45 protein-coding genes and 2 tRNA genes (1 of these 47 only partly in view) are annotated in these 49,556 nt (G+C 65.1%); 25 read left to right on the top strand and 22 right to left on the bottom strand.

Features of this window, described 5'->3' with window-relative positions:
* From NS6_RS22490 to pknB, 7 genes are all read left to right on the top strand, one after another.
* Positions 1-416: FHA domain-containing protein (locus NS6_RS22490; protein WP_157112888.1), on the top strand; the 416-nt coding region annotated here is incomplete at its 5' end.
* Between the two features lie 200 nt (positions 417-616).
* Positions 617-1,084: an FHA domain-containing protein FhaB/FipA gene (locus tag NS6_RS22485; protein WP_068044860.1), complete on the top strand. Its 468-nt coding sequence runs from the start codon at positions 617-619 to the stop codon at positions 1,082-1,084.
* A complete protein-coding gene (locus NS6_RS22480) occupies positions 1,081-2,571 on the top strand; it encodes a PP2C family protein-serine/threonine phosphatase (RefSeq protein ID WP_068044858.1) in 1,491 nt (496 codons plus the stop codon). Before NS6_RS22485 ends, NS6_RS22480 begins: the two co-directional genes overlap by 4 nt.
* Positions 2,571-4,049, top strand: coding sequence for an FtsW/RodA/SpoVE family cell cycle protein (locus tag NS6_RS22475; protein ID WP_068044856.1), 1,479 nt, complete (start codon positions 2,571-2,573; stop codon positions 4,047-4,049). The genes NS6_RS22480 and NS6_RS22475 overlap by 1 nt, the downstream gene beginning before the upstream one ends.
* The gene (locus NS6_RS22470) at positions 4,046-5,512 is read left to right on the top strand and encodes a peptidoglycan D,D-transpeptidase FtsI family protein (RefSeq protein ID WP_068044854.1); all 1,467 of its coding nucleotides are present in this window, start codon (positions 4,046-4,048) and stop codon (positions 5,510-5,512) included. The genes NS6_RS22475 and NS6_RS22470 overlap by 4 nt, the downstream gene beginning before the upstream one ends.
* Before the next feature lie 37 nt (positions 5,513-5,549).
* Entirely contained in the window at positions 5,550-7,058 is a 1,509-nt protein-coding gene (locus NS6_RS22465; RefSeq protein WP_068044852.1) for a protein kinase domain-containing protein, read from the top strand.
* Entirely contained in the window at positions 7,055-8,959 is a 1,905-nt protein-coding gene (gene pknB / locus NS6_RS22460; RefSeq protein ID WP_068044850.1) for a Stk1 family PASTA domain-containing Ser/Thr kinase, read from the top strand. The genes NS6_RS22465 and pknB overlap by 4 nt, the downstream gene beginning before the upstream one ends.
* Positions 8,960-9,410: 451 nt before the next feature.
* Here the strand turns inward: pknB and NS6_RS22455 are convergent, their stop codons facing one another.
* Positions 9,411-10,055 (bottom strand): aminodeoxychorismate/anthranilate synthase component II, encoded by a 645-nt coding sequence (locus tag NS6_RS22455; protein ID WP_068044849.1) that lies wholly within the window; start codon positions 10,053-10,055, stop codon positions 9,411-9,413.
* A 102-nt stretch (positions 10,056-10,157) separates the two neighbouring features.
* On the opposite strand from NS6_RS22455, the gene crgA reads away from it, so the two are divergent.
* Both crgA and NS6_RS22445 read left to right on the top strand, forming a co-directional pair.
* Positions 10,158-10,424 carry a cell division protein CrgA gene (gene crgA / locus NS6_RS22450; RefSeq protein ID WP_068044910.1) on the top strand — a complete coding sequence of 89 codons (267 nt, stop codon included), beginning with the start codon at positions 10,158-10,160 and terminating at the stop codon, positions 10,422-10,424.
* A gap of 82 nt (positions 10,425-10,506) precedes the next feature.
* The gene (locus NS6_RS22445) at positions 10,507-10,968 is read left to right on the top strand and encodes a PH domain-containing protein (RefSeq protein ID WP_068044848.1); all 462 of its coding nucleotides are present in this window, start codon (positions 10,507-10,509) and stop codon (positions 10,966-10,968) included.
* 90 nt (positions 10,969-11,058) lie between these two features.
* On the opposite strand, the gene NS6_RS22440 is transcribed toward NS6_RS22445, so the two are convergent.
* The gene (locus NS6_RS22440) at positions 11,059-11,937 is read right to left on the bottom strand and encodes a rhomboid family intramembrane serine protease (RefSeq protein WP_068044845.1); all 879 of its coding nucleotides are present in this window, start codon (positions 11,935-11,937) and stop codon (positions 11,059-11,061) included.
* Positions 11,938-12,131: 194 nt separating this feature from the next.
* Between NS6_RS22440 and NS6_RS34165 the strand changes: the two genes are divergently transcribed.
* Positions 12,132-12,344: a hypothetical protein gene (locus tag NS6_RS34165; RefSeq protein ID WP_084471307.1), complete on the top strand. Its 213-nt coding sequence runs from the start codon at positions 12,132-12,134 to the stop codon at positions 12,342-12,344.
* Between the two features lie 9 nt (positions 12,345-12,353).
* Here NS6_RS34165 and NS6_RS22435 read toward each other — a convergent pair whose 3' ends face one another.
* Positions 12,354-13,148 carry an ABC transporter permease gene (locus tag NS6_RS22435; RefSeq protein WP_068044908.1) on the bottom strand — a complete coding sequence of 265 codons (795 nt, stop codon included), beginning with the start codon at positions 13,146-13,148 and terminating at the stop codon, positions 12,354-12,356.
* A gap of 59 nt (positions 13,149-13,207) precedes the next feature.
* Positions 13,208-14,272, bottom strand: a complete 1,065-nt coding sequence (locus tag NS6_RS22430; protein ID WP_084471305.1) for an ATP-binding cassette domain-containing protein — start codon at positions 14,270-14,272, stop codon at positions 13,208-13,210.
* A gap of 909 nt (positions 14,273-15,181) precedes the next feature.
* Here NS6_RS22430 and NS6_RS22425 point away from each other — a divergent pair.
* Both NS6_RS22425 and NS6_RS22420 read left to right on the top strand, forming a co-directional pair.
* Complete coding sequence (locus tag NS6_RS22425) at positions 15,182-16,093, top strand: oxygenase MpaB family protein (protein WP_068044844.1); 912 nt, start codon at positions 15,182-15,184, stop codon at positions 16,091-16,093.
* Between the two features lie 100 nt (positions 16,094-16,193).
* Positions 16,194-16,706 (top strand): thioesterase family protein, encoded by a 513-nt coding sequence (locus NS6_RS22420; RefSeq protein WP_068044841.1) that lies wholly within the window; start codon positions 16,194-16,196, stop codon positions 16,704-16,706.
* A 16-nt stretch (positions 16,707-16,722) separates the two neighbouring features.
* On the opposite strand, the gene NS6_RS22415 is transcribed toward NS6_RS22420, so the two are convergent.
* Positions 16,723-17,100 (bottom strand): cold-shock protein, encoded by a 378-nt coding sequence (locus NS6_RS22415; RefSeq protein WP_307648188.1) that lies wholly within the window; start codon positions 17,098-17,100, stop codon positions 16,723-16,725.
* A 17-nt stretch (positions 17,101-17,117) separates the two neighbouring features.
* On the opposite strand from NS6_RS22415, the gene NS6_RS22410 reads away from it, so the two are divergent.
* Positions 17,118-17,759, top strand: a complete 642-nt coding sequence (locus NS6_RS22410) for a class I SAM-dependent methyltransferase (protein WP_068044837.1) — start codon at positions 17,118-17,120, stop codon at positions 17,757-17,759.
* A 155-nt stretch (positions 17,760-17,914) separates the two neighbouring features.
* On the top strand, positions 17,915-18,436 hold the full coding sequence (locus tag NS6_RS34895; protein WP_068044835.1) for a helix-turn-helix domain-containing protein: 522 nt from the start codon (positions 17,915-17,917) through the stop codon (positions 18,434-18,436).
* Between the two features lie 73 nt (positions 18,437-18,509).
* Here NS6_RS34895 and NS6_RS22400 read toward each other — a convergent pair whose 3' ends face one another.
* Positions 18,510-19,388, bottom strand: coding sequence for an NAD(P)-dependent oxidoreductase (locus tag NS6_RS22400; protein WP_068044906.1), 879 nt, complete (start codon positions 19,386-19,388; stop codon positions 18,510-18,512).
* A gap of 137 nt (positions 19,389-19,525) precedes the next feature.
* On the opposite strand from NS6_RS22400, the gene NS6_RS22395 reads away from it, so the two are divergent.
* Positions 19,526-19,870, top strand: coding sequence for a winged helix-turn-helix transcriptional regulator (locus tag NS6_RS22395; RefSeq protein WP_068044833.1), 345 nt, complete (start codon positions 19,526-19,528; stop codon positions 19,868-19,870).
* Between the two features lie 135 nt (positions 19,871-20,005).
* Here NS6_RS22395 and NS6_RS22390 read toward each other — a convergent pair.
* A tRNA-Ala gene (locus NS6_RS22390) sits at positions 20,006-20,078 on the bottom strand.
* 93 nt (positions 20,079-20,171) lie between these two features.
* Positions 20,172-20,702 (bottom strand): hypothetical protein, encoded by a 531-nt coding sequence (locus tag NS6_RS22385; RefSeq protein WP_157112887.1) that lies wholly within the window; start codon positions 20,700-20,702, stop codon positions 20,172-20,174.
* Between the two features lie 160 nt (positions 20,703-20,862).
* Between NS6_RS22385 and NS6_RS22380 the strand changes: the two genes are divergently transcribed.
* Positions 20,863-21,534: a TetR/AcrR family transcriptional regulator gene (locus tag NS6_RS22380; RefSeq protein ID WP_068044830.1), complete on the top strand. Its 672-nt coding sequence runs from the start codon at positions 20,863-20,865 to the stop codon at positions 21,532-21,534.
* A gap of 283 nt (positions 21,535-21,817) precedes the next feature.
* Here NS6_RS22380 and NS6_RS22375 read toward each other — a convergent pair.
* The 8 genes from NS6_RS22375 to dnaA form a co-directional block, all read right to left on the bottom strand.
* Positions 21,818-21,891: transfer RNA gene (locus NS6_RS22375), tRNA-Ile, on the bottom strand.
* A 172-nt stretch (positions 21,892-22,063) separates the two neighbouring features.
* Positions 22,064-23,149, bottom strand: coding sequence for a DUF3566 domain-containing protein (locus tag NS6_RS22370; protein ID WP_068044827.1), 1,086 nt, complete (start codon positions 23,147-23,149; stop codon positions 22,064-22,066).
* A gap of 39 nt (positions 23,150-23,188) precedes the next feature.
* Complete coding sequence (gene gyrA / locus NS6_RS22365; RefSeq protein ID WP_068044826.1) at positions 23,189-25,690, bottom strand: DNA gyrase subunit A; 2,502 nt, start codon at positions 25,688-25,690, stop codon at positions 23,189-23,191.
* Between the two features lie 72 nt (positions 25,691-25,762).
* A complete protein-coding gene (gene gyrB, locus NS6_RS22360) occupies positions 25,763-27,808 on the bottom strand; it encodes a DNA topoisomerase (ATP-hydrolyzing) subunit B (RefSeq protein WP_068044823.1) in 2,046 nt (681 codons plus the stop codon).
* A gap of 304 nt (positions 27,809-28,112) precedes the next feature.
* Positions 28,113-28,679: a DUF721 family protein gene (locus tag NS6_RS22355; RefSeq protein ID WP_068044905.1), complete on the bottom strand. Its 567-nt coding sequence runs from the start codon at positions 28,677-28,679 to the stop codon at positions 28,113-28,115.
* A gap of 343 nt (positions 28,680-29,022) precedes the next feature.
* On the bottom strand, positions 29,023-30,255 hold the full coding sequence (gene recF / locus NS6_RS22350) for a DNA replication/repair protein RecF (RefSeq protein WP_084471304.1): 1,233 nt from the start codon (positions 30,253-30,255) through the stop codon (positions 29,023-29,025).
* A gap of 187 nt (positions 30,256-30,442) precedes the next feature.
* The gene (gene dnaN / locus NS6_RS22345; RefSeq protein ID WP_068044818.1) at positions 30,443-31,618 is read right to left on the bottom strand and encodes a DNA polymerase III subunit beta; all 1,176 of its coding nucleotides are present in this window, start codon (positions 31,616-31,618) and stop codon (positions 30,443-30,445) included.
* A gap of 1,529 nt (positions 31,619-33,147) precedes the next feature.
* Positions 33,148-34,641: a chromosomal replication initiator protein DnaA gene (gene dnaA / locus NS6_RS22340; RefSeq protein ID WP_503826300.1), complete on the bottom strand. Its 1,494-nt coding sequence runs from the start codon at positions 34,639-34,641 to the stop codon at positions 33,148-33,150.
* Between the two features lie 1,308 nt (positions 34,642-35,949).
* Between dnaA and rpmH the strand changes: the two genes are divergently transcribed.
* The 9 genes from rpmH (at position 35,950) to NS6_RS22300 (ending at position 44,206) form a co-directional block, all read left to right on the top strand.
* Positions 35,950-36,093 (top strand): 50S ribosomal protein L34, encoded by a 144-nt coding sequence (gene rpmH, locus NS6_RS34155; RefSeq protein WP_084471314.1) that lies wholly within the window; start codon positions 35,950-35,952, stop codon positions 36,091-36,093.
* A 97-nt stretch (positions 36,094-36,190) separates the two neighbouring features.
* Entirely contained in the window at positions 36,191-36,586 is a 396-nt protein-coding gene (gene rnpA, locus NS6_RS22335; RefSeq protein WP_084471303.1) for a ribonuclease P protein component, read from the top strand.
* A complete protein-coding gene (gene yidD / locus NS6_RS22330) occupies positions 36,583-36,930 on the top strand; it encodes a membrane protein insertion efficiency factor YidD (RefSeq protein WP_068044814.1) in 348 nt (115 codons plus the stop codon). The genes rnpA and yidD overlap by 4 nt, the downstream gene beginning before the upstream one ends.
* A 4-nt stretch (positions 36,931-36,934) precedes the next feature.
* A complete protein-coding gene (gene yidC, locus NS6_RS22325) occupies positions 36,935-38,029 on the top strand; it encodes a membrane protein insertase YidC (RefSeq protein WP_068044812.1) in 1,095 nt (364 codons plus the stop codon).
* Positions 38,030-38,109: 80 nt separating this feature from the next.
* Positions 38,110-38,661: a Jag family protein gene (locus NS6_RS22320; protein WP_068044810.1), complete on the top strand. Its 552-nt coding sequence runs from the start codon at positions 38,110-38,112 to the stop codon at positions 38,659-38,661.
* A 183-nt stretch (positions 38,662-38,844) separates the two neighbouring features.
* On the top strand, positions 38,845-39,591 hold the full coding sequence (gene rsmG / locus NS6_RS22315) for a 16S rRNA (guanine(527)-N(7))-methyltransferase RsmG (protein ID WP_084471302.1): 747 nt from the start codon (positions 38,845-38,847) through the stop codon (positions 39,589-39,591).
* 1,662 nt (positions 39,592-41,253) lie between these two features.
* On the top strand, positions 41,254-42,210 hold the full coding sequence (locus NS6_RS22310; RefSeq protein ID WP_168443502.1) for a ParA family protein: 957 nt from the start codon (positions 41,254-41,256) through the stop codon (positions 42,208-42,210).
* A gap of 47 nt (positions 42,211-42,257) precedes the next feature.
* The gene (locus NS6_RS22305) at positions 42,258-43,274 is read left to right on the top strand and encodes a ParB/RepB/Spo0J family partition protein (RefSeq protein WP_068044902.1); all 1,017 of its coding nucleotides are present in this window, start codon (positions 42,258-42,260) and stop codon (positions 43,272-43,274) included.
* A gap of 206 nt (positions 43,275-43,480) precedes the next feature.
* On the top strand, positions 43,481-44,206 hold the full coding sequence (locus NS6_RS22300) for a hypothetical protein (protein WP_068044804.1): 726 nt from the start codon (positions 43,481-43,483) through the stop codon (positions 44,204-44,206).
* Between the two features lie 20 nt (positions 44,207-44,226).
* Here the strand turns inward: NS6_RS22300 and NS6_RS22295 are convergent, their stop codons facing one another.
* The 6 genes from NS6_RS22295 to NS6_RS22270 form a co-directional block, all read right to left on the bottom strand.
* Positions 44,227-45,420, bottom strand: a complete 1,194-nt coding sequence (locus NS6_RS22295; protein WP_068044801.1) for an N-acetylmuramoyl-L-alanine amidase — start codon at positions 45,418-45,420, stop codon at positions 44,227-44,229.
* Positions 45,421-45,595: 175 nt separating this feature from the next.
* Complete coding sequence (trxA, locus tag NS6_RS22290; RefSeq protein ID WP_068044799.1) at positions 45,596-45,928, bottom strand: thioredoxin; 333 nt, start codon at positions 45,926-45,928, stop codon at positions 45,596-45,598.
* A gap of 95 nt (positions 45,929-46,023) precedes the next feature.
* Positions 46,024-47,013, bottom strand: a complete 990-nt coding sequence (gene trxB, locus NS6_RS22285; protein ID WP_068044798.1) for a thioredoxin-disulfide reductase — start codon at positions 47,011-47,013, stop codon at positions 46,024-46,026.
* A gap of 132 nt (positions 47,014-47,145) precedes the next feature.
* A complete protein-coding gene (locus NS6_RS22280; RefSeq protein WP_157112885.1) occupies positions 47,146-48,000 on the bottom strand; it encodes an RsmA family anti-sigma factor in 855 nt (284 codons plus the stop codon).
* Between the two features lie 129 nt (positions 48,001-48,129).
* Positions 48,130-48,663: an RNA polymerase sigma factor SigM gene (gene sigM, locus NS6_RS22275; RefSeq protein ID WP_247610744.1), complete on the bottom strand. Its 534-nt coding sequence runs from the start codon at positions 48,661-48,663 to the stop codon at positions 48,130-48,132.
* A gap of 311 nt (positions 48,664-48,974) precedes the next feature.
* Positions 48,975-49,556, bottom strand: the final stretch of a protein-coding gene (locus NS6_RS22270) for a lipid II flippase MurJ (RefSeq protein ID WP_245669460.1). 3,198 nt of this gene lie beyond the right edge of the window; only the last 582 of its 3,780 coding nucleotides appear in the window; the start codon falls outside the window, past its right edge; the stop codon is at positions 48,975-48,977.

Below are 49,556 nucleotides of genomic sequence, written 5' to 3'. Positions count from 1 at the left end.
AGCCCGGCTACGACCAGGGTTACGACCAACAGGGGTACGCGCAGCAAGGTGCGCAGGGGTACCCGCAGGGCGCCGCCCAGCAGGCCCCCTACGGGGCTCAGGGAGGGTACGCGCCGGCGGCCGGGCCCGGATTCTCGGCCACACTGGCGCTCGACGACGGCAGCGGCCGCACCTACCAACTCCGTGAAGGCAGCAATATCATCGGCCGCGGCCAGGACGCCCATTTCCGGCTGCCGGACACCGGTGTGTCCCGCCGCCATATCGAGGTGCGCTGGGACGGCCAGACCGCGATGCTCTCCGACCTCGGCTCCACCAACGGAACCCTCGTCAACGGTTCACCGGTGCAGGACTGGCAGCTGGCCGACGGCGATGTGATCCGTGCCGGGCATTCCGAGATCCTCATCCGTATTGTCTGATGCCGTAGGCTCGCCGTGCGGATCACGGGACGGCTCTCGCATAATAGGGCGGTCCAATCGTGATCGGTCTCGTCCGACGGTCCTATGATGTGCCGACACATGCGCGGCCCCGCAAGGTGGGTCGCCTGGACGAGCACGGCCAAGGGGTGGGTCACCACTCCGATGGCACCGGCACACAGTCGAACAGGAGGTGGAGCGCCGTGCAGGGATTGGTTCTGCAGTTGACCCGGGCCGGGTTCCTCCTGCTGTTGTGGCTGTTCGTGTGGGCAATCCTGCGTACCCTCCGCAGCGATATCTACGCGGCCTCCGGCATACGGCTCCAGAACCGGGGACCGCGCGGTTCCGCGGTACTGCCGTCGATGCGCCGAGGCCAGAAGGGCGCCAAACATCTTGTGGTGACTCAAGGTTCTCTTGCCGGTACCCGTATCACACTGGGTACCCAACCGGTATTGATCGGCCGTGCGGACGATTCGACGCTGGTCCTTACCGACGATTACGCATCGACCCGACATGCCCGGCTGTCCCTACGCGGTGACGACTGGTACGTCGAAGACCTCGGCTCGACCAACGGTACCTACCTCGATCGCGCCAAAGTCACCACCGCAGTCCGCGTTCCGCTCGGCATACCTGTCCGGGTCGGCAAGACAGTGATCGAGCTCCGATCGTGACACTTGTTCTCCGCTACGCAGCGCGCAGCGACCGCGGCCTGGTCCGCGCAAATAACGAAGATTCCGTCTATGCCGGTGCCCGGCTGTTGGCACTGGCCGACGGTATGGGCGGGCACGCCGCCGGTGAAGTCGCGTCTCAGCTGATGATCGCCGCACTGGCGCATCTGGACGACGACGAACCCGGCGAAGACCTACTGGGCAAATTGAACCGGGCCACCCATTCCGGTAATTCTGCGATCGCCGAACAGGTCGAGGAAGAACCCGAGCTGGACGGGATGGGCACCACGCTCACCGCCATCCTGTTCGCGGGCAAGAAACTCGGCATGGTCCATATCGGCGATTCACGCGCCTACATGCTGCGCGATAGCGAACTCGCCCAGATCACCCGCGACGACACATTCGTCCAATCGCTGGTCGACGAAGGCCGAATCACCCCGGAGCAGGCGCATACCCATCCGCAGCGCTCGCTGATCATGCGGGCCCTCACCGGCAACGAGATCGAGCCCACGCTGGTGATGCGGGAGGCGCGCGCCGGGGACCGCTATCTGCTGTGCTCGGACGGCCTCTCCGATGTGGTCAGCGACGAGACCATCGCCAACACGATGCGCGAGGGCAGTACCGACGAATGCGCCGACCGGCTCATCGAACTGGCGCTGCGCAGCGGTGGCCCGGACAATGTGACCGTCGTCGTCGCCGATGTGATCGATCTCGACTACGGCCAGAGCCATCCGATCGTCGCCGGCGCCGCCTCCGGTGAGGCCGAGGACAATCCGCCGCCGAATACCGCCGCCGGCCGCGCCGCGGCCATGCGCCCACCGGCCGCCGCGCCGCGGCGCACCGCGAGCGAGCCCGAGCCGCCACCGAAGAAATCACACAAACTGCGCTGGTTGCTACTCGCGTTGGCGCTGGTGTTCGCGGTGGTTGTCGGGCTGGTCGTCGGCTACAAGATGATCCGGTCCAACTACTACGTGGGCGCGGACCACGACAGCGTCGTGGTCATGCAGGGCCTGCCGGGGTCGATCCTGGGTTACTCCATACACGAGGTGAACCTCGTCGGCTGCGTCACCGCCAAGGGTGAGCTCACCCTCGCCGACAACGGCGCTCCACTGCCGGAGGGCTGCCGCCCCCTGAAGGTCAGCGATCTCGAGCAGACCGGACGCGATCAGGTCGAGCGCGGCCTGCCACCGGGCACCCTGGACAAGGCACGGGAGCAGATGCGCGTACTGGCCGACCGCGAACTGCTGCCGGTGTGCAAGAAAACCGGGTCCGCCGCCCAGCCGGGCGTGGTGACCACCACTCCCGCACCGCCACCCCCACCGGCCCCACCCATGCCCACCGAAGCAGCCCCGCCGGCGCCCGCCACGCAAGCACCCGGCCCCAACGGTGAGAATCCGGCACCGCCGGCGCCGCCGACCACCACCGCGCCGGCGCCGACCACCACCGCTGTGCCCCAGACGCCGGGGGAGAACTGCCGGGTGACGGACTGATGTCCGCACCGGCAGCACCGTCCGCCGGGGCTTTTCCGAGCCCCCCGGGCGGTTTCGCGGCAACGCCGCCACCCACTTCGCGGCGCAATACCGAGCTCCTGCTGCTCGGTTTCGCGGCGTTCATCACCACGGCGGCTTTGTTCCTGGTCGAAGCCAGCCAAGAACAATCCGTGACGTGGGATATCGCGAAATACGGGCTCGCCTATCTCGGGCTGTTCGCCGTCGCACACCTGGCGGTACGACGGTTCGCGCCCTACACCGATCCCCTACTGCTGCCGATCGTGGCGCTACTCAACGGGCTCGGCCTGGTACTCATCCACCGGCTGGACCTCGCCGACCAGCAGACCGCCGCCTACAACTCCTGGGATATCCCCTCCCCGGACGCCAATTCCCAGATTTTGTGGACCGCACTGGGAATCGTGCTGTTCGTAGGAATCCTGGTGGTGTTGCGCGATTACCGGACCCTGGCCAAATACTCCTACACACTCGGACTCGTAGGGTTGGTCGCGCTGGCGATTCCGGCGCTGCTGCCCAGTTCGTTCTCCGAGGTGAACGGCGCCAAGATCTGGATCCGGCTGCCCGGTATGAGCCTGCAGCCAGGTGAGTTCGCCAAGATCCTGCTGATCATCTTCTTCGCCTCGGTCCTCGTCTCCAAACGGGAGCTCTTCACCGCCGCAGGCCGGCATTTCCTCGGGATGGAGTTTCCGCGCGCCCGGGATCTGGGCCCGATACTCGCCGTCTGGATCGTCTGTATCGGCGTACTGGTCTTCGAGAAGGATCTCGGCACCTCGCTGCTCATCTTCGGCACCGTGCTGGTGATGCTCTACATCGCCACCGAACGAGTGGGCTGGCTGCTGATCGGCAGCGGCCTGCTCATGGTCGGATTCTTCTTCGCCTACCAGATGTTCGGCCATGTGCGGGTCCGGGTGGAGACCTGGCTGCACCCCTTCGACGACTACAACAACACCGGCTACCAGATCGTGCAGTCGCTGTTCGGCCTGGCCACGGGCGGGCTGGCAGGCACTGGTCTGGGCAGCGGCCGGCCTTCACAGGTGCCGTTCGCGAAAACCGACTTCGTCGTCACCACCATCGGCGAGGAACTCGGACTCATCGGCCTGACCGCCGTACTGCTCCTGTTCCTGATGCTCATCCTGCGCGGTATGCGGACCGCGCTGGCGATCCGCGACAGTTTCGGCAAACTGCTTGCGGCCGGGCTGGCGTTCACCCTCGCCATCCAAATCTTCGTGGTCGTCGGTGGAGTGACGAAACTGATCCCGCTCACCGGTCTCACCACGCCGTTCGTCTCCTACGGCGGATCCTCTCTGCTCGCGAACTACATTCTCCTTGCCCTGCTCATCAAGATCTCCGACGCGGCGCGCGCACCCGCCCCGGCCCGGCGCCGGGAACCGGCGCCCGCACCCCTGGCGGAAGCGCAGACGGTGATGGTGTCACGACGGCAAGGGGGCCAGCAGCGATGAACACACCACTACGCCGAGTGGCGATGGCGGTCATGGCGATGATCGTGGCCCTGCTACTCAATGCCACCTATATCCAGGTGATCAAGGCCGACGACTACCGAGCCGATCCGCGTAACTCCCGCGTCCTGCTCGACGAATACTCCCGCCAGCGCGGGCAGATCTCCGCGGGTGGTGCCGTACTGGCCAGTTCCGTCGAAACCGAGGACCGGTACAAGTACCTGCGCGTCTACCCCACAGACCCGGCCGCATTCGCGCCGGTCACCGGCTTCTACTCGATGCAGTACGGCAGCACCGGGCTCGAACGGGCGGAGGATCCCGTGCTCAACGGTTCGGATGCGCAACTGTTCGGCAGCCGGCTGGTCGACCTGGTCTCCGGACGCGACCCGCGGGGCGGCAATGTCGTCACCACGATCGATCCGATGATGCAGCAGGTGGCCTACAACGAACTCACCAGCAAGGGCTACACCGGCTCCGTCGTGGCCATCGAACCCAGTACAGGCAAGATCCTCACCATGGTGTCCACGCCCAGCTACGACCCGAACCAGCTGTCCGGGCACGACGGCGCCCAGGGCACCCGAGCCTGGGAGAGTCTGAGCGCCGACGAGAACCAGCCGATGATCAACCGGGCGATCTCGCAGACCTACCCGCCGGGTTCTACTTTCAAAGTCGTGGTCACCGCGGCCGCACTGTCCAACGGCGTCGCCGACCCGCAGTCCCAGTTCACCGCGGCACCGAACATCACCCTGCCCGGTACCAGCACCACTCTGGAGAACTACAACGGCACGAATTGCGGGTCCGGCGCCACCGCGACCCTGCATGAGGCGTTCCGCCGGTCCTGCAACACCGCGTTTGTCGAGCTCGGAGTCGACGTCGGCGCCGCGGCGCTGGAAGATGAGGCGGCTGCTTTCGGTATCGGCCCACATCGCGGTATCCCGATGCCGGTCGCCGAAAGCACCATCGGCAATATCCCGGACGACGCGGCGCTCGCGCAGAGCAGTATCGGCCAACGTGATGTGGCGCTCACCCCCCTCGACAATGCCGTAATCGCGGCTACCGTGGCCAACGGCGGTGTGCGGATGGAACCGTATCTGGTCGACCAGTTGCAGAACCCGGACCTGAGTGAGCTGGCCACCACCGAACCGGTGTCCGTGGGGCAGGCCGTGAGCGCCGATGTAGCGTCTACCCTGACCGATCTGATGGTCGCCTCGGAGGAGAACACCGCGGGTAGCGGCGGGTCGGGCTATCGAATTGCGTCCAAGACCGGTACCGCCGAACACGGCGCCGACCCACGCAACACACCACCGCACGCCTGGTACATAGCGTTCGCGCCGGCCGAGAACCCGAAGATCGCTATCGCGGTCATCGTGGAGAACGGCGGCAACCGCGCGTTGGCGGCAACCGGTGGATCGGTCGCCGCGCCGGTAGCCCGGGCGGTTCTGGACGCAGGTCTGCGAGGTCGGTGAACGAGATGGATATGCGAGTGAATCTGCGGGGAACCCGATGCTGACAAACGGCGCGATGATCGCGGACCGCTACCGGCTGCAGCGCCTGATCGCCACCGGTGGGATGGGCCAGGTCTGGGAAGCCCTGGACACCCGGCTCGATCGCCGGGTGGCGGTGAAGGTACTCAAATCGGAGTTCTCCGCCGATCCCACGTTCCGGCACCGGTTCCGCACCGAGGCCAAGACCACCGCACAGCTCAACCATCCCGGTATCGCAGGAATCTACGACTACGGCGAAACCTACGACCCGCAGGGCGGGGAAACCGCCTACCTGGTGATGGAGCTGGTGCAGGGCGAACCCCTCAACACCGTGCTGAACCGGCTCGGCCGCTTGTCGGTCGTACAGGGTCTGGATCTGCTGGAGCAGACCGGTCGCGCCCTGCAGGTAGCGCATCGGGCAGGGGTGGTGCATCGCGATGTGAAACCGGGAAATATCCTGGTCACCCCCACCGGACAGGTGAAGATCACCGATTTCGGTATCGCGAAGGCAGTGGATGCCTCGCCCGTCACCAAGACCGGAATGGTGATGGGCACCGCCCAATACATCGCGCCGGAACAGGCTGTCGGCGAGGATGCCACGGCGGCCAGTGACGTGTATTCGCTCGGTGTGGTCGGCTACGAGGCCCTTGCCGGTCAGCGCCCGTTCACCGGTGACGGCGCCCTCACCGTCGCGATGAAACATGTGCGCGATGTACCGCCACCGATGCCGACGGATCTCCCGCCGAACGTGCGCGAACTCGTCGAGGTGACCCTGGCCAAGGATCCGAACCATCGTTACACCGACGGCGGCGAGTTCGCCGAGGCGGTCGCCGCGGTGCGGTCGGGCCGGCGTCCGCCGCCACCCCGTACTATGGCCGCGGCCGGCCCCACCAGCGTTATCCCGGCGCCGCAGCCCGGTTACGACGATCCGGCGACCGTCCGCTACACCACACCGGCCACTGCCATGGCCGGACCAGCCACCGCGATGGACCACCACGGCGCGCACGAGGCCGATCCCGGTGGTTACGACGACGGTACCCGTGGCGGCGGCGGTCTCGAGAAGAACCGGAAATGGATGATCGGGCTGGGTATCGGCGCGCTGGTACTCGGCGGGGCGGTGCTGTGGCTGCTGTTCGGCGGCGATACCAACCCGGCGGGTACACCGGGCGAAACCTCGTCCACAGCACCTACCACGCGACCGGCGCCGCCCCCGGTGACCACCACCTACGAGGTGACAGAACCGCCGGTCTGGACACCCACGCAGGAATACACGACCACCCCGCCGCCGGCGACCACGACCACCCAACCGCCGGCGACCACCACAACGACCCAACCGCCGACCACCACCGCCGAGCCCACCACCACCGCCCCGCCGACCACCACGGAGTCGACGGGCAGCGAGGAAACGGACACCACCACCACCCCTCGTTTCCCGGTTCCGGAAATCGATCTGCCGGGGATCGGCAACAGCTCCCGTGACGACGACAGCTCTCCCGACGTGCCGAGCCACCATCAAGGACAGCCATGACGACCCCGAAGAATCTCTCCTCTCGCTACGAGCTGGGCGAGATCATCGGATTCGGTGGTATGTCCGAAGTCCACCTGGCACGCGACCTTCGGCTCAACCGCGATGTCGCGATCAAGGTGCTGCGGGCCGATCTGGCACGCGATCCCACGTTCTACCTGCGTTTCAAACGCGAAGCGCAGAACGCGGCGGCCCTGAACCATCCCGCGATCGTGGCGGTGTACGACACCGGTGAGGCCGAGGTGGACGGCGGGCCGCTGCCGTTCATCGTGATGGAATACGTGGACGGCGATACGTTGCGCGATATTGTGCGCAACGAGGGTCCGCTACCGCCGCGCCGGGCTATGGAAGTCATCGCCGATGTGTGCGCGGCACTCGATTTCAGTCATCAGGCCGGGATCGTGCACCGGGATATGAAGCCCGCCAACATCATGATCAACCGTGCGGGCGCGGTGAAGGTGATGGATTTCGGTATCGCGCGGGCGATCGCCGACGCCGCCAACCCGATGACCGCGACCGCCGCGGTGATCGGCACCGCCCAGTATCTGTCGCCGGAGCAGGCGCGCGGCGAAACCGTGGACGCGCGCTCGGACGTCTACTCGGTCGGTTGCGTCCTGTTCGAAATCCTCACCGGGGAGCCGCCGTTCACCGGCGATTCCCCGGTCGCAGTCGCCTACCAGCATGTACGCGAGGATCCGCGGCTGCCTTCGCTCGTACACGACGGTGTTCCGCGGGAACTGGATTCGGTCGTGCTCGAGGCCATGGCCAAGAACCCGGCGAACCGTTATCAGAGCGCGGCCGAGATGCGCGCCGATCTGATCCGGGTGCTGGGCGGCCAGAAGCCCGGCGCGCCGATGGTGATGACCGACGAGGACCGCACCACCATGCTGGGTCCGGCGGAAGCACAGTCGCGCGGCTATCACCGCCTGGACGACGACGATATCGACGACTACGGCGCCGGATCCGGTGGCAATCGCCGCCGCGCATATATTGCCGCCGGTGTGGTGGCCGCGGTGGCCGTGGCCTTCGGCCTGTTCTGGATGCTGCTCGGTCCGGGTAGCCGGCCCGAGCAGGTCGCGGTACCGGATCTGTCGAATTCCTCGGCCAGTGAAGCGGAGCAGAAACTGGATTCGCTCGGCTTCGACGTCGCCATCCAGGAGAAGCCCGACGGCCGGATCGGCGCCGGTAACGTCATCGCGACCCAGCCACTCGGCGGGTCGCGGGCCGACGAGGGCAGCACGATCACCATGCAGGTATCCACCGGCCCACAGCAGGTGCCGCTCCCGCGGGTTGTCGGGCTGAGCCAGCAGGAAGCCGCGCAGGAGCTCACCAATGCCGGGCTGCAGGTCCACCCGGATGTCAAGCGTGGTCCGTCCAGCCCCGAGGACAAGGACAAGGTGATCGCCCAGGACCCTTCCCCGGGATTCGAACTGGATGCCGGCAGTCAGGTCACGCTGACCCTCGGTTCCGGCCCGGAGCAAGTGTTCGTGCCGGATGTCGTCGGTCAGTTGATCGACCGTGCCCAGCCGAATCTGGAGGGCGCCGGGTTCAAGATCGAGATCCGCGAGGTGCAATCCGCACGGCCCCGGGGCGAGGTGCTCTCCACCAGCCCGTCCGGCGGTTCGAACGCCGACAAAGGCTCGACGATCACGGTGCAGGTCGCGCAGAGCGATCGGATCTCCATGCCGAACCTCGTCGGCCTCACCCCAGGGGAGGTCGTGGACACACTGCGAGAAAGTGGCTGGCAGGGCAGCGTCAACCAGGTCCGCCAGATCACCCAGATCACGCTGAACTCCGATCAGGCGGGCAAGGTGCTCAGCCAGCAGCCATCGGCCGGCACCACCGTGCCCTCGTCGACGACGGTCACGGTCAACACGGGTGTGCTACCGCTCGGCCCGCCCTGATATCCGCCACTCCACCGAACAGGCCCCTCACCACTGTGGTGAGGGGCCTGTTCGGTGGAGGAATGCATACGGGCGTCTGAGATCGGCACCGCCGGGCCGTGAACGACCACACCCGGCCGGCACATCCTTGTAGACGTCGAACAACGCGATATGTTCCAGCAACTCGCTACCAATGGACCGCAACGCCGTCTCGAATCACTGCTGCCGGGCACCGAAGAACCACGGCCTCGGATAACGCTGCCGCCACTCTGATGGTCGAGGCGCCCGCGCAGGCCGCCTCGGTCCCCATCGGACTGGACCTACGGCCCGATTTCCCCGGGGTGCGGCTCGGCACATGATTCCGACCGCTCGTCAGGCGAGCGTGCAGGCGGTCGCTTTCACGCGGGCGGCCGGGTATCGGTGCCGGGCGCACAACCCGCAGATGGCTCCGCCACAGCGCTCTGAACAGGTCTCAACGGACCGAAAGTCCCGCGACTTCCGCCTCGAGCATCTCCACAAGTCCCTCGGCAGGCCGCTCACCGCAGATTTCCAGCCAGTTCGCGAGCATCCGGTGCCCGCCCTGGGTCAGCACCGATTCCGGATGGAACTGCACACCGTGAATCGGTAGTTCGTAGTGGCGCAGAGCCATCACGATTCCGCTCTCGGTACGCCCGATCACATCGAAACCGGTCGGCAATGTGCTCTCGACTACGGTGAGCGAATGGTATCGGGTGGCGGTGAACGGGTCGGGTAGTCCTGCCAGGACGCCCGTGCCGATATGGAACACCGAACTCGTCTTACCGTGCAGTAGTTCGGGGGCCCGGGTCACTGTGGCACCGAAGGCCGCACCGATCGCCTGATGGCCGAGGCAAACACCGAGGAGCGGGGTGGCCTGCTCTGCGCACGAGCGCACGATATCCATGCTCTTGCCCGCGCGGTCCGGCGTACCGGGGCCGGGGCTGATGAGGATTCCGTCGAAATCTCGGGCGACAGCGTCGGTATCGGCAAGTTCCGGATCGTCGTTGCGCCAGACGACTGCCTCGACGCCGAGCTGACCCAGGTACTGGACCAGGTTGAACACGAAGCTGTCGTAGTTGTCGACGACCAGAACTCGCATGCACAAAGACTACGTGGCCGATCACCGGATACGGGACATCCCCCCTGATCACCTGGTGGGATAGCCTTGGGACACGACCTGCACGCTGAACACGAGGACATCATGCCCAAGTCGAAGGTCCGCAAGAAGACCGATTACACGATCAACCCCGCCAGCCGCACGCCGGTGAAGGTGAAGGCAGTGGGTCCATCGCCCGTCTGGTATGTCACCATCATGCTCGGTTTCATGCTGGCCGGGCTGGTCTGGCTGCTGGTCTACTACCTGGCGGCCGATCAGATCAGCTGGATGAGCGATCTCAATGCCTGGAACTTCCTCATCGGATTCGGGCTGATGGTGGTCGGGCTCATCATGACCATGCGGTGGCGCTGACCAGGGGATTACACGGGTGTAATTAATGCACACCTGTGGATAACCCTGTGGATAACTATCGAGACGGATAGGGGAACGCCGCGTGCAGCCGGAGAGCACACAACCACGCCTGGCCTGGTCGACCCCGCTGCCCGCACTGGCCGCGGTCGCGATCGGGGGTGCGATTCTCGCGGTCGCGGCGCTGCTGACCACCGAGGTGCCCGGCAAATTCCTGCTCGGTGCCGCATCCCTGGCACTCCTGGCCCTGGCCGGGCTGGGTATCCGGCAACGACCACGGTTGTCCGTTGTGCCGGGCGAGCAGCCGCGATTGGTCCTGCGCGGTCTCACCGGCGCCACCGAGTACACCCCGGACCAGATATTGCGGGCCCGGATCGTGGGGTACCGCCGCCTCGGCCGCAAATCCCCGATGCTGGAGATCGATGTCGATCATCAGGGCACCGAGCGTTTGCTGATCTTCGGCCGGTGGGATCTGGGTACCAGCCCGGAAGACGTCTACGAAGCGCTGCGTTCGGAGCTACACCTGCGCGGCGAATCGGCCCGCTGAACCCACTCCAGCGCTGGCGGTTTCCATCTCGGTAGATGTTTCACGTAAAACATCAGGGTGGGCCTCCGGCGAGTAGCGGCCGGCACACCGTCAGCCCAAGAACATCGCCGCGGCTCCGATCAACGCCAATGTGGCCGATGCCAGAACCACCAGCGCGATCACGCCGACCGTCCGGACCTGTTCCGGAGTTCGAGCCCGCAGCCACCCGGGCAGAAACATCACACCCAGGGTCGCGAGCGTGCCCGCGGCCAGCCCACCGAGATGACCCCACAGCGAGATGCCGGGCAGCGAGAAGCTGATGAACACATTGATCCCGATCAGGATCAGCATGCTGTTCGGATTCTGCCGAAGCCGCAGGAGTATCACGGTGACGGCTCCGAATAGGCCGTATACGGCCCCGGAGGCACCGGCGGTCAAGTTGTCCTGCGCCAGGAACATCACCGCGGCCGAACCGCCGAACAAGGAAATCAGGTAAACCGCGAGGTAGCGCGCGCGGCCGAGGACCGGTTCGATATCCCGTCCGACGATATAGAGCGCGAACATGTTCAACAGTAGATGGATCAGGCCGTAGTGCAGAAAGCCCGAGCCCACCACCCGGAACCATTCACCAGCGGCGACCGCCGGCGGATACATGACCCAATCAATGAAAAGCGCCGACCCCCGCTCATTGGCCATCAGGCTGCGCGACTGTGCCGCAGTGATCGCGTACACCACGACATTGAGGGCGATCAGCACGTAGGTGACGAACGGTGTGGCCGAACGCGCGGCCACCGCCCCCGACGCGGTGCGCACCTTGCGTGTACTGCGCTGATCGGCCCGGACACAGTCGACACAATGCTGGCCGACCGATGCGGGACGCAGGCACTCCGGGCACGCCGGGCGGCCGCAGCGAGTGCAGGACAGGCCGGTGGGGCGGTCGGTATGCCGTACGCATACCTGCGCCGGTGGCGAGGACTGCTGTGGGTTCACCGGAAATCCCGGTCCGAGGACGGCTGAATGGTCCGGCCGCGTCCTGCCGGCCCGGTACGACGTGTCGCGCTCACCACCCCATCGTGCCATGTGCCCTTTTTGCCCGGTGTCGGCCGGCGGCCGACCCGTCAACGCCGGCCAGGCCGTTGACCTGCTGGTCTGCGCCGAAGACGCGGCTGTGCCAGAGTTGAGCCATGAGCTCGAACCCACTGCGTCCCTCCAGCCGTTCGCGCTATCGGCTGCTCGCTGCCGCCGCCGTAGCTGCGGCAGGCGGTACCGCATGGCTGGTGCGCAGTAAACGCCCGCAGCCGCCCGAGCCGGCTCCCGCTCCGCCGCGTATCGGACAGACCCGTACCGGTACCACAGCGGCCACCACGAACGGGGCAGCCGCAACTCCGGAGAGCTGACCCGCGCCGTCAGCGGCTGACGGTCTTGCGGTACTGCCGCAGTGCAAGCGGGACGAAAACCGCCAGGATGATCGCGACCCAGATCAGAGTCGTCGCCACGGGATGCTGCAGCGACCACGCGGTGGACTCGTCGACCACGGGCGAGGAGTTGCCGAAAAGGTCGCGGGTGGCCTGGGCCAGCGCCGATACCGGGTTCCATTCGGCGAAGACCCGCAGCGGTGCGGGCAGATCCTGCAGGGGTACGAAGGTGTTGGCCAGGAAGGTGAGCGGGAAGATCACCATGAAGCTCGCGTTGTTGAACACCTCGGGCGTGTGCACCAGCAGGCCCACCACGGCCATGATCCACGAAATCGCGTACGCGAAAAGCAGAAGGAGCACATAAGCCAGCACTGCGTCCAACAGCGATCCGCGGATACGCCAGCCGACCAACAGGCCGGTCAGCGACATGACAACCAGGCTCACCACGTTGATCACCACATCGCTGACAGTGCGCCCGATCAGCACCGACGACGGGGCCATCGGTAGCGAGCGGAAGCGGTCGATAATGCCCTTCTGCATATCCTCGGCAAGGCTGAGGCCGGTGAACGTGGAACCGAACACCACGGTCTGCACGAAGATGCCCGCGATGAGGAATTCCCGGTAGCCGCCCTCGAGGCCCGGAACCTTGATCGCCGTACCGAAAATATAGGCGAACAACAATACGAACATGATCGGCGAGAGCGTGCTGAAGATCAGCACATCGGGCACTCGCTTTATCTTGATCACATTGCGCTTGGTGACGGTCAGGCTGTCGCTGACCACCATGGACAGCCGCTCACCCACCCCCAATGATGTTGCCGGAGCGCCGGCCGTTCCCACCGCGGTCATCTGCTCTTTCCTTCCACGACTTCGAGTTCGCCGGTGTCCCGCGACGCGGCAGCCGCCGAGTTCGGCGAGCCGGAGCCGGCTTTCCGGCCGCCGGATTCCGCGTCGGTCCCGCTCGGCTCGCGGGCCTCGTGACCGGTGAGCGAGAGGAAGACATCGTCGAGCGAAGGACGGCGCAATCCGACATCCTGGATCTTCACCCCCTGCTCGGTGAGCCTGCCGATGGCAGCGACCAATGCTTGTGACCCATCGCTCACCGGCACCACCACGCGCCGCAGTCCCGGCTCGATGTGGATATCCCCGTCGGCCAGCGGACTCAATGCCTGCTGTGCGACCGCGAGGTTGTCGAGATGTTCGACCGTCAGTTCGATCCGGTCGCCCCCGACCGTGCTCTTCAATTCGTCCGCCGTACCGCGGGCGATCACCTGACCGCGGTCGATCACCGCGATGGCATCGGCCAGCCGGTCGGCCTCCTCCATGTACTGGGTGGTCAGCAAGAGTGTGGTACCGGCGGCGACCAATTCCTCGATGACATCCCATAGATCCAGCCGGGCCCGCGGATCCAGGCCGGTGGTCGGTTCGTCGAGGAACAGCACCGGCGGGTTGGCAACCAGGGCCCCGGCCAGGTCCAGTCGGCGGCGCATACCGCCGGAGTAACCACGCACCGGCCGGTCGGCGGCCTCGCTGAGCCGGAATCGTTCCAGCAGTTCACGGGCGCGTTCCTTACTGCGCCGCGTACCCATGTGATAGAGCCGCCCGACCATTTCGAGGTTCTCGAAACCGGTCAGATACTCGTCGACGGCCGCGTACTGACCCGACGCGCCGATCCGGGAACGCAGTGCCCGCGGCTGCGCGAGCACATCGATTCCGGCCACCGTCGCCCGCCCGGCATCGGGTACGAGCAGGGTGGTGAGCACCCGGACAGCGGTAGTTTTCCCGGCACCGTTGGGCCCCAGCAGAGCGGTCACCGTTCCCTCGGGCACGGTCAGATCGAGGCCGTCCAGGGCGCGGACCCGCGGACCGTAATGTTTGACGAGACCCTCGGCGACGATTGCGTCGGGCATGATTCTCCTGATTCGAGTGATATGCGGGGCAGAGTCGGTGTATCGCCGATGGCGGTAGTGGGCCATCGACCTGAGCGCATCCGGCGAACGGCCGTGTAACGGGCCAGTATTGTCGCGAGCGGCGGGCTTTTCATCCGATTTATCCGGTTGTCCGGCTGACCGGGCAGTCCGGCGGTGTCCGTGAACGAACCAGCGGGGCCATGCATGAAAAGGGGCCGCACCCCGGCCCGGCTGTGCTCGGGGTAGCCGGTACGGGGTGCGACCGGTTTCGATACTCCTCGCCCCGGCCGGCCCGATCGCGCGTAGCGGACTACTCGATTCGGCGGGCAGCGGTACTCGGATCCGCGCGCTATCGGCGACGCCGCCGAAGTGTTGGAACTCACGACCGGGAGGCACAGCCGCATAGTGGCATCGACCTCCGACAACTCCGGCGGTTACACCGGCTGTGCCGATGGCGGCGGGGCCGGTTCGGATGGCTGGCCCGGTACGGTCTTCGCCGCCGAAAAGGACTGCATAGCAGCACTTTCGATAGCTTCCGGCGCACCGCGCCGGCATCGGAAGGGGCACCACGTCACCCCCGATGGGAGAGTTGTGATCGGCACCAGAAAAAGTCGGAAAGTACTAGGCCCCTTATACGCGCAAATACGGATCATCGCGTAGGATCGAACGCGTCGGCCCCTCCCCCCCGGGCCGACCTTATGCGGGCCTCGGCAAACTCCCCCCCTTCGCCGAGGCCCGCTCTCATGTCCGGGCCGGGTGCGATATCGCGCGGTATCCGGGACTCCCACGAAGAATCCGTTTCCGCCACTCTCCCCGGTGCACACTTCACCACCACCATCGCCGCAATGGTGAGAGATTTGGAGTATTATCGTCTCATTAGATCGATGTCGTAGATCAAGGGAGATCCGCATGACCGCGTCTGTAGACGTCGCAGCCATCGACACCCACGCTCCGGCCGAGCGCCGGCCATTCGGTCCCGGCACCCGAACCTGGGAAGAAGTCGGCCTGGTCACCTTTTCGCTGACCGCGGGTTCGGCCTTCCTGCTGCAGACCATGGAGCCCTCGATCTCCGCGGTGGTCGATGCCCACTCCACCTTCCGTACCGACCCCATCGGCCGTGCCCTGCGCAGCCTGTCCGCGGTGATGATGTGGACCTACGGTGGCGAAGAATCGCTCGGCGAAACGGACCGGCTGCGCAAAATGCACGCCACCCTCAACACCACCGACGCCGACGGGAAACGCCACACAGCCCTGTCCAGCGGACCCTGGGCTTGGGTGCTGCACACCGGCACCTTCGCCTTCGCCGAGAATGCCGAATACTTCGCGAAACGTCCGCTGACCACGGCAGAGAAGGAAGACTACTACCGCGAGACGGTACAGCTGATGCGGAACTTCTACGTACCGCCCAAGGAGCTGCCGGCGTCCTACGCCGACTTCGAGAAGTTCTTCGCAGACCAGGTGGAAAACCATTTGGAAGCCACTCAGACCGCAAAGGACTATCTGAAGGTCATCCGAACGATCGCCCCGCCGACCCAACTGCCTCATGTACTGCATCCGGTGTGGCGCGCAGTGACCGGCCCGTTCGGGCGGATGCAGCACTTCGTGACCGTCGGCACCACCCCCGAAGTGGCACGGCGAAAACTGGGACTCGCCTGGACCGAATCCGATGAGCGCAAACTGCGGATCCTGGGCTGGTTCATCGCCCGGCTGGTCCCGTTGCTGCCGGAGCGGTTGCGCTACTTCCCCATCGCCTACGAAGCCCGGAAACTCGAACGCGACAAGGCTCGGCTGCGCAAGATCATCGATATCCGGCCGCTCTGACCGACCGGCGAACGGCCCCCCGGAGGCGTGCCTCGCCCGGGGGGCCGGCTTCTGCATCGATACACTTCGGGACAAGCCGAGTTCGTCAGGAGTACCGACCGTGACCAGCACCACCACCACACTTCCCGAATATGAACAGGTCGTCCGGCTGCCGCGCGAACTCGGTCCGATCAGGGTCCCCGAGAGCTTCCGGGACGAGAACGACCATATGAACATCAGGCACTACTTCGACCTGTGTGTCGAAGCCGGTGGACAGGTTTTCGAACGCATCGGACTCACCGACGACTACCGCGCGAGCCGCGGCACCGGATTCTTCACCGCCGAGCATCACATCCGCTACTACGCCGAAACCCGGGTCGGCGAAGAAGTTTCGGTCTACGTGCGGGGCGTGGATCGCTCCGACAAGGTGGTTCATATGGTCGCCCTGTTGGTGAACGACACCACCCGGCGTCTGAGCTGCACACTCGAGATCGCCGCGATCCATGTGGATCTGCGCACTCGATCGGCTGCCCCGTTCGCAGCCGATGTCGCCACCGCCATCGATCGTGAACTGGCAGCCGACACGGCAGACTGGCCTGTCCCGGTGTGCGGCGCCATGGGGATACGCCGCTGAGCGCTGCCCGCCGAGATCAGGCCGGTTCGGCTCCGACGCCGGGTTCGGGTTGGCCGGCCGCCGGGCGAACCGTCACGGCTTCATGACCACGGGGGCGGGCCATGCTGACGAACGTCACCGGTTGCCCGGCGTGCAGGGTCCGGTAGCCGTCGGTTTCTATGCACCGGTACTCCACGAAGACTTGTTCGGTCCCGTCGTCGGGCTTGATATAGCCGAACCCTTTCTCGGAGTCGAACCAGAAGACTCTCCCCCGTCTCCAATCCGATCGGTCGATGCCGGGCGCGGCAGACTCCGAAGGGGTCATTACCAGGTCTTCTCCACTCGTGATGTCTTGGTCGACACCATCAAACGTACGCTCAGTGCCCGTCGACGTCACGAACGGTGCCCTCGGCACGCCGGTACGGTGCCTCTGTGCCAGAAGCATCCTTCCTCACCGACACCCGCACCGGCTACGACACCATCGCGGCGGCGTACGCCGAGAATTTCGCCGGCGAACTCGATACCAGCCCGTGGCAGCGAGCGATACTCGCCGCCTTCGCCGAAGTAGTCGGACCGGGCGAGCCGGTAATCGATATCGGGTGCGGCCCCGGCCGGGTAACCGGATTCCTTTCCGAGCACGGTCTGTCGATACGCGGAATCGACCTGTCCCCGGCCATGGTCGAACTCGCCCGGCGCCACCATCCGGATATCCGATTCGCCGTGGGTTCCATGACCGCGCTCGAGATCTCGGATGGCGCGCTGGGGGCCGTAGTCGCCTGGTACTCCCTGATCCATATTCCGCCGGCCGCACGCCCTGGGGTCCTGGCCGAGTTCCACCGCGTACTGCGGCCGGGCGGACATTTGCTGCTCGGGTTCCAAGCAGGCACCGAGGTAAAGCATTACGACGAAGGATTCGGGTTTCCGGTCTCGCTGGATTTCCACCGGATCGCCCCTGAGGAGGCGGCCGCATCTGCGGAAGCCGCCGGTTTCACCGTCGATATGCGTTTCGTCCGGGCACCGGCCGGAGCGGAACCGACTCCGCAGGCGGCACTCCTGTTGGTCCGCTCGAATTGAAGAGCGTTTCGGACGCTATCGAAAAGATAGTGATTCCCATCATTTCGATGTGATCGAAGTGATGGGAATAGCGAATCGCCGACGGCCGGACGCCGTTCCAGCGGTCTATCGAATTGATTCTTGACGCGATCATTTCGATAGATAAACCTGGTCAGGTGGTGATCAAGAAGAACCCGCTCGGCCCGACCGGGGATACTGTCCGGAAAAACGTCCTCCGCTACCGCACTCTGATGAACCTGGGATACGCCGATCTGGCGCGCAGGCTCGAGGCCCTCGACCGGCCTATCCCGGTTCTGGGGCTGTCGCGAATCGAGCGCGGCGAGCGCCGGGTCGATGTGGACGATCTGATGGCGCTCGCAGTCGCACTCGGGGTCTCCCCCACCAGTCTTCTGCTCCCGGACACGGGCGATTCGGACGACCCTGTCACCGCCACTGGAATCGACGGCACCGCTGGAGATCTCCTCGGATGGTTCCGCTTGCACACCCCCTCCGCACATATCGGCCAACCGGCCGGTCGGCGGTTCGTACGCGACGCCATCCGTTTCATCGCCGACGCCCGCCCCCGGTGGGACATCGAAGGTCTCACCCTCGAGGAGCTCCCCGGGGTCGGCCATCAGGAATACGCCGCGCAGATCGCGCAAAAGGCACGCCGATCGGACGGCAACGACAGCCGCTGATACACAACCGGGCAGCCGGGCGCCCGGCGACCACACTCGTGGTGGGGTCGAAAACCGGGCACCGAGACCGGGATCAAGCAGTTGACCCCACCATCAACTCGAAAACTGAGACCGGCCGCCCGGCTTCGGTACTGGCCGCCCTCGCCCGACGCCAGAGCCCCTGTGCAGTACGGGACAGGGTGGCATCCACACCGGCATCCTCGCTTGCGTCGATGATGTGCTGCGCGCCGGCGTCCATCATTGCGAAGGACGCGAGATCGCCCCATCCGCCCTTCTGAGCGGCCGCGGCGTACTCGGCCATGAAGAACGGATATGCCTCCGCAGAACGCAGCGCATACGGCAGGAATCGGTCGATATCGTTGCCGGAGCGCTGGACCAGGGCCAGGGCCTGATCGAAGGCGAGCATCCACGGGTGGAAGACGATCAGCAGCGCCTGGTAGAAAACCTGCGCCAAACCGTCGTCGTCCCCCAGATACTCCTGCGGACTCAGCGGCCGCAACAGTCCGGCGTGAGCATCGAATACGTCCCGCGGCCCGCTGTAGAAGATGTAGGAAGCAGGGTGGGCGATATTGTCACCCGCCGACATGAATCCCCCGGACAGGAAGCGGGCACCGTGCGAACGCACCCACTGCCCGCCCCTGCGGGCATTCTCCGGTGAATCCGACGATAGATTCACGATCACTCTCCCGCGCAACTCGGCGGTCGCCTGGCCGAGCACGTCGTACATCGCGGCGTAATGCGTCAAACTCAGGACGGTTACCTCACCCGCGGCCAGCGCCTCGGCCACCGTCGCCGCCCGCCGCGCACCCGCCTCGACCATGGCTTCGGCCTTCTCCGGGCTGCGATTCCATACGGTGACCTCGATCCCCGCGGCCAGGAAAGCCCGCACCATGGCCTGCCCCATGGGACCCAAGCCGATCACGCTGACCGACCGAGTGTGCTGCTGAGACATCGGATTCTCTCTTCCATCAGTGTCGAACTGTTTGTCGGCGCCGGAACCGATACTCATTCCCGCAGGTAATGTGGACAAGAACGTACGTTCGGGTGGGTTGCCCACCTCGAAGTCCGTAATGAGGTCGGGAGGTCGCAATGACCGGTGTGAGTGATGCAGATCACGATGTGTGCGGTATGTCCCTGGCAATCGATGTGGTCGGCGGCAAGTGGAAACTGCATCTGATGTGGGTCCTGGGTGCGGGGCCACAGCGCTTCGGACAGATCCACCGGGCACTGACCGGGGTCAGCGAAAAAGTGCTGACAGAGAACCTCCGTCAGCTGCAGGCCGCCGAAGTCGTGCATCGCGAGGTCTATCCGGAGGTCCCGCCCCGGGTCGAATACTCACTCACCGCCCTGGGTGAAGAACTCGCTCGCGCCTTGCGCCCCTTGGAGGAATGGGGCGATCGGCACCGCGGTCATCTGATGGGCGTCGCCTGCTGACGCGCACCGCAATGACGTTGCGCCACAACAGCCGAGCGTCCGCAGCGGTTCGCGAGGGCAAGCCGGAGATTTCGGCGTTTCGACAGGAAAGATAAACGCCCCCCACCTGAACTTGCAGGTAGAGGGCGCTTTTTGTGGAGCCTAGGGGAATCGAACCCCTAACCCCTGCCTTGCAAAGGCAGTGCTCTGCCAATTGAGCTAAGGCCCCGGGCATACGTGCCACCACGGTATGTTGCCTGCGAAACAGTAGCGTTCCGGCACGTGTACCGTCAAACAAGCCTACCCGGCGAGAACTGAGCGTTCACCTGCGCAGGGCGCCGGTGGCCTCGAACTCCGCCTCGCGGCCCTGCATCTGTTCGCGATACCAGTTCTCTCGATGCCAGAGCATCGCCTTTTCGTGCAAACGTCCGATCGGTGGAACTCGTCGCGCCAATTCCACCACGGTAACCAGTGGAATCCGGGCGATCGGCAACAGCACCCAGGGGAATGCCGCCGGCATCCGGTACTTCCGACGTGTAGTGGGCAGCATGTACAGAGCAGAGTAGGCGGAGTTGATCCGGTGGTTGTAGTGCGCCCGCAGCCGGGCGAATCCGCGCTGGTCCGGGCGGGGCGCGAACGCCGCGGGATAGGACTCGATGAGCTCGGCACCCTGCTCGCCGGAGTCGTGGGCACGGGCGATCAACGTCATCGCCATGACCCGCAAGGTGTCGGGCACGGTTTCCGGATGCCAGGTGAGCCGGACGCCGAGCAGATAGCCCATGTACTTCTGGAAATGCAGCAACGCGCCCTGACCGATGCCACGGGCCGGCTCCCACCGCAGACCATACTTCAATGTATGGAGTAACAGTACTAAATAGTATGGAGTGCGGGAAGATCATTCTTCCCCGAGACAATCCCGTCCCATAACCCCGGCCACATGCGGTGAACCACCCACGACAGCCGTAATCACCCGATCCTCCGAGCCCGCCGAACGACTCCCCTACCATCGGTGTATGGGACTCAGCGGCGAACAGTCGGAGAAGATAACGGCGGGCTCCGACGCCGCGGAACCACCCGCTGCTCGAGCCGCGCCGGGCCGGCCCAAATCGAAGAAAGCCCAGGCACAGCAGCGGCAGCGCCGGCGCACCGCCCGGCTCTCCTACGACGATTGGGTCGATGGCGCCCTGAATCTGCTCTCGCGCGAGGGTATTGGGGCGATCAAGATCCCGCGGCTGTGCCAGGAACTGGGCGTTACGAAGGGCAGCTTCTACTGGCATTTCGACGATATCGAGCAACTCATGACGGCCATGGCGGACCGGTGGAGCGCAACACAGAGCCGAACCGTACGCGACCTGGCCGCATTCGCGGAGATACCGGTGGAGGAACGGATCGAGAAAATGGCGGCCATGCTGGTGGACCAACGCCATTGGATCGTGGAGACCGGCGTGCGGGAATGGTCACGCAGTAACCCGAAGGTGGCGGCCGCGGTACGCAACCTGGATCAGCGCGTTTTCGAAACCGTCAAACGCACCATGCTCGACCTGGGTTTCGACGAGAACCAGGCAGGTATACGAGCGGGCGCGATGGTCTATATCGGCCTCGGATTGATCCACGGCCGGGACAATCTGCCGACGCCGTCCACCGAACAGGTGTCCTCGGTCATCGAACTACTGGCCCGGCCGTGATCAGCGGTAGGCAACCGGCCCACCGAAGACGACGTCAGCGAGTGGTGACCTCATGCCACGTATCGGCCTCATCCCGCTTGCGCAGCTTGCTGATACCGATGAGAACCGCAGCAATAATTCCGATGGTGAGAACGTATTTCATTTCTTCAGCCTAACTCTGTGGGACGGCGCCGACTCATCCAGGACCGGTGATTCCGGTACCGCGAACGAGCCGGTTTCGGAGGGAAAAGGAAACGACCCCCGAAACCGTTTCCGGTGGAGGTCGTCCATGTATTACAGAGAGTGGGTCTAGGAGGACTTGAACCTCCGACCTCTTCGTTATCAGCGAAGCGCTCTAACCGCCTGAGCTATAGACCCATGGTTTCGACCGCCGATAGAAGGTGATTTTCCTACCGGAACCGGCCGAGAACAGAGACTACCCGAACGACTGCCTTACAACCAAAACTGCTGGTCACAGCCTCATAGACCTTGGACTATCGATGCGGTGGGCGGTGCCGCGTTCGGGCACCGGCCACCGCATCGACCGGAATCAGTCGGGGTCGGCCAGGGTGACCTGGATACCGCCGACCATATCGCAGCACTGGTTGTAGATGAACGTCCCTACGGTTGCCAGTGCAGTGAACAGAACCACGTTGATCAGCCCGATCACCCCGGCATAGCCGAAGACCGTCCCGGCGTCGATGAGCCCGACCGAGCCGCTGTCCGGCGACACCATATCGGTGAAGGTGCTGTTGAGCCGCTCCCAGACGCCCATACCCGCCAGGACCATGTACAGCAGCGCAACCGCGATCATCCACACGAAGAACATGGCGATGCTGATCACCAGGGTGATCTTCAGTGTCGACCACGGGTCGATCCGCCGGACCTGCACCGTTGCCCGCAACGGTTCGCCACCGAGCACCGCCTGCGGCAAGCCGCGGGGGGCCGCCGGCGAACTCGGCGGCCCGGCCGACACCGGCGGGGTGTAGGCGGGCGGAGGTGCATGCTGCTCGGGTGGCAGCGGATGCCGGATCTCGGAGAGATCGGGCATATCCTTGGCCAGCTCGGGCCGGGCGATACTGCGGGTAGGTCCGTCCAGGCCAACGGATTTGGCCATGGCGGCTTCCTTACGGGCCGCCTTGGCCGCCAGATCGCTGGTGGTGCGGGCATTGGTGACTCCGCCGCTCAGCCCAACCGAACGCGGCTGGGCACCGCCCACCGGGGTGTGCCCGGGCCGCGGCAGATTCGACTGCGGCTCACGCTGCGGCAGATTCGACTGCGGCTCACGCTGCGGCAACTGCGACCAGCCCTCCTGGAACCGGCCCTGGTCGCCGCCGTTACCGCCACCGGACTGCTGCTTTTGGTCGCCGGGCCTCTGGGGGCCAGGGTTCGACGATCCGGCATTACGCGATTCGGACGCGAATTCGCCCTGCTGCTCCTGATTTTCGGGCGCGGAACCGTCGGTGGGCGCGCCGCCGGGCGCATTACCGCCCGGCTGTCCGCCCCCGGCCTGGTCGTTGTCCGCGGCATCGCCCGCCCGCTGGATCGGGCGGGGCGACATCGGGGACGGGGTGACCCTCTCGGTCACACCGTTCGTCTGCTGCCGCTCGTCGCTCGGCTGTTTCGGAGTGGTCAATGGGAATCCTCGGATCCGTTCTTTGCCGCCGATATGGGTTTACTGCTCGGGGGAACCGCCACCGTCGATCTGCTCGGGCTCGTCGGCGTTACGTGCGATCGCAAGCAAGGTATCGCCCTCGCCGAGGTTCATCAATCGCACGCCCTTGGTCTGCCTACCGGCCTTGCGCACCTGCCGGGCAGCAGTGCGGATAACCCCGCCGCTGGACGTAATCGCATACAACTCGTCGTCGTCGTCGACGATGAGCGCTCCCACCAGGGTGCCACGCCGGGCATCGAACTGGATGGTCAATACACCTTTTCCGCCGCGTCCCTGAGCCGTGTACTCCTCGATGGCAGTGCGCTTCGCATAACCACCGGACGTTGCGACCAGCAGATATGTCCCGTCACGGACCACATTCAGCGACAGCAGGGCGTCATCGGTGTTGAACCGCATCCCCTGCACACCCGAGGTGGCCCGGCCCATCGGACGCAGCGCCTCATCGGTGGCGGAGAACCGGATCGACTGCCCCTGCGCCGATACCAGCAGCAGATCATCCTCGGCGGAACACAGTACAGCGCCGACCAATTCGTCGTTGTCGCGCAGATTCACCGCGACGATGCCGCCGCTGCGGTTGGAATCGAAGTCCACCAGCCGCGACTTCTTGACCAAACCCTTCTGCGTGGCCAGCACCAGGTAGGCCGCGTCCTCATAGGACTTGATCCGGATTACCTGGGCGATCTTTTCGTCCGGCTGGAAAGCCAGCAGATTCGCTACGTGCTGTCCACGTGCCGTGCGGTTGGCCTCCGGCAGTTCGTATGCTTTGGCCCGGTATACCCGGCCTTTGTTGGTGAAGAACAGCAACCAGTCGTGGGTCGAGGTCACGAAGAAGTGCCGAACGATATCGTCCTGTTTCAGACCCGCGCCCTGCACACCCTTGCCGCCCCGCTTCTGACTGCGGTACAAATCGGTCTTCGTGCGTTTTGCGTACCCGGTTTCGGTGATGGTGACGACCACGTCCTCACGGGCGATCAGATCCTCGTCGGCGACATCACCGTCGGCGGAGACGATCACTGTCCGGCGTTCGTCGCCGTGACGTTCGACGATCTCGGCCAGTTCGTCCCGGACAATCGCGCGCTGACGTTCCGGCTTTTCCAGAATATCCTTCAGATCGGCGATTTCGGCCTCGAGCTTGGCCAGTTCATCGACGATCTTCTGCCGCTCCAGAGCCGACAGCCGACGCAACTGCATATCCAGGATGGCGGTCGCTTGGGTTTCGTCGATATCCAGCAGTTCCATCAGGCCGGTACGCGCGGTCTCGGTATTTGCCGAACGGCGGATCAGCGCGATAACGGCGTCGAGCTGATCCAGCGCCTTGACCAGGCCACGCAGGATATGGGCGCGTTCTTCGGCCTTGCGCAGCAGGTAGCGAGTGCGCCGGATGATGACTTCGAGCTGGTGGGCGACGTACAGCCGGATCATCTGGTCCAGCCGCAGCGTACGGGGCACGCCCTCGACGATGGAGAGCATATTCGCGCCGAAGCTGGTCTGTAGCTGGGTGTGCTTGTACAGGTTGTTCAGCACGACCTTCGCGATCGCATCGCGCTTGACCGTCACTACAATGCGCAAACCTGCCCGATCCGACGATTCGTCGTGGATATCGGATACTCCCGAGATTCGGCCGTCCTTGACCTGCTCGGCGATCGCGTTGATGAAATTATCGGTGTTGACCTGGTACGGAAGCTCGGTTATGACGATAGTGGTGCGGCCGCGGGCATCCTCCTCGATCTCCACCACACCGCGCATCCGGATGGAACCGCGCCCGGTGGTGTAGGCGTCGTGGATGCCCTGGGTACCGACGATCAGGCCGGAGGTCGGGAAATCCGGCCCTTTCACCCGCTCCATGCAGGCCGCGAGGGTCGTTTCCTCGTCGGCTTCGTGGTTCTCGAGCGCCCAGTCGATGGCCGCGGCCAGCTCGTTGAGATTATGCGGCGGGATATTGGTCGCCATCCCGACCGCGATTCCGTTGCTGCCGTTCATCAGCAAGCTCGGCACACGGCTGGGCAGGACGACCGGTTCCTGGGTCTTGCCGTCGTAGTTGGGGGTGAAATCGACCGTATCGTGGTCGATTTCGCGCAACAACTCCATGGCCAGCGGGGTGAGCCGGCACTCGGTGTAACGCATGGCGGCAGCGCCGTCATTACCGCGGCTGCCGAAGTTGCCCTGGCCGTCGACCAGTGGATACCGCATTGCCCACGGCTGAGCCAGGCGGACCAGGGTGTCGTAGATGGCCGAGTCGCCGTGCGGATGGTAGTTGCCCATGGTGTCGGCGACCGGTCGCGCGGATTTCACATAACTGCGATCGGGCCGGTAGCCGTTGTCGTGCATCGCGTAGAGAATTCGCCGATGCACCGGTTTGAGGCCGTCACGGACCTCGGGCAGGGCACGCCCGACGATCACGCTCATCGCGTAATCGATATAGCTGTTCTGCATTTCCTGCTGGATATCGACCGGCTCGATCCGGTCGCCCGCGCTCTCCGGCGGCAAGGTTGTATCGGTCATTCGATCTCCTAGGTACTGGCGATAAACGGCGGAAACCGCGCGTGGCGTGCGCTGCGGGCGAAACCGCCGGACCTACACGTCGAGGAAACGGACGTCCTTGGCATTACGAGTGATGAAGCTGCGGCGCGCGGCGACATCCTCACCCATCAGGACGCTGAACAGCTCGTCGGCGGCAGCCGCGTCATCCAGGGTCACCTGGCGCAGGACCCGGACCGACGGATCCATGGTGGTTTCCCAGAGTTCCTTCGGGTTCATCTCGCCGAGACCTTTGTACCGCTGGATACCGTCGTCTTTGTTGATCTTCTTACCGGCCGACAGGCCCGCTTCGAGCAAGCCGTCACGCTCCCGGTCCGAATACGCGAACTCGGGCTCGGACCGCTGCCACTTCAGCTTGTACAGCGGCGGCTGGGCCAAATACACATGCCCCTGTTCGATCAGCGGGCGCATGAAGCGGAACAGCAGCGTCAGCAGCAGCGTCGAAATATGCTGGCCGTCGACATCGGCGTCGGCCATCAGCACGATCTTGTGATAGCGCAGTTTGGCGATATCGAACTCGTCGTGGATACCGGTACCGAAGGCGGTGATGATCGCCTGTACCTCGGCGTTCTTGAGAACCTTGTCGATCCGGGCCTTCTCGACATTGATGATCTTGCCGCGCAGCGGCAGGATCGCCTGATACATCGAGTCGCGGCCGGATTTCGCCGATCCGCCTGCGGAATCGCCCTCGACGATGTAGATCTCGGACTTGCTCGGATCCTTGGACCGGCAGTCGGCCAGCTTTCCCGGCAGGCCACCGATATCGGTGGCGCTCTTCCGCCGCACCAGCTCCCGCGCCTTACGGGCGGCGAGCCGGGCTTGCGCCGAAGAAACTGCCTTGTTGACGATGGTCTTGGCATCCGCCGGGTTGGCCTCGAACCAGTGCGCGAGGTGTTCGTTGCAGGCACGCTGCACGAACGACTTCACCTCGGTATTACCCAGTTTGGTCTTCGTCTGGCCCTCGAACTGGGGCTCACTCACCTTCACGCTGACAATCGCGGCCAGACCTTCACGGATATCGTCACCGGTGAGGTTGCCGTCCTTGTCCTTGAGGAGCTTCTTCTCCTTTGCGTACCGGTTGACGACGGTGGTCAAGGCCGCGCGGAACCCCTCCTCGTGGGTGCCGCCCTCATGAGTGTTGATGGTGTTGGCGAAGGTGTGGACCGACTCGGAGTATCCGGAATTCCACTGCAGTGCCACCTCGAGCTCGTGCCCGGGGCCCTTCCCGTTGAACGAAAAGACCGAGTTGTGAATGGGCTGCTTCGTCCGGTTGATATGCCGGACGAAATCTTCGAGCCCCCCGGGGTAGTGGTATGTCCGGGTCTTCACCTTGTGCTCGAGCGCAGGCTTCTCGCCGCCCTCGTCGTGTTTGGGTGCTTCCGCGGTCTCGCTGACCACTTCGTCGGTGATTTCGGTCGCGCTGACCCGCTCATCGGTGAGCACGATGGTCAGGCCCTTGTTCAGGAAAGCCATTTCCTGCAGGCGCCGCGAGATCGTCTCGAAGTTATAGGTGGTGGTCTCGAATATCGCGGGATCGGCCCAGAATCGGATCGTGGTCCCCGTGGCCTTGGTGGCGTCACCCTGGACCAGCTGCCCCGGAACGGCGTCCTTGTAGGTCTGGCTCCAGTGGTAGCCGTCGGTATCGATCTCGGCTTCGAGCCGGCTCGACAGCGCGTTGACCACCGAGATACCGACACCGTGCAAACCACCGGAGACGGCGTAGGAATCGGAGTCGAATTTGCCGCCGGCATGCAATTGGGTCATGACGACTTCGATGGTCGGGATCCCCTGGTCGTGCATGGCCACCGGGATTCCGCGACCGTCGTCGACGACCTGGACGCCACCGTCGGCGAGGAGCGTGACCTCGATCTTGGTCGCGTACCCGGCCATCGCCTCGTCGACCGAGTTGTCCACAACCTCCTGGATCAGGTGGTGCAGGCCACGTTCGCCGGTGGAACCGATATACATGCCCGGGCGCAGCCGCACCGCCTCGAGGCCTTCCAGGACCTTGATGGAGGAGGCGCCGTAATCTTGTTTGTTCGATGCGCTCGAACCTGATGCTTTGGAGTCTTTGGCAGCCACTGGTCGGTAGCTCTCCTTACTTGCTGTTCCCCGGGACGGCGGTGGGACAGCGCACGTGAGCCCGGGACAGATATGCGGGCTACACACAACGCGCCGAAGGTATCGCCGCTGATTTACGTTTCCATCTTACTTCGCAGCCCAACTTACAGTGCATCTGCGACACCCCTGACGGCTCCCAGGATGGGAGAAATCGGACCGGCACGGGTCCCCTCGCGACGCTACCGTTTTCAGACCATCAGATTCGTCCTGAGAGTTCACTGGAGCTACCCGGCGCGGCGCGGCCTCGAATCGCAGAAAAACGGGGCTACCCGTAGGTGTCACGAGGACCCCGGCCGCGGATATGCCGTTCGCCCTTACGCCAACTCGGCGCAGTCGGACCCGAGATACGCAACGAGCGGACCACCCCCGGCCCGACGGCCGCGCTGATCTTCGCGAGCAACTGCGCCTGCAGCAACCGCAGCTGGGTAGCCCAGGCCGTGGACTCGGCCGTCACGCTCAGCACACCGTTCTCGAGCTTCACCGGTTTCGCGTGCGCGGCGATATCCTCACCGACCACACCGGACCAGTGCCCGAATACCGTCCCCTCGGCCACCTTGGTGGACCAACCACGGCTACGCGCGATGGAGGTGGCCAGTTTGGACAGGGGCTGCGGGTCGCGATCGTCGGGTCGCGGCCCCGACCAGCCACTGCGCCGGCGAGCCCCACTGCGGGAACTCCGCCGGGGCGACGACCGCCCCTGACCCACGGATTTACCACTCGCTCGCGCGGCCTCTCGCGCCTCTTCGAGCGCACGGCGGGCCAGGTCGATTCCGCGCAACTCCGGTTCGGCCGGCGGTACGGCACCACCGGGAGTTCCGGGTCGGTCGGTCATCGTCGCGCTCCGCTCACCAGCCGAGTTATCCCCAGGATCGGTCGGCATCTGCTCGAGTTGTGCACATCCGGAGGTGGTACCTCGGGATCGGGTCTCCATGATCGGATGTACACCACCTCCCAGGGCATAACCCCTGTTCAGGGCGGGTATTTCGCTTGCCGGTGCAGGTTGCCGCGGATTGCATCGGATCGACACCCGAGTGTGGGTCTACGACCGGTGCCGACAAGTTATCCACAGGCTGTGGATAACTGAGCACTTCGAGCCGGACGGGGATAACGGCCCGGCGTATCGGCTCACTCTACGAATGCACCGGCCCGGGTGCAAGGCACCGGACGCCGCGTGTTCACTGTGCCGACCGTTCGCCGGCCACTGGCTGCGGCGGGTTCTCCCCGCCAGGCTGCGCAGACTCCGCCGGAGGCTCACCGGCGAGCGCGGAGATCCGGTGTTCGGGGTCACCGTTGGTCGTCACCCGCAGGGTGTTCCCCGTCAGCTCGCCGGGCACATCCTCGGGCACGGCGGCCGTGATCAGTACCTGTTCCGCATCGGCGGCGACCGCGGCGAGGGCAGTCCGGCGGCGGCGATCGAGTTCGGCGAAGACGTCATCGAGCAGCAGAACGGGTTCGGATCCACCGGCCCGCAGCAATTCGAACGCCGCAAGGCGCAAGGCCAGCGCGAACGACCAGGACTCCCCGTGGCTGGCGAACCCCTTGGCAGCCGTCTCCCCGAGCATGAGGTCCAGGTCGTCACGGTGCGGACCGACCAGACAGACACCTCGGTCGAGTTCCTTGGAACGCGCCCGTGCGATCTCCTCGAGCAGAACCCGTTCGAGTACCGCGGGATCGTCGGAACGCGGTTCGCGCGCTGGATCGAGAAGCTCGGCCGGCAACGCAGCGCTGCGATAGCTCACAGTCGCCGGGCGCGATTCGGGGGCCAGCGCCGCATAGGCGCGAGTGACGTACGGGTGCAGGTCGTGCACAAGCCGCAGCCGTTCGGCGAGCAGAACCGATGCGTGACCGGCCAGGTGGCCGTCCCACACGTCGAGCGTGCCGAGATCCGCCCGGCCGGATCGCCCGGCGGTTTTCAGTAGCGCCGACCGCTGCCGTAGCACCCGGTCGTAATCGGCGCGCACGCCCGCCAGGCCCGGCCGCCGCGCGGTGCACAGCTCGTCGAGGAAGCGGCGGCGCTCCCCCGGGTCGCCTCGCACCAGCGCGAGATCCTCCGGCGCGAACAGCACCGTATGCAGGATGCCGAGGATTTCGCGTGGCCTGCGAACGGGTGACCGGTTGATCTGCGCCCGGTTCGCTGCGCCGCGGTTGACCTCCACATCGACGCGCAACTCACGACCCAGATTGATCACATTGGCGCCGACCCGGGCCCGCTCGGCGCCGGTTCGGATGAGCGGGGTATCGGCGGATACCCGATGTGATCCGAGCGTCGACAGATAGCCGAGGGCCTCCAGTAGGTTGGTCTTTCCATTGCCGTTTGCCCCCAGGAAAACCGTAGGGCCTGTGGATAACTCGATCTCAGCGTGTTCCCAGGAACGGAAATCATGCAAGGTCAGAGCACGAATATGCACTGGTTCACACCGTCCAGCAGACACCCACGAAGTTATCCACAGCTGTGGATAACTTGCGTCGGCGCAGGTCGCGGCGCGGGTTTGCGGAGATATCGCTCGGCCCGGGTCCCATGATCACGGTGGTGACGGGCACCCGGGCGACCGGCGTGGATCGGCGCCGGCGAAGCGCTGCCGAACCCACGCCCGATCAGCCCGGCAGCCGGACCGGCATCAGCAGGTAGGTGTAGGCGCTCTCCAGAGCCGGATACGCGCCACTCTCGAGCGGTTCGGGTTCCTCTTCGCGGGCCGGGAGCAGAACAGCGGGCCGGCTCGGCGTGGTGAACCCGAAGGTGACCCGGTCCGAATGCAACGCGGACAGTCCATCGATCAGGTATCCGGGATTGAAGGCGATGGTCAACGGCTCCCCCCGGAAGTCGGCCGTCAGCCATTCCTCCGCGCGCCCGGCATCGTCGCCACCGGCCGACAACTGCAACCCCTCGGTGGAGAACTCCAGCCGTACCTGAGCGCCCCGCTCGGCCACCAGCGCGACACGTTTGATGGCCTCGGCGAGCGTGGCCACCTCCAGGGTCGCGATCGACGTGTGCTCCTTGGGCAGCAACTGACGGAATTTCGGGAATTCGGCATCGAGCAGCCGGGTGGTGGTCCGGCGTCCGCCGTTGACGATGCCCAGGAGGCCGTCTGCGCCCGCACCCGAGCCCAGCGAGAGCTGGACCGGCTGATCGGAGGCACCGAGCGTCTTGGCGGATTCGGAGAGGGTGCGAGCGGGGATCAGCACCGCCGTTTCGATATCGGTACGCGCGGGCTGCCACTGGATATGGCGCACGGCGAGCCGGAACCGGTCGGTCGCCGCCAGCACCACCTGCGGGCCCTCGATCTCGACCCGGATACCGGTCAGCATGGGCAATGTGTCGTCACGCCCGGCTGCGACGGCGACCTGGCCGACGGCCTCGGCGAACACATCCACCACCAGTTGCCCACTGGACTGCGGAACCTCGGGCAACTGGGGATAATCCTCGACCGGCATCGTGGGCAGGGAGAACTTGGCGCTACCGCACTGGATCAGCACGCGGCTACCGTCGACGGAAACGTCCACCGGCTTGTTCGACAGCGCCTTGGTGATATCGGCCAGCAATTTGCCGGACACCAGCACCTTGCCCGATCCGGCGACCTCGGCAGCCACCCGCATCTGAGCCGATACCTCGTAGTCGAATCCGGAGACGGTCAACCCGTCCTCGTCTGCGACCAGCAGGACTCCGCCGAGAACCGGGACCGGCGGGCGAGACGGCAGACTGCGCGCCACCCATGCGACCGATTCCGCGAAATCCTCACGCGCGACCCGAAACTTCATGCCTGCAAGGTCCATCGCCCGAGGTGTCCTCTCCCGTTCAGTGTGGATCGGTGGCTGTGCTGCCCCGTGTATCCCGCCGCGCCGATTCCCGTACGGCGCTGTTACGGCGGCCGCGGCGCCGGCCGACCGCCGGAGAATTCTGGCATAGCGACCGACTTAAGACCGTACCCCGGTTCGCCACACCGGATCGGCCGCCCCTCCGTGTGGAGGATACGTCCTCGCGCCGATCTCGGACCAGCCCATAAACGGGTCCGCGGAACTCGCGGGCGTGTTGCGCACGACTGTGGGCAATCCGTGGATCGGCGATGCACGACCCATCCACAGGTCTGCCGGTAGTGAGCTGTGAACAACTCTGGAGTCGTGGTCCGTCCACGGTGCCCACCCACGGAGAGGGGTGCCGGGCACGTGTGGGCGCGAAGCTGCCCCGGGACGACCGGCAGGTGCAGCTCCTGCCCCGGGTATCGAGCGCTATGGGTTCCCGACGGCCGCGGCGTGCGTGCCGGGGGGGGGGGTGTCCGGAGCCCGTCCCCGGCCGTCCTTGTGTGGTTCCGAGGCCATCTTCGTCCGTGCGGTGCGTTCGAGACTTGTCCACACATCCTGTTTTCAAGAGAAATTTTCTAGATGAAGAACAGGGGTAGTAATAGGCCCTGTGGAAACTGTGGATTTCCGCTGTCTGCCCAGTTCATACGGCGTGTCTGCCTGTGGACTGCCGTGGGATAACTCGAGGATGAATCGGGGCTGCCTGTGGACAGGATTTGTTGTCCACACAGCATCCACAGTTCATCCCCACGTTGGTCCCCAGAATCCGGGCAGTTGTGCACACTGTGTACGAATCGGTGGATAACCTGTGGATTCCTCGAGGATTCCTCGAGGAATCCACAGGCTGTCCCCAGGCCTCTGACCGGAACAGCGCTGTTCAGTGGGTGTGGATGAAATCGCCTGTGGAAACTGTGGATAAACAGGTTGTGGACAACTTGCGCGCCCAGGACCCCGGACGCTGTGGATGGACCGGTGGATAACCTGTGGAATCCACAGTCGAACCCATCCCAAAGTCGCTGGTCAAGACATTAATAGGGTGTTAGCGACACACCTGTGAGTACTTTCGACACGCCGATAACGCGCACGTACCGTCACAGCGGGACGGATGGACACCCTCGGCACGGTTTTGCGAAGCCGTTTGCGGCAGTGGAACTTCCACACCATGAAGCCTCCGGCGGCGCCGGATCAGGCTGCGGTCGGTCGGCGCTCGGCCCGGTTGCCGCTCATATCCGCTCGAGACGGAGCACTGGACTCCAGTTCCCGAGCTACACCGGCGGCCACGCCCCTCCAACCGCAACAAGCTCGCCCGTCGGCCCGTCGGGGCCCACCAACGGGGCCGGCGGGCCGACGCGTCATCGTGGGTCTGTGCCGGCGAGGAGGACGGCGATGTGGTCCGGGCTGCGGCGAACCGGAGCAGCGCCAACAGTGCGCACTCGGACAGATGGGATCGCCCGGCTACGCGCCGGGGAGGGCGGATGGACCCGGTTACCGCCGTGGCCGGCGAATCAGCGGGAACGCTGCTTGATACGGGCGGTGAGTTCCTGAACCTGGTCGTAGACCCGGCGCCGTTCCGACATCTCTTTGCGGACCTTCTTCTCCGCGTACATGACCGTGGTGTGGTCACGGCCGAAAGCTTGGCCGATCTTCGGCAGGGAGAGATCGGTGAGCTCCCGGCACAGATACATTGCGATCTGGCGGGCCTGAGCCAGCGGACGAGCCTTACCCGGCCCCGTCAGCTCCTCCATCGACGTATTGAAGTACTCGGCAGTGACGCCCATGATCGTCGACGCGGTGATCTCGACGTCCTGTGATTCGGGCATCAGGTCGCGCAGCACCACCTCGGCCACCGACTGATCCAGTGGCTGGCCGTTCAACGACGCGAACGCGGTGACACGGATCAACGCGCCCTCGAGCTCGCGGATATTGCGCTCCACCCGGCTGGCAATCAGCTCCAGCACATCATGCGGCACGTCCAGGCGGTCCATCCGCGCCTTCTTGCGCAGAATCGCGATCCGGGTTTCCAGTTCCGGTGGCTGCACATCGGTGATCAGCCCCCATTCGAACCTGGTCCGCAGCCGCTCCTCCAGGGTGGCCAGCTGCTTCGGCGGCCGATCCGAGGACACCACGATCTGCTTGTTCGCGTTGTGCAGCGTGTTGAAGGTATGGAAGAACTCCTCCTGGATACCTTCTTTGCCCTCGATGAATTGGATATCGTCGACCAGCAGGATGTCGGTTTCGCGGTAGCGGCGTTTGAACGCCACCTTCCGGTCGTCACGCAGACTGTTGATGAAGTCGTTGGTGAATTCCTCGGTGGACACGTACTTGACCCGCATCCCCGGGAACAAACGCTGTGCGTAATGGCCGGCGGCATGCAGCAGATGGGTCTTACCCAAGCCGGAGGCACCCCAGACGAACAACGGGTTGTAGGCGCGGGCGGGCGCTTCGGCGATGGCAACCGCGGCGGCGTGGGCGAAGCGGTTGGACGCGCCGATGACGAACGTTTCGAAGGTGTACTTGGCATTCAAGCTCGCCGAAGATCTGGCCGCCTCACCGGCATCGGATGTCTTGGCGAAGAAGGTCGGCCAAGAATCCCTGACATTCACCACCGTCTCGTCGTCATGGTGGCTGTCCGGCGCCGGATCGATACCCGAATCGCGGACGCTTTCCCGCAGACTGTCGCGGTCGGGGTCGCGCAGCGGATCCCGCGCCGCGGGATCCGCTGCCGCGACATCGGGTGCGAAAAGTGTTTCCTGGGCCGGTCGAGCTGACCGGCGCGGCGGCAGATCCGGGTCGATGTCGGCTGCCGGCTCCCGGGCCGCAATGCCCGCTTCCCGGCCGTTGCCCACCGTTTCGCCGAGGCCCGTGCGGCCGGGCGAGTAGCTGTCGGGATAGTCGGCGCGCGGATATTCGCGGTCCCGTTCGTATTCCGGTTCCCGGGTGTACTCGGCCGCGGGTGGATAGTTACGGGGGTAGGCCCGGGGCGTGGCGTAGGTTTCCACGGTCGGCGGGTCGGTCTCGCGCGAGTCGGCGGGGCCACGCGTGAAGTCGTTGTCGTGCGTGCGGAACTCGGCGCCCGGTCCGGATTCTGCGCCGTGTGGCAACTCGGGCAGGGTCGAACGTCGCACCGAATCGGCACCGGCAGGTTCCCCCCCGCGCGCGCGGGGGGGATTACGGGGCAGTTCACCCGTCAATGGCAATTCGGCTTCGTGCGAGAACTCTGCGGCCGGGAAGCGCGGTTCATCGGGCCGCCTCGGCGCACCCGGAAACTCGGGACTGCGCGCGGGATAGGCACCGGCATCGGGCTCCCGAATCGGTTCGGGGCGCCATGGCGGCTCGGCCGCAGCGGGGGTGAAACCGGTGGGCGCGCGAACCGGACCATTGCCTCCGAACGACTCCGGCCGGGTATCGACGGGCTCGGGGCGGCTGGTCATCCGGGCATGCCGCGGCGGCCCGGCTTCGGACCCGGTGGTGGGTACTGGTGCGGCGATCCGAACGCCGAGACCCTCCACCTGCGGACCGAGCCGGCGGCCCAATGAGCGCAGGATGGGTTCACGCAGATCGCGTTCGATGGCTTCCTGGGCGATCGAGGACGGAACCGAGAGCAGTGCGAAACCCTGGACCACCATCAACGGTTTCACCAGTTTGAGCCAGGCCTGCTGGGCCCGCGTCACCGCGCCGATGGCACCGTCGGGAGAACCGGTGGTCAACTCGGTGACCACCTCCGGCCACACGGTGGCCAGAATGTTCTGCTCGTCGTCCATCCAGTGTCCTCCCCGGGAGTCGGTTGCTCGGCGCAGACGTCCGGGGCTCGCGGTGCGTCTACTGTACTGGTTCGTCCCAGTGACACCGCATACGTCGCTCACCGGACCTGCCGCATCTGACGGATATGGCACCCGGGGCGCTGCCCGGAACCCCCTGCTCCGGCTGCGGCGTGGCACCGTCGGCCCTACGAATATGCCATTCACAGGGTATTTCCACACAATTATCCACAGATGTGGACAATCTCCCGGGACCGCCGTTGCGGTCGCGCGCTGCGCCGGACCGGCGCGGGTGCTCGACCTGCGGCCCATCCAGGACGCGGGCCCTGAGGGTGACTATCGCCACCGCCCCGAGGCGACCCCCGATCGCTGTCTGGGGGGCGAGTTTGACCCGGTAGAACTGGATAAGTACCCTCATAAAGTCACCCTCGGCGTGGTGACTGCCCTGTGCTGACCAACTTCCGGGGCGGTGACGCCGAACCGACATCGAGAGAATCACCGAAAGCTTCGGGCGCCGTTGGGTGCCCACCAATTCGAGGAGTGTTGACCGTGGCCAAGGGCAAGCGGACGTTCCAGCCGAACAACCGTCGTCGGGCGCGGGTCCACGGTTTCCGTCTCCGGATGCGGACCCGTGCGGGCCGCGCCATCGTCTCCGGTCGGCGCCGTAAGGGCCGCGCCGACCTCACCGCCTGATTTCCGACCGAACTCGATGCCCGGACCATCGAACCTTGTGGCCCCGCCGCCGGTAAAGCTGCCGGTTCGGCGGATTCGATGATGTCCGGGTGTCCGCGTGCTTCCTGAGCCGCATCGGCTGCACCAGCGTGCCGATTTCTCCCGGACGGTACGGCGTGGTCGGCGTGCAGGGAAGCGGGACCTGGTTGTCCACGTACTTGTGGATCACCCGGATCCAGGAGATCCCGGGCTCCGGGTCCGATTCGGTGGCCCCCGGTTCGGGTTGATCGTCAGCAAGGCGGTGGGTCCCGCGGTCGTCAGGCACCGCGTGGCCCGCCGCCTGCGTCATATCTGTGCCGAACTGACCGCGGATATCTCCGCCGAGGTGGATATCGTGATTCGCGCTCTCCCCGGCGCCGCCGGTGCCGACAGCGACGAGCTACGCCGCCAGCTGCGTAATGGATTACGCAGGCTCGACCTCCCGGCGGCGGCCGATCCGGGCACCCCGCTATGAGCGCCCGTACCTCACCCATGTCCGCCGTCGCCCGATGGCCGGCAAATATTCTGATCTTCTCGATCGAGCTGTACCGAACCTACGTCTCCCCCACCCGGATGCCGGTCTGCCGGTTCACCCCCACTTGTAGCGAGTACGCGGTGACCGCCCTGCGCACCCGTGGACTGATTGTCGGCGTCGGACTGACGGTCGTGCGATTGGCCAAATGCGCCCCCTGGCACCCTGGTGGATGGGATCCCGTGCCGGAGCGGCAGCGCAGTGTCGGCCACGACGACCCGCGGCCCAAAGCTTGTAAGGGATCACCGCACGCGGTGATCGGTGACACTACCGACGGGAGTGCATAGAGCCGTGCTCGATATCATCTACTACCCGGTGTCCTGGATCCTCTGGTTCTGGCATCGGGTATTCGGCTTCGCGTTCGGGGCCGACAACGGCCTGTCCTGGGCGCTGTCCGTGGTTTTCCTCGTCTTCACGCTGCGTTTGGTGCTCTACAAGCCCTTCGTGAGGCAGGTCCGTACCACCAAACAGATGCAGGAACTGCAGCCGCAGATCAAGGAGCTGCAGAAGAAGTACAAGAACGACCGCCAGAAGATGGCGCTGGAGATGCAGAAACTCCAGAAGGACCACGGCTTCAACCCGCTCATGGGCTGCCTGCCGATCCTGGCCCAGGTGCCGGTCTTCCTCGGTCTGTTCCACGTATTGCGTTCGTTCAACCGCACCGGCACCGGTTTCGGCCAGCTCGGTATGGATCCGTACACGAACGCGCATACGCCGAACTACGTCTTCAATGTCGACGATGTTCAGTCGTTCCTGAGTGCACGTATCTTCGGTGCCCCGATCTCCGCGTTCATCACTGCACCGTACGAAGAGTTGCAGGCATTCGCCGATTACGGCGGTACCCCGAGCCGGGTCAGTATCGCCGCGGTCGCGATCCCGCTCATGGTGATCGCGGCGGTCGCTACCCATTTCAACGCACGTGCGTCGGTTGCCCGGCAGAGCGCCGAGGCGGCGGCCAACCCGCAGGCCGCGATCATGAACAAGCTGGCGCTGTGGGTTTTCCCGTTCGGTGTCCTGATCGGTGGTCCGTTCCTGCCCATCGCCGTCCTGCTGTACTGGGTGTCCAACAACATCTGGACCTACGGCCAGCAGCATCTCGTCTTCGGTCGAATGGCCAAGGAAGACGAAGCCAAGAAGCAGGCCAAACTGGAGAAGCAGGCGCAGAACGCCCCCAAGCCCGGCGCTAAGCCTGTCGATACCCGGAAGAAGCAGCCGGCCAAACCGGAGGACGGTTCCGAGGAGGCGGCCGCTGACGGTACGGCCGACGCGAACGGTTCGAGTCCCGCCAAGACGAACGCCAAACCCAAACAGTCGGGCCAGCGCCGGCCGGGTGGTCAGAAGCGGTCCGGCAATCGGGGCCGCGCCAACCAGAAGCGGCGCCGCTGACTCCTCCCCCGCAGACCCCTTGTGATCGGGACACCGGCCGCTGGGCGGTCGGTGTCCCGGCGAGCAGATAAAGGAAACATATGACACTCGAGACCGAAGGTGGCGACGCCACCGCCAGCGCATCCTCGACCGTGGTCGAGCCGGACGCCGTGGATTCGGCGGGCGACGCCGAGGAAGCGCTCATCGAAGAGGGCGAGATCGCGGGCGACTATCTCGAACAACTTCTTGATGTGCTCGACTTCGACGGTGATATCGACCTCGACGTCGAGGGTGATCGCGCGGTGGTCAGTATCGACGGCGGCGACGATCTGTCGAAACTGGTCGGCCACACCGGTGAGGTACTCGACGCACTCCAGGAATTGACCCGACTCGCTGTGCAGCAGGCGACCGGCGTGCGTAGCCGGTTGATGCTCGATGTGGCCGGCTGGCGGGCGAAGCGGCGCGCGGACCTGAGTGCCCTGGGCGCGGCAGCCGCGCAGCGTGTCCTGGAGAGCGGTTCGCCGGAGCAGCTCGCCCCGATGACTCCGTTCGAACGCAAGATCGTCCACGACGCGGTGGCCGCGATCGACGGGGTGGCCAGTGAGAGCGAGGGAGTGGAGCCGAACCGGCGCGTTGTTGTCATACCGGACTGAGACCTCCGCACCGGCCGAGTGGCCGGAAGGCCGGTGGATGCGAAGGGCCCGAGTCGCAGGGACTCGGGCCCTTTCGCGCATCCAGGTGCGGCTGGTCGAGGACGGTCCGGTGGTAGGGGGCTACGGTGAGAGGCCGTAGCAGGTCTATCCGCTAGAACTCGTCGATCACGATCGAACAGAAGGGTGTTTCACGTGAAACCAGAACTCGGCGATTCGGCGGCCGCGGTGTCGCAGTCGCCGCCGGCGGAAGCGGAATCGGTCTTCGGCGAGCGCCTGGGATCGGCGCGTGACTACTGGACCGCTCTCGCCACCGCCGGTGTGGAGCGTGGACTGATCGGCCCGCGGGAAGTGCCTCGCCTATGGGAGCGGCATATCCTCAATTGCGCGGTCGTCGGCGAACTGATCGGCGAGGGAGCCTCAGTGGTCGATATCGGCAGTGGTGCGGGATTGCCGGGTATTCCGCTGGCCCTCGCTCGCCCAGACCTCCGGATCACCCTCGTCGAACCGCTCCTGCGCCGAACTGTCTTCCTGAAGGAATTCATCGACGCGGCGGGGCTCGAGGTCACTGTGGTGCGAGGTCGCGCGGAGCAGCCAGGGGTGATCCAGGAAGCCGGCGGAGCCGATGTGGTGACCTCCCGAGCTGTCGCGCCCTTGGCGAAGCTGGCTGAATGGTCGGTCCCGCTGCTGCATGAGCACGGACATATGCTTGCGCTCAAGGGGGCGAGTGTCGCCGAGGAACTGGAACGTGATCGCGTGGCGGTCGAACGAGTGGGGGCCGGTAACTTCGCGGTACTGGAATGCGGTGCCGGGATCATCGATCCTCCCACGGTAGTTCTTTCCGCTGAACGTCTGCGGCGTTCGGAGCGACCGTCCCGGCGGCCGAAGAAGCGCACCCGGGCGCAGCGACGGACCGAAGCAGATCAAACCTGATCCGGTCCCCCGGGGCCCTGGGTCCCCCGGTCCTTCTCGGCTCGGCCAGGCCGAGATCGAGGTCGAATACGGGCTAGTGCCTTTCGCCGCGGCGGAGGCGGAGGCGGGCTCGCGGCGTGTGCGCCGCCGAACGTGCTCCCCGGTCGGTCCGACACCGCCGCCCGCCACGTCGGCCAAGCCCGTCAAGCCGCCCATTCCACTCCATCGAAATGCCACCCACCCCAACGCGACGCGGCTGCTCGCAAGGGCAAGAACGGCGGTCGGCCGGTATCGCGTGGTTCCGCAGTCCCCGGGTCCGTCTCCGCTCCCTCAGTGGGTGGCATCGAAGTTTCCCGTGAAACATCTGCTTACTCAAACGCACCCTCGGGAGTTCTGGGGGCCCGGACCATCGCGACTCCTGGTACCCAGCACCGAATGTCCGTCGCTGTAGACCACACAGCATCGCCGGAGCAAAGGGGAACTGGCGTGGCCGGAAGTTCCGCCACGAAGATAGCGCCGAGGTCGATGGGGGCGGCTGAAGTTCCAGTGGTCGATGGATGCGTCAATTCGTAGGTGCACTGCCGCGGATGCTCTCTAGTAAAGGCCGACGTTTCACGGGAAACATTGATAGCCCCGAAGGGTGAAAGCGGTCCATCATGACTGGCGACCAATGGGGACATATACCGGCGTCACTCTGGTTGCGCCGCATCCTTCGTCACAGTGACGAAGGATGCGGTGATCGGGGGCTGGCCGCGTGTGGATACAGAACCACCACCACTGTTCGGTTGGCAGCGTTTCGGGTGTCGTAGATGAACTGCGCGGCGGCGTAAGCCGGACGTAGGGAACGGCAGCCCACGACATGTACCCCTGAGGCGCGTGGGTAGAGGTGAACGGGCTGTGGTGGTGGTATCCCGGCATTTGAGGCAGCACTGACGCTTGGGTGCCGGTATCCATTCAGAGGGTGGATCCGGGCGCGAGATCATGGGGTGATGAGATGGGTGCCGGCCGCCGCAATTGTGGCCGTGGGTGGAGGCCCGCTGGCGCCGACGAAGTATTACCTGACAGGGAGGTGACCCCCTCTGGGATCATTGCCTTGCGTCGGCCACAAGAATCCGCCGGTACCTTCGGTGGCCGCGCGGAGCCGTCGCAGGCGCGGTCCCTCTTCGATACATGTGCGGCAGATGCTGGAAGAGGAGAGAGGACAGGAGCGCCGCGGATCACCCGATGTTTCCCGTGAAACATCGACTCGTGAGTGCCGGTGAGGCGCCGAACGTGTTTCCGGACGATGAATTCGGGAGAGTTCCGCGTGTCGCGGGCGCGTCGTAGCGATTCAGCTTTCTTCTGGCGCCCACTGCTGGCAAGCTATTGAACGTCGGGCGTGAGCGTCGGTGCCACGAAAGAAATCTTGGTGTTGCAGCGGTGCAGCTCCGTTCGAGCGACCGGCGGCACGGTGTCCGCGTCGGAGGAGGTAGCTTCGCGTGACTACGCAGTGCAGCGAAGTCACCCGCCTCGCACGGATGTCGCAGTCCTGGTCGCCGATCGTTGTTCGGTCCAGCACGGCTTGTTTCGACGACACAGCGTCGGCGTCTATCAGGCCACGTGATCTTGCAGTTCTCGCGTTAGGAGCGGTCTATGTCGAACGGTTCAGCGAATGTTTCACGGGAAACATCGCGCGTGCGGGGAATGCTGGATGGCAGCAATATCGGCCCGGAGGCACTCGGAAGCACACCGTATGGCCATATCTCCCCCACCGAGACGCCGATCGCTGCCGAGGCGCACCGGGCGAGTCAGTTAATGCATCCAGGAAAGGTGACAGTGCCGAAACCTCATGAGCAACGCATCATCACTGTAGCCAACCAGAAAGGCGGAGTCGGCAAGACTACGACAACGGTCAATCTGGCCGCAGCCCTGGCGCATCAGGGGATGAAGGTGCTCGTGATCGACCTGGATCCGCAGGGTAATGCCAGTACCGCGCTCGGCGTCGAGCATCACTCCGGTATCCCGTCGACCTACGAACTGTTGATCGGTGAGATCAAGGTTCAGGACGCGATCCAGCAGAGCCCGCATAGTGACAATCTGCTCTGCATACCGGCAACCATCGATCTCGCCGGCGCCGAGATCGAGCTGGTCTCGATGGTGGCTCGAGAGGCACGACTCAAAGGTGCTATCCAGGAAGCCAATATCGCCGGCTACGACATCGACTACGTGCTGATCGACTGCCCGCCGTCGCTGGGCCTGCTCACGATCAATGCCATGGTCGCGGCCCGGGAAGTCCTGATTCCGATCCAATGCGAGTACTACGCCCTCGAGGGTGTGGGCCAATTGATCCGGAATATCGGCTTGGTCCAATCCCATTTGAACCCTGAACTCCATGTATCGACAGTCGTTCTCACGATGTACGACGGTCGGACCAAACTGGCCGATCAGGTCGCCGAAGAGGTACGCAACCACTTCGGCGACGTTGTACTGCGGTCGGTGATTCCGCGCAGCGTCAAGGTCTCCGAGGCGCCCGGATACGGTATGACTGTCCTCGATTACGACCCGGGTTCCCGCGGCGCCCTCAGTTATCTGGACGCCGGCCGGGAAATGGCCGCGCGCGGCGCGGCGCGGCCGGCGGTGCTAACGGAAGGCGTTCAGTGAACGGACCGGGCATAGCTGTGGATGCGGGCAATGGAAAGGGTAGGCCGGTGAGTCAGTCGAAAAAGGGTGGGCTGGGACGCGGTCTGGCGGCGTTGATCCCGACGGGTCCGGCTCCGGTGGCAACCGGGCTGGGTGCCGAGGCCGCTGATGCGGTGATCGGTCTGGATCCAGGTCCGCGCCCCGCCTCCACTTATCTGCATCAGGTTCCCGACGCAGTGGAGAGCGCCGATCTGGCCTCCGTCGGCGATGCGGTGTACCGGGAAATTGCTCCCGGAAAGATCGAGCCCAATCCGAAGCAGCCGCGGCAGTATTTCGACGATGAGGCGCTCGCCGAGCTGGTCCACTCGATTCGCGAATTCGGGTTGATGCAGCCGATCGTAGTCCGGCAACTGGAGCCGGGAGGTGACCGCTATCAGCTGATCATGGGTGAGCGACGCTGGCGGGCCTGCCAGGAGGCAGGGCTGGAGGTCATTCCCGCCATCGTCCGGGAAACCAACGATGACGCGATGCTGCGCGACGCACTGCTGGAGAATATCCATCGGGTGCAGCTCAACCCGCTCGAGGAGGCGGCGGCCTATCAGCAGTTGCTGGAGGAGTTCGGGGTTACCCAGGAGGAGCTGGCGTCGCGACTAGGGCGTTCGCGGCCCGTGGTGACCAATATGATCCGCCTGCTGAAGCTCCCGATCCCGGTGCAGCGCCGGGTCGCGGCCGGGGTGCTGTCCGCCGGGCATGCCCGGGCGCTGCTCGGTTTGGAGGGCGGTGCTGATACACAGGAGGTGTTGGCCGCCCGGATCGTCGCCGAGGGGCTTTCGGTGCGGTCCACCGAAGAAGCTGTGAAGTTGGTGAACCGGGAACAAGAGCCGGCCAAGCCGTCCGCGCCGCGGCGGCCGCCCATTCACTCCCCCGGTCTACAGGATGTCGCCGACCGGTTGTCGTCATCTTTCGATACGCAGGTTTCGGTGAGTCTCGGAAAGCGGAAGGGCAAGATTGTCGTTGAGTTCGGGTCGGTCGACGATCTGGAGCGGATTGTCGGAATGATGCTGCAAACTTCGCTGAATAGTTGAAATTTCGGCTTGTAGTCTGCATGACCCCTGCCTCAGCCAAGAAACGTCACTGTGACGGCAACTGATCGAGGCCGAGGCAGTCCTTGACCGAAGACTTAGTGACGCGGAATGAGGCGGGTTCGCTTGATCGCATATTCTTGCTGGCGAGAAACCATTGATGCGGCGTGAGCATAGACGAATCGGATAGCTGGAGGCTGAGTAGAGCGGTGTCGACCAGCGTCACAGGGTTAACCCTGGAAAGCATCAGCCGCCTGCCGGCGCATGCTCGCCGGTGCGTGTTCTGGGAGATCGATCCAGCGGTGGCCGCGGACTCCTGGGGTTTCAGTGATCCGGTATTCGAGAAGGAAGCCTGGATCTCGACGGTGATGCTCGAATGGGGTTCGTGCGGGCAGCTCGCAACGATGGATGACAAAACCGTCGGGTGCGCGCTATACGCGCCGCCTCGAGTGGTACCGCGAGCCGGCCTCTTCCCCACTTCGCCGGTGAGCCCCGACGCCATCTTGCTGACCACTCTCGGCACCGAGTACCCCGATCTGGACGGTGATATCGCCTACCGGTTGGTGCAGGGGGTCGTCAACGATCTGGTCCACCGCGGTGTGCGCGCGCTGGAAGCGTTCGGTATCCAGGGAGCGCACGAAAGCACCGCCCTCTCCGACCGGCCGACCGGCACCATGCGTCTCATGGAAAGAATCGGTGTTCCCGGGCGTGGAGCCCGGCGTTCGGTAATGGAGTGCAGCCCGGAGAACTGCATGATCGACGCCGACTTCTTGCAGGAGGTCGGGTTCGAGGTAGTGGCGCCGCATCATCGTTTCCCTCGCTTGCGGCTGGAACTCGATACCGATCACGGCTGGAAAGAGGATGTCGAGCGAGCCCTGGACCAGCTGCTGGCTGCCGCCGCGATGACCGCCCCGACCCGGATACCCACTCTCTGAGGCCGACGGCCGGGGCTTCGCTAACCGCTGTCGGCGGCGGCGAGTTCCTCGGCCAACAGCTCGGCGAAAGTGTATGTGCCGGTGGGCTGATCGTCTTGACCCAGTAGGTAGAGGCGTTTCACCGAGATCAGGATTGCTTCCGCGATGACATCGCGCATCCGCGGATCGGCCAGCACCGACGCATCGTATTGGTTGGTCACGTACCCCAGATCCACCTGAACTGTCGGCATCTTGGTGAGCCGCAGCAGATCCCAGGTACGTGGATGGGTCCGGCAATCCTGCAACGAGGTCCGGGCCACCACTTCACGCTGAATGAACCCGGCGAGCACCTGGCCGATCATGGAAACCGACCCGTGCGAGTTACCGAAATAGAACCCGGCCACACCGTTGGCCATGGGGCTGGAATTGGAGGCGCACCGCAGAGAGATCATCAGATCCGCGTCGAAAGCGTTGGAAGTTTCGGCACGCTCCGCATCGGTGGGGTTACTCCCCCACGGGCGGGACAAGAAAGTTTCCATCCCCGTTGCGGCCATCCGGCCCTCCAGCCGGCTGGCCAGATCCCACAGGATCTCCTGCTCGTACACATCGCCGAACTCGGTGGGAACGGCACGGCCACGATCGGGCCCACCCAATCCCGGATCGATGACGATGCGTTTACCGGTGAGCTGCGGGCCGGCGCGGTGCACCACTTCTTCCTCGGCGATCCGGTGCGGATTACCACCGGTGACCCGGGCACCGAGCAATTCGAGCGAACGCAGCGTATCCGGACCGCAGATACCATCCGCGGCCAGACCTATTTCACGTTGAAACGATGTCAAACCCTCATGGGTATGCGGTCCGAAGAAACCGTCCACCCGGTGCACATAGAAGCCGAGGTCCTGCAATCGACGCTGCAGCGTCGCCACATCGTCGCCGTACAGCGGCGCCGAGAGCTGGTAGATGAGGGTGCGGGCACCCAAACGATAGGACGCTTCTTTCAACGCCCGGTAGGTCGCGGGACCGACCTCACCGTCGACCAGGAGTCCGCGGTGCTGCTGGAAGGCGCGCACCGCGGAGTCGAGCTGATAATCGAAGGTGGCTTCGGTGTCTTTCCAGTACTCGTCCGAACCATTGGTCTGCGCGCCGTTGTGCGCGTGCAGGAACCCCAGACTGGCCAGGGTGCTCCGAACCTCTGCTACGGCTGGACCGGTGTCGCCGTGACGAAGTCGGTGCATGCGTGAGGGCCCTTCCTTCCGTCAATCCCGGGTACCCACTCATGCGATGGCGTACACCCTCGCACGACGGAGCGTGGTCGATTCTGTCAGACCCGGACCGGAATTCGACAATCTTGGTCAGGGCATACTACGGCGCGTCGCCGCGTGACGGCCGCCGGATGGCCTATTCGAGACGTCAGATGATGTCTTCGATTTCCCGCAGGAGTGCGGCCTTCCCCTTGGCTCCGACGATCTGCTTCACCGGCTTGCCACCGGCAAAAAGGATCATAGTCGGCACGCTCATGACCTGGTAATCGCGGGCGGTATCAGGATTGGCATCGATATCGAGCTTGGCGACGGTGAGCTTGTCGGCGTGTGAGCCCGCGATCTCCTCCAGCACCGGGGCGACCATCTTGCACGGTCCGCACCAGGTCGCCCAGAAGTCGACCAGCACCGGCTTCTCGCTCTGCAGGACAGCATCGACGAACGAGGTATCGGTGACGGTAACCGTGTTGGTGGTCTCGGACATGGCTGTTCTCCTTGGTTCTCCGGACGCTCGTGCGCCCGAGGCTGGGGCGGGCAACCGGAACCCTGTGGCTCAGTTGCCCGGTGAGCCCACCGGACTCAATCGGCTGCCGAAACAGCGACGGGCTGGTCGGCGTGCGACAGCGTATTGCTGGTGATATCGCCCTTTTCGGCCAGCCAGCGCTCGGCGTCGATGGCGGCCCGGCAGCCGGTGCCGGCCGCGGTGATGGCCTGCATGTAGGTATGGTCCACGAGGTCACCTGCGGCATAGACGCCGGCGACCGAGGTCTCGGTGCCCGGATCACGCACGAGGACATAGCCTTCCGCGTTCAGATCCACCTGGCCGCGGACGAGTTCGCTGCGGGGGTCGTGACCGATGGCGACGAAGAGACCGGTGACGGGGAGCTCGGATGTTTCCCCGGTGCGGGTATCACGAAGGGTCAACGAGGTGACGCTTGTCTCGCCGTGCACCTGGATCACTTCGGCGTTGGTGCGAAACCGGATCTTCTCATTGTTCTTGGCGCGTTCGAGCATGATGCGCGAGGCACGGAATTCGTCGCGCCGGTGTACGAGGGTGACGCTGGAGGCGAACTTGGTGAGGAAGAGCGCCTCTTCCATGGCCGAATCGCCGCCGCCGACCACCACAATGTCCTGGCCCTTGAAGAAGAAGCCGTCGCAGGTGGCGCAGGCGCTGACACCGCGACCGAGTAGTTCCTGCTCACCGGGGACATTCAGATAGCGGGCGGCCGACCCCATGGCCAGGATCACCGCATGTGCCTCATAGACATCGTCTCCGACGGTGACCTTCTTCACCTGGCCGGTCAGATCGATGGCGTCCACGTCTTCGGTGCGGATATCCGCACCGAAGCGTTTGGCCTGTTCCCGCATCTGTTCCATCAGATCGGGGCCCATGATTCCGTCGCGGAATCCCGGGAAATTCTCGACCTCGGTGGTGGTCATCAGGGCACCGCCGAACTGGGTGCCCTCGAACACCAGCGGCTCGAGTTCGGCGCGGGCGGCGTACACGGCGGCGGTGTAACCGGCCGGTCCGGAGCCGACGATGATCAGGTCGCGAACTGGCGTGCTCATGGGGCCCTTCCGGAGAAAGCTGATGGGGACGTCTCGGTCAACAACAGGGTAGACGGGCTTTGTTCCCGACGACGGCCTGTACCGGGCCGCGACGAGCGTAACGCGCACGGCCGGAGCGAGCCGGAGGCATCCTCAGCCGATATCGGTGATCGCCGTCAGCAATTCCGGGTTGCCCGGTCCGCACGCGGGGCCGACGACGAGTGCGGTGACCTGCGCACCGTTTCGCCCGCCGACGAGTATCAGCACCGCGTCGTCCCGGTCGCGGAACCGCATTTCGGTGGATCCGAGCACTGGGCGATCGACCCCGGCGGCACGGACACACGCAACGAGCGCCGCGGGGTCGGCCAGCCGGCCGGGCACATCGTGGCGGCCCAGGGCCCGCAGCGCGATGGCCGTATCGAACTCGGCACCCGATTCTGTGCCTGCGGTGCCGGTGGGCGCGGCAGTCGGCGCCGTTTCGCCGTCGGGCCGAATGCCGACCAGTAGCGCGGCGCCGGCGCAGATCAGCACCGCCGCGGCTGCGGCGATGGCGGCGGTGAACCGCCGGCGCCGACGATGGGCGTCCAGCGATATCGGCGCTCCACCGGCCGGGGCTGCCGCCGGAGCGGGCCGACCCGACCTCATCGTGGCGCCGAATCTTGCGGTGAGCGCCGGCGGAGAGGCCGGGATATCGCCGAGTGGCACCGTTGCCTCTACCGGCTCAGCGGTATCGGCGCCGTCCTTGCGGCCGGCTTCGCTCCCGAGGGATTCGGCGAACGCCTCCAGCCGGGCCGCGATATCCGTCGGCATCGGCCGGACCACCTGATCGGACTGGGCGAGGCCGGTGAGGGATGTGCGCAATGCGTCCAGCGACTCGAGATAACGCCGAGCATCCGGATCCTGCCGGACCGCCGGCCAGAGCCGGGCCTCGAGCTCGGGGTCGATATTTCCGGCGTGCAGATCGGCGAGCAACTCCGTGGGGAAAGGAGGTTGCGGAACGGGGCTCATGTCCTTCGCACCTCCAATGCTGCTGCGTTCATCTGGCTCGGGTTTCGATTCCGGGATTCTGCGGTTGCACTCCGGTGAGTACATCCCATTCGAGAGGGAAAATGTGTCACTGGTTTGGACGCGTCGGCCCTACATCCGGTTCCCCTCCCCGTTCAGCGAATCCAATTCGGCCTTGAGCCGTTGTCGCGCCCGCGCACATCGGCTCTTGATCGTTCCCACCGGAACACCGAGTAGGCCGGCCGCATCGGCGACGCTGTACCCCTCCACATCCACGGCCACCACCGCCGCACGTTGGTCCGGTGGGAGCGCGAACAGGGCACGTTCCAGCACTATGGAGATATCGATACGGCTGTATTCGTCGGCGTAGTCGGATATTTCGGGCCAAACCTCCGGCGGGAGGACCACGTCCCGCCGGGCGCGATTACGCCGGATTCGGTCCAGACAGGCATTGACGACGATGCGGTGCAACCAGGTGCGGACCCCCGATTCACCGCGAAAGGAGCCCGCGTTGCGATGAGCCGACAGCAGGGCTTCCTGGAGAGAATCGGCAGCGTCCTCGGGGGTGTAGCAGACGCGCGCGGCGGTCTGCCAGAGATGGTCGTTGTGCCGGCGGACCAGCTCGGCGAAGGCGTGTGGTGCCCCGGCAGCGTGTGCTCGCAGCAATTCGGTATCCGAGGTGATATCGAACCCGGATTCTCGCGTCTCCGCCCCAGGAGCCGGCGCTGTCCCCCCGCGAACCCCCGCATTCAATTCGGACGACAATAGCCAACCCCTTGGACAACTGCCCACGACAGCTTCGGCGCGGCGCGAGCCGGCCGGTGGTGATTACTGCGTGTACTCAGCGAGCGGAACCGTACCCCTGATCCCACCGGCTCCCTCCTGGGAGCGCGGATCGTGATCATATCCCGGCTGTTACTGCGCGGCAACCGGATCAGGTTCCTCCGGATATCGTCACGGCGCGACGAAAGAGCAGGTCAGGACTTTGCTTCGAAACCCAGCTCGGCGATCGAGCTCTGGAACTGAGCACCGGAATTACCCAGGCCGGTGACCCAGATCAGGACGTAGCGGGCAGCCTGATCGCTCTGCACCGGCACCTCCGTGACCCCGTCGCCCAGCACCGCGGTACCGGCGAGCTGGGTCTGGTCCAGAGTGGGTGTTTCGGTGGGGGAGGTCCGGATCTCGACGGAGGTTCCCGGGGTCGGCGACGTGATGGTGACCTTGGTGAGGTTCGCCGGGCTCGGCAGTGTCGCCAGCAAGCCGACCCCCTGCTTCAACGCCGGGAACTGCTGGAAGTATTGGTCGGTGCTCCACGAGGTGGCCGGGTCACCGTCCATCGCCGCGGGCCCGCCGTCGGCGTCGTCCGGTGTGCCCTCCGGGGAGAACACCGTAATCCCCGAGATCGGCACCGGTACGCCGGCAGCCCCGGCGGGCGCACTCGGCGGGGCCGCCGAGCCCGGTGACTCCTCCGGCGCGCGACTGGTCGTCAAACCGATCACGCGCTGCTCGTTGAGCGGTTCACTGGAATCGCCCGGTGCGAAAACGCTCACCATCCACCA

Origin of the sequence: Nocardia speluncae NBRC 108251 (assembly GCF_001613245.1) — a bacterium.
GTDB lineage: Bacteria > Actinomycetota > Actinomycetes > Mycobacteriales > Mycobacteriaceae > Nocardia > Nocardia speluncae.
Note: the sequence above shows the minus strand (reverse complement) of the source record. Positions and strands in the feature narration are given on the sequence as shown.

What these genes read in the sequence shown, in the direction of transcription:
- NS6_RS22475 (WP_068044856.1), top strand. Translation starts at nt 2,571, where the DNA reads ATGTCCGCACCGGCAGCACCGTCCGCCGGGGCTTTTCCGAGCCCCCCG.
- NS6_RS22470 (WP_068044854.1), top strand. Translation starts at nt 4,046, where the DNA reads ATGAACACACCACTACGCCGAGTGGCGATGGCGGTCATGGCGATGATC.
- NS6_RS22465 (WP_068044852.1), top strand. Translation starts at nt 5,550, where the DNA reads ATGCTGACAAACGGCGCGATGATCGCGGACCGCTACCGGCTGCAGCGC.
- pknB (WP_068044850.1), top strand. Translation starts at nt 7,055, where the DNA reads ATGACGACCCCGAAGAATCTCTCCTCTCGCTACGAGCTGGGCGAGATC.
- NS6_RS22455 (WP_068044849.1), bottom strand. Translation starts at nt 10,055, where the DNA reads ATGCGAGTTCTGGTCGTCGACAACTACGACAGCTTCGTGTTCAACCTG.
- crgA (WP_068044910.1), top strand. Translation starts at nt 10,158, where the DNA reads ATGCCCAAGTCGAAGGTCCGCAAGAAGACCGATTACACGATCAACCCC.
- NS6_RS34165 (WP_084471307.1), top strand. Translation starts at nt 12,132, where the DNA reads ATGAGCTCGAACCCACTGCGTCCCTCCAGCCGTTCGCGCTATCGGCTG.
- NS6_RS22435 (WP_068044908.1), bottom strand. Translation starts at nt 13,148, where the DNA reads ATGGTGGTCAGCGACAGCCTGACCGTCACCAAGCGCAATGTGATCAAG.
- NS6_RS22430 (WP_084471305.1), bottom strand. Translation starts at nt 14,272, where the DNA reads ATGCCCGACGCAATCGTCGCCGAGGGTCTCGTCAAACATTACGGTCCG.
- NS6_RS22425 (WP_068044844.1), top strand. Translation starts at nt 15,182, where the DNA reads ATGACCGCGTCTGTAGACGTCGCAGCCATCGACACCCACGCTCCGGCC.
- NS6_RS22400 (WP_068044906.1), bottom strand. Translation starts at nt 19,388, where the DNA reads ATGTCTCAGCAGCACACTCGGTCGGTCAGCGTGATCGGCTTGGGTCCC.
- NS6_RS22395 (WP_068044833.1), top strand. Translation starts at nt 19,526, where the DNA reads ATGACCGGTGTGAGTGATGCAGATCACGATGTGTGCGGTATGTCCCTG.
- NS6_RS22380 (WP_068044830.1), top strand. Translation starts at nt 20,863, where the DNA reads ATGGGACTCAGCGGCGAACAGTCGGAGAAGATAACGGCGGGCTCCGAC.
- gyrA (WP_068044826.1), bottom strand. Translation starts at nt 25,690, where the DNA reads ATGACCGATACAACCTTGCCGCCGGAGAGCGCGGGCGACCGGATCGAG.
- NS6_RS22355 (WP_068044905.1), bottom strand. Translation starts at nt 28,679, where the DNA reads ATGACCGACCGACCCGGAACTCCCGGTGGTGCCGTACCGCCGGCCGAA.
- dnaN (WP_068044818.1), bottom strand. Translation starts at nt 31,618, where the DNA reads ATGGACCTTGCAGGCATGAAGTTTCGGGTCGCGCGTGAGGATTTCGCG.
- yidD (WP_068044814.1), top strand. Translation starts at nt 36,583, where the DNA reads ATGAGCGCCCGTACCTCACCCATGTCCGCCGTCGCCCGATGGCCGGCA.
- NS6_RS22320 (WP_068044810.1), top strand. Translation starts at nt 38,110, where the DNA reads ATGACACTCGAGACCGAAGGTGGCGACGCCACCGCCAGCGCATCCTCG.
- NS6_RS22310 (WP_168443502.1), top strand. Translation starts at nt 41,254, where the DNA reads ATGCTGGATGGCAGCAATATCGGCCCGGAGGCACTCGGAAGCACACCG.
- NS6_RS22295 (WP_068044801.1), bottom strand. Translation starts at nt 45,420, where the DNA reads ATGCACCGACTTCGTCACGGCGACACCGGTCCAGCCGTAGCAGAGGTT.
- trxA (WP_068044799.1), bottom strand. Translation starts at nt 45,928, where the DNA reads ATGTCCGAGACCACCAACACGGTTACCGTCACCGATACCTCGTTCGTC.
- trxB (WP_068044798.1), bottom strand. Translation starts at nt 47,013, where the DNA reads ATGAGCACGCCAGTTCGCGACCTGATCATCGTCGGCTCCGGACCGGCC.
- NS6_RS22280 (WP_157112885.1), bottom strand. Translation starts at nt 48,000, where the DNA reads ATGAGCCCCGTTCCGCAACCTCCTTTCCCCACGGAGTTGCTCGCCGAT.